A 48815-nucleotide genomic window follows, 5' to 3' on the forward strand; every position below is an offset into this window, starting at 1 on the left:
GCAAGTGCGCCAAGGTCGCCATCACCGCCTGCATGCGCGTCCTCCTCACCCGCCTCAACGCCATGGCCCGTGACCGCACCGAATGGAGAGTGCCCAACCCGGGGTGAAGACAGTTGCTCCTACTGGATCGAGCCGGGCAACAGCGATTGCCAGCCCAGGGCGGCCGGTCGCGCACTGGTGGGAGCGGAGATGCGACCGCCGTGTTCGCTGCCGCCGGCCGTGCCACCGCCGTGGCTGTCGGAGTCGCTGGCGTCCGCATCGTTGGCGTGCCGCGACGAGGGGCAGTCGCGATTGAGCCCGAGCACGTCGCCGCCATTGCTGCTGCCGGTGTCGCGGGAGCTGCTGTCGGCCGTGTTGTGGCTGCCTGCGGTGATGTCGTGGGCATCCATGTCCGTCGCCATGGCGCTGCCCATGCCGGCGAGGCCGATCAGGCAACCGATCATCCAGTGTCTGGCACTCATGGCATGCAACCCCTTGATCCACAAGCGAGGCCTTCGATCGTCGCAGAAACGCCCGGCCGATGCCAGTGCCGCGGCCCGGGCCGTGCCCGATCCGCCGCGCCCGGCTAGAATCCGCCGGATGCCTGCGACCTCCACCCTCTCCTGCCGCCTCGCCACGGTAGCGCCTAGGCGCACCGCCGCCCCGGCAGACTCCCGGGCGGGCTGCTGATGCAGCCGGCCGAATTGCTGGCCGAGCTGGCCACGGGCAACCCGCTTTCCGGTGTCGAACTGGCCGCCCGGACCGGCGTGACCCGCGCCGCCGTATGGAAACAGATCGAGGCGCTGCGCGCGCGCGGCGTGCCGATCCAGGCCGAGGGCACGCGCGGCTACCGGCTGCCGTGGCCGCTGCAGCTGCTGGACGCCGCGCGCATCCGCGCCGCGCTGCCCGCCGCCGTCGCCAGGCGGCTGGGCGCGCTGGAGGTGCACTGGGAGCTGGACTCCACCTCCAGCGAACTGCAGCGCCGCGGCGCCACGGCACCGGATCTCGGCGTGGTGCTGGCCGAGACGCAGAGCGCCGGACGCGGCCGGCGTGGCCGCACCTGGCTGTCGCCACCCGGATTGAATCTCTACCTGTCCTGCCTGAAACGTTTCGACAGCGGCTTCGCGGCGTTGTCGGGGCTGTCGCTGGCGATCGGCGTGGTCGTGCTGCGCACGCTGGAATCACTGGACATCGCCGGCGCGGGCCTGAAATGGCCGAACGACGTGCTGGCCGCCGCGCCCGGGCAGGCGCCCGGCAAGCTGGCCGGCATCCTGGTCGAGCTCAGCGGCGAATACCAGGGCCCGTGCGCCGCGGTGATCGGCATCGGCCTCAACCTGCGGCTCACCGACGCGCTGCGCGCACAGGCCGGCCAGCCCGCCTGCGACCTCGCCACCCTGGCCGGCGGCACGCCGCCGGACCGCAATCGCGTGGCCGCCGCGCTGGTCGCCACGCTGGTCGAGGGCCTGCGCCAGTTCGAGCGCGAGGGCTTCGCCGCCTTCGCCGACGACTATGCCCGCCACGACCTGTTGCGCGGCCAGCCGCTGCGGCTCAGCGGCGCGGGCGGCGAGCGCGACGGCATCGGCGCCGGCGTGGACAGCCGTGGCGCCCTGTTGCTGCGCCTGCCCGACGGCGAACTGCAGCGCATCGACAGCGCCGACGTCACGGTGCGCCGCGCATGAACAGGCTCCTGCTGGATCTGGGCAACACGCGCCTGAAGTGGGCGCTGCACCGCGACGGCGAGGCGCTCGCCGGCGGCGCGGTGGCATGGGACGGGGACGTGGCGGAGACGCTGGCCGCGGCCTGGTCGTCGCTGCCCGCACCCGAAGCCGTGTTCGGCGCCTCGGTCGTCGACGCGACGCGCGAACAGCTCGTCGCCCGAGTCGCCGCCGCGACCTTCATGCGCGAAGTGGCCTGGTTGCGCACGCCCGCCGCGGCCTGCGGCGTGCGCAACGCCTATGCCGAACCGCAACGGCTGGGCGTGGACCGCTTCCTCGCCATGGTCGCCGCCCGCGCCGACGGCCTCGCGCCCTGCGTGCTGGCCGGCGTGGGCACCGCGCTCACGCTGGACGCGCTGGCCGCCGATGGCCGCCATCTCGGCGGCCTGATCGCGCCGGGACCGCGGCTGATGCAGCAGTCCCTGCTGGACGCCACCGCGCGCGTGCGCCCCGCGCGCGCGGGTGTGATCGTGGAGGCGGCGGACAACACCGCCGACGCGGTGGCTTCCGGCTGCTGGCTGGCGGCGGCGGCGCTGATCGAGCGCTTCGCCGCGCGCATGGCGCCCGCGCTGGGCGGCGCGCCCGTGCTGCGCCTGGGCGGCGGCGATGCGGATGCGCTGCTGCCCCTGCTCGCCGTGCCGGCGCAACTCGCGCACGACAGCGTGCTGCACGGACTGGCGGCATGGGCCGCGGCACAATAGATGCGCGCGCGGCCCGACATGCCGTCGGCCGCGGACGTGGATGACGGGGGATCGATGTTTCTGCGATTGCTGTTCGTGCTGCTGGTCATGCTCAACATCGTGGCTGCGGCCTGGCTGCTGCTGGGCCAGCCGTATGCGCATGTGCCCCCGGCCACCGACCCGGGCGTGCCGGAGCTGCACCTGCTTTCCGAGCTGCCCGCGCAGGCGGCCACCACGGCGGCCGCGGGCAGCGTCGCCGCCTCCGCCCCCGTCGCGACGAACGCGAATGCGCCCGACGAGCTTCGCTGCCTCACCCTGGGCCCGTTCGCCACGCCGCACGACCTGCAGCAGGCGCGCGGCGCGCTGGCACCACTGACCCAGCGCATGCGCTCGCGCCAGGAACAGGTCGCCCAGTCGCACAGCTGGTGGGTCTACCTGCCCGCGCCCGGCAGTCGCGCGCAGGCGCTGGCGCTGACCCGCCAGCTCGCCACACACGGCATCAAGGACTACTTCGTGGTCGGCGGCGGCGACCAGCCCAACACGATCTCGCTGGGCCTGTTCAAGGACCAGGACAACGCACGCAAGCGCCGCGCCGACGTGACCGCTGCCGGCTTCCCCGCCCGCATCACCGAACGCACCGAGAGCGTGCCGCAATACTGGCTCGACCTGGTGGCCGACCGCAGCGGCTTCGACTGGCGCAGCCGTATCCGCGCCGACGGCGTGGGCTCGCACAGCACCAGCTGCTTTTGAGGCCGCCCCTGCTAGAATCCCGCCCCACGCCGGCATAGCTCAGTTGGTAGAGCAACTGATTTGTAATCAGTAGGTCGCGGGTTCGATTCCTGCTGCCGGCACCACCCTCCTTCGCCGTACGCCGCGCACCATCCATGCGCGCGGTTCGACCGTTGCGGCCACGTTGCAGCCGACCCGTTACACTTGATGGCTGCAAGTCATCGACGTGGATACGGCAACATGAGCAAGCAGACCATCGCCCTGGTGGGCGTGCCCACCGACATCGGCGCCGGCCATCGCGGCGCCTCGATGGGGCCGGAGGCGCTGCGCGTGGCGCAGATCGCGGAGAAGCTGCGCGCGCGCGGCCTGGACGTGGTCGACCGCGGCAACCTGCACGGCCCGCACAACCCGTGGCTGCCGCCGGTGAACGGCTACCGCCACCTCGCCGAAGTGGTGGCGTGGAACCAGGTGGTGCACGCGGCGATCCACGACGAACTGGCGCATGACCGCCTGCCGGTCATGCTGGGCGGCGACCACTGCCTGGCGATCGGCTCGATCAGCGCGATCGCGCGGCACTGCCGCGAACAGGGCAGGAAGCTGCGCGTGCTGTGGCTGGATGCGCATGCCGACTTCAACACCGCCACGATCACCCCCTCGGGCAACATCCACGGCATGCCGGTGGCCTGCCTGTGCGGCAACGGCCCGGCCGAACTGGTGGGGATCGGCGGCCACGTGCCGGCGACCGCGCCCGGGGTGTTCCGCCAGATCGGCATCCGCTCGGTGGACGAGGGCGAGAAGCAACTGGTGCGCGAGGCGAAGATGGCCGTCCACGACATGCGCAGCATCGACGAAGTGGGCATGCGCCGCACGATGGAGGAAGCGCTGGCCGACATGGATGGCGACACCCATCTGCACGTGAGTTTCGACGTGGACTTCCTCGACCCCGGCATCGCCCCCGGCGTGGGCACCACGGTGCGCGGCGGCCCGAACTACCGCGAGGCGCAGCTGTGCATGGAAATGATCGCCGACTGCGGCAGGTTGCGCTCGCTCGACATCGTGGAACTCAACCCCGCGTTCGACAAGCGCAACCAGACCGCGAAACTGGCGGTGGACCTGGTCGAGTCGCTGTTCGGCAAATCCACCCTGCTGCGCTGAGCGCGGCCCCTGGCGAAATCGAGACATGCAGACCCGAGTCCTCACCGGCATCACCACCACCGGCACCCCGCACCTGGGCAACTACGCGGGCGCGATCCGCCCGGCGATCGCCGCCAGCCGGCGCGGCGACGTCGACGCGTTCTTCTTCCTCGCCGACTACCACGCGCTGATCAAGAGCGACGACGCCGCGCGCATCGAGCGCTCGCGGCTGGAGATCGCGGCGACCTGGCTGGCCGCCGGGCTGGATCCCGCGCGCGTGACCTTCTACCGGCAATCGGACATCCCCGAGATTCCCGAGCTGACCTGGTTCCTCACCTGCGTCACCGCCAAGGGCCTGCTCAACCGCGCGCACGCCTACAAGGCAGCGATGGACAAGAACGTCGAAGCGGGCGAGGACCCGGACGCCGGCGTCACCGCGGGCCTGTACATGTACCCGGTGCTGATGGCCGCCGACATCCTCGCCTTCGACGCGCACAAGGTGCCGGTGGGCCGCGACCAGATCCAGCACCTGGAGATGGCGCGCGACATCGCGCAACGCTTCAACCACCTCCACGGCCGCGACTTCTTCGTGCTGCCCGAGGTGCAGATCGAGGAAGAGGTGGCCACGCTGCCGGGCCTGGACGGCCGCAAGATGTCCAAGAGCTACGACAACACCATCCCGTTGTTCGCCGGCGGCGCGAAGGCGCTGCGCGAGGCGGTCATGCGCATCGTCACCGACTCGCGCGCGCCGGGCGAACCGAAAGACCCGGACAGCTCCGCGCTGTACACGATCTTCCGCGCCTTCGCCGACCCGGCCGAGAGCGCGGCATTCCGCCAGGCGCTGCTCGACGGCATCGGCTGGGGCGAGGCCAAGCAGCGCCTGTTCGAGCGCATCGAGACCGACGTGGCGCCGATGCGCGAGCGCTACGAGGCGCTGATCGCCAAGCCGGACGAGATCGAGGCGATCCTGCGCGATGGCGCGGCCAAGGCGCGCGCCATTGCCACGCCCAAGCTCGCCGCGATCCGCGACGCCATCGGCCTGCGCGCCATGGGCGCCGTACCTGCCGCCAAGTCGGACAGGCCCGCCGCGGCGAAGGCCGGCAAGGCGCCGCGCTTCGCCAGCTTCCGCGACGGCGCCGCCGGCTTCCGCTTCCGCCTGTTCGCCGCCGACGGCGAGGAGCTGCTGCTCTCGATGCCGTTCGCCGACCCCAAGGCGGCCGGCACGCTGCAGCAGCGCATCCGCCAGCTGGGCCATGCCGCCGTGCTGCGCGAAGACGGCGATGCGCTGGTGCTGGAACTGGACGGCGAGGCCGTCGCCCGCACCCCGCAGGCCGGCGACGAGCTGCTCGCGCGCCTGCGCGAAGCGCTGGCACAGCTGGCCGCGCAGGACTGACGAGGCGACCCCGGTGCGCTACCTCGCCCTGCTGCTGCTCGCGCCCTGGCTGCTGATCCTCGGCTGGGCCTACGCGAGCTACCCGAAGTCGCTGCCGCGCACGCCGGCACGACGGCTGTTCGACGCACTGGCGCTGCTGCTGGCGTTCACCGCCGCGGCGTACGCCGGCCTGCTCGGTTTCGACGCGGTGCAGCTGCCCGTGCCCGACGAGGCCGGACGGCGCGCCAGCGGCGCGATCTGGCAGCAGGTGCTGCCCGCGCTCTGCGGCTACGGCGCCTTTGCCGGCGTGCTGGTGCTGGCCTTGCCGCTGCGCGCACGGTTGTGGCGCCGCCGCGGCTGAATCGCCACCGGCGCGGATTCAATCCCAGCGGTTGAGATGCGGGCCGAAGGCCGTGCGCTGCTTGCGCACGATGCAGAAACGCTGCCCGCTGGGCGCCTCCATCACCCACCAGCGCTGGCGCACGAAGGCGATGCGCCGCGCGCCCAACTGTTCCAGCCGCGTCGCCTCGGCTTCGAGGTCGTCGGTCTCGATGTCCAGGTGCACGCGGCTCTCGTGCTCGACCTTCTGCAGCAGGATCAGCGGCTCGTCGTCGGCCGTGCGCAGCTCGGCATAGCGGCCGTCGCCATCCTGGTCGGGCGTGGCGACGGGCTTGCCCAGCGCCGCGCTCCAGAATCTCGCGGCATCGGCCAGGTCGTCGACCCTGCAGTCCAGGACCAGGGCGCACAGGCGACTGTGATGCATGGGGCACCTCGCGGCGGGACGGAGAGACGCCCAGTGTGCGCCGGCGCGCGGGCCGGCGCATCCGTCGTGCCGCGGTCAGCGCGCCAGCGGCGCGATGCGCTGCTCGATCGCGCCGAAGATCGAGGCGCCCGCCTGGTCGGTGATCTCGATGCGCAGCGTGTCGCCGTACTTCAGGAACGGCGTCGCGGGCTTGCCGTCGCGCAGCGTCTCCACCGTGCGCTGCTCGGCGAGGCAGGAGGCGCCCTTGGAGGTGTCCTGGTTCGCGATGGTGCCGGAGCCGACGATGGTGCCGGCGGCGAGCGGGCGCGTCTTCGCCGCGTGCGCCACCAGCTGGGCGAAGCTGAACTGCATGTCCACGCCGCATTCGGCCTCGCCGAACCACGCGCCGTTGAGCCAGGTGCGCATCGGCAGGTGCAGCTTCTCGTCCTGCCAGGCCCCGCCCAGTTCGTCGGGCGTGACCAGCACCGGCGACAGCGCCGAACGCGGCTTGCTCTGCAGGAAGCCGAAGCTCTTGGCCAGCTCGCCCGGGATCAGCCCGCGCAGCGAGACGTCGTTGACCAGGCCGACGAGCTGGATGTGTGCGGCCGCCTCGGCGGGCGTGGCCGCCATCGGCACGTCGTCGGTGACCACGACGACCTCGGCCTCCAGGTCGATGCCGTAGTCCTCGCTGGGCACGACGACCGGATCGCGCGGGCCGAGGAAGCCGGCGCTGGTGGCCTGGTACATCAGCGGGTCGGTGTAGAACGAGGCCGGCACCTCGGCGCCGCGCGCCTTGCGCACGCGCTCCACGTGCGGCAGGTAGGCGCTGCCGTCGACGAACTCGTAGGCGCGCGGCAGGGGCGAAGCCAGCGCCGTCATGTCCAGCGCGAACGCACCGGCGGCGCTGCCCGCGTTCAACTCGTCGGACAGCGCATTGAGGCGCGGCGCCAGGTTCGACCAGTCGTCCAGCGCCGCCTGCAGGGTGGCGGCGATGCCGGCGGCCTTCACCGCGATGCCGAGGTCGCGGCTGACCACGACCAGCGTGCCGTCGCGGCCGCCTTCCTTCAGGGAACCCAGTTTCATGTTTCGCTCCGCGGACCACGCGATGGCGTCGGTCCATTCGTTCTCGGTTGATGGGGTGCCCGGCGCCCAGGAGCCTGTCGGGCTTTGATGCGCCGACCGGCCAATCAAAGTCCGGCAGGCTCCTTGTTGCCGGTGAAATGCTTGCGGATGCCCTGCCAGCACTCGTGGTAGTTGCCCTGCAGGTCCTTCGACTCCAGCGCCTGCCGGGTCGGATGGAGCACGCGGCGCGCCTCGAACATGAAGGCCATGGTGCCGGTGATCACGTCGGGCCAGGACAGGTCGCGCGTCGAGGCCTTCTCGTAGGTCGCCGCGTCCGGGCCGTGGCCGCTCATGCAATTGTGCAGCGAGGCGCCGCCCGGCACGAAGCCTTCCGCCTTGGCGTCGTAGGCGCCGGTGACCAGGCCCATGAACTCGCTGGCGATGTTGCGGTGGAACCACGGCGGGCGGAAGGTGTGCTGCGCCACCAGCCAGCGCGGCGGGAAGATCACGAAATCCATGTTGCTCACGCCCGCCGTGTCGCTGGGCGAGTGCAGCACCAGGAAGATGCTCGGGTCCGGGTGGTCGTAGCTGATCGAGCCGATCGTGTTGAAGCGGCGCAGGTCGTACTTGTACGGCGCGTAGTTGCCGTGCCAGCCGACCACATCCAGCGGCGAGTGGTCGATCTTCGCGCGCCACAGGTGGCCCTGGAACTTGGCCACCAGTTCGAAGTCGCCCTCGACGTCCTCGTACGCCGCCACCGGGGTGAGGAAGTCGCGCGGGTTGGCCAGGCCGTTGCTGCCGATCGGGCCAAGGTCCGGCAGGCGCAGCAGCGCGCCGAAGTTCTCGGCGATGTAGCCGCGCGCGGCATCGTCCAGCAGCTCCACGCGGAAGCGCACGCCGCGCGGGATCACCGCGACCTCCAGCGGCTCCAGCTCGATCACGCCAAGTTCGGTGGCCAGGCGCAGGCGCCCCTGCTGCGGCACGATCAGCAGCTCGCCGTCGGCGTCGTAGAAGTAGCGCCCCTGCATCGAGCGGTTCGCCGCATACACGTGGATGCCGATGCCCGACTGCTCCGCCGCGCCGCCATTGCCGGCCATGGTGACGATGCCGTCGACGAAATCGGTGGGCGCGGCGGGCAGCGGCAGCGGATTCCAGCGCAGCTGGTTGGGGCTGGCCGGCACCTCGTTGAAACGGTTGTGGAAGCGACCGGGCGCCATCACCTCGAACGGCTGGTGCATCGCCGCCGGGCGGATGCGGTACAGCCAGCTGCGCCGGTTGCTGTGGCGCGGCGTGGTGAACGCGGTGCCCGACAGCTGCTCGGCGTACAGGCCGTGCGGCGCCTGCTGCGGCGAGTTCTGCCCTTCCGGCAGCGTGCCGGGGAGGGCCTCGGTGGCGAATTCGTTGGCGAAGCCGGATTGATAGTTGATGCCGACCGACATGAGCATGCCTTCCGCTTTCAAAGCCCCTCTCCCTCCGGGAGAGGGGTTGGGGTGAGGGTTCGGTTTTCCACGGCGCGAAGGATCGCTTCGAGCACCGCATCCATCTGTTGCAGAACTTCGTTGTCCCAGTATCGCAAGACCTTCAATCCGCGGGACTCCAGAAACTTCGTGCGTGCCTGGTCGACGACTTCATCATGTTGCGAGCCGTCCAGTTCCACGACCAGTTTCTTCGCTTCGCAATAGAAATCCACGACGTAGGGCGGAACCGGGTGCTGACGGCGGAATTTCAGGCCGTTCAAGCGGCCGGCACGCAAGTGATACCAGAGCTTATGCTCCGCATCCGTACCCGACTTGCGCAACCCACGCGACTGTTCGCGCGTTCGTGTCGGCAATGGTGGATTGATGTGTTCCGGCATTTCCGAACCTCTCCCCAGTCCCTCCCCCGCAGGGGGAGGGGCTTCAAAACGTCAAAGCACGCCGCGCTTCATCTGGTCGCGCTCGATGCTCTCGAACAGCGCCTGGAAGTTGCCCTCGCCGAAGCCCTCGTTGCCCTTGCGCTGGATGATCTCGAAGAAGATCGGGCCGATGTTGTTCTGGGTGAAGATCTGCAGCAGCAGGCGCTGCTTCGTTTCCTGGTCGGCGTCGATCAGGATCTTGTTCTTCGCCAGGCGCGGCACGTCCTCGCCGTGGTTCGGGATGCGCAGGTCGATCACGTCGAAATAGGTGGCCGGCGTGTCGAGGAATTCCACGCCCTGCGCCCGCATCGCTTCCACCGTGTCGTAGATGTTGTCGGTGAACAGCGCGATGTGCTGGATGCCTTCGCCATGGTATGCGTCGAGGTACTCGTTGATCTGCGACTTCGGATCGCTCGACTCGTTGAGCGGGATGCGCACGATGCCGTCCGGCGCGGTCATCGCCTTCGACACCAGGCCGGTCTTGGCGCCCTTGATGTCGAAGTAGCGGATCTCGCGGAAGTTGAACAGGCGCTCGTAGTAGTCCGACCACTTCTGCATGTTGCCGAAGTAGAGGTTGTGCGTGAGGTGGTCGATGAAGGTGAGGCCGAAACCCTTGGGATGCGGGTCGGCGCCCGGAATCGGCGCGTAGTCGTCGCCGTAGATGCTGCCTGCGTCGCCGTAGCGATCGACCAGGTACAGCGTGCAGTCGCCGATGCCCTTCACCGCCGGCGCGTCGACCGCCCTGGTACGCTCGGCCAGTTCGCTCACCGCCTCGCCGCCGTTGCCGAGCACGGTGGCGCGCACTTCGCCGGCGGGCTTGCGGAAGCGGATGGCGAAGCCGGCGGCGCAGGGTCCGTGCACCTTGGCGAACCCTGCGGCGTAGGAATCCGGATCCTCGTTGACCAGCAGGTTCACGTCGCCCTGGCGGTACACGGTGATCGGACGGTCCTTGTGCCTGAGCACGGCGCTGAAGCCCATGCTCTTGAACAGGGCATGCAGCTCGCCGGCACGGCCGGCCGGGGCGGCGAACTCGACGAACTCGAAGCCGTTGATCCCCATCGGGTTCTCGAAGGTGGTGACCTGCATGCCGGGATTGGGCTGGGCGTTCATGGGATATCTCCGACGGGCTACGATGTGAAAGCTTTTGTGAAAAGTGCAGCCATGGATGGCTGCCCGTGTGATCTTCGCGGTCATGGATGACCGCACGAACCACACCGCAGCCATGGATGGCTGCCCGGGTGACCTTCGCGGTCACGGACGACCGCACTGGCCAGGCACCCATCATGGTTTCATCTGTAACCATTTGCAAGGAACACCGCAGCATGCCCGCTGGACGCCATCCCGATCACGCGCCGCTGGAGCTGGAGCGCTTCGTGCCCTACCAGCTGTCGATCGTGTCGAACACGGTCAGCCAGGCGATCGCCGACGACTACCAGGCGCGCCACGACCTCGGCGTGACCGAGTGGCGGGTGATGGCGGTGCTGGCGCGCTTCGACGGCCTCTCCGCCCGCGAAGTGGCCGAGCGCACCGCGATGGACAAGGTGGCGGTGAGCCGTGCGCTGGCGCGCCTGGTCGCCGCCGGACGCGTGCGCCGCCACACCCACGCCAGCGACAAGCGCCGCTCGGTGCTGGGCCTCACCGCCGCCGGCTGGAAGATCCACGACGAGGTGGCGCCGATGGCGCGGCAGCGGGAGCGGGAGTTGCTGGCGCGGCTGGAACCCGGAGAGCAGGCTTGGCTGCGGCGGATATTGGACAAGCTGATGGGGGAGATCGAGGCGGAGCGCTGAGCCTCACCAACCCAAAGCCTTTGCCTATGTCCCGGACAGGGCTCCTGCCCTGCCGGGACTCGCCTTGATCGGGCGCAGCCCGATCAAGGCTCCGCAGGGTGGGCGCTTGCGCCCGCCCTGCGTCGGGCCATCCATGGCCCGTGGTCGGCTCCGGGTTACTTCACGCCGTGCATGAGCTTGTTCACCAGCGGCGCGATCAGCAGCAGCAGCACGCCCGCCCCCAGCAGCAGCCAGAAGCTGAAGGTGAACCCGCCCAATGCGGCAGCCGCGGTGAGCCCGTGCGCGCCGGTGATGCGGCTGGCGAACAGGCCCGAAAGGTTGCCGCCCACCGCCAGCGACAGGAACCAGCCGCCCATCGCGAAGCCCACCAGCCGCGGCGGCGCCAGCTTGGTCACCATCGACAGGCCGATCGGCGACAGGCACAGCTCGCCCAGCGTCTGCATCACGTAGCAGAGCACCAGCGGCCAGAACGGGATCAGCCCGCTGGCGCCCAGCAGCTTCGACAGCGCATACACCAGCACCAGGAAGCCCAGCGCGTTGAAGACCAGGCCGAAGCCGAACTTGCGCGGGATCGACGGCTCGCGGCGGCACCGATCCAGCCAGCCCCAGACCAGCGCCACCAGCGGCGCGAACACGATGATCGACAGCGGGCTCACCGACTGGAACCAGCCCACCGGGAAGGTCCAGCCGCCGAACATCTTGCGGTCCACCAGGTTCTCGGCAAGGAAATTGAACGTGGTGCCGAGCTGGTAATAGAACATCCAGAACAGCACGTTGAACGCGAAGATGATCAGCATCGCGATCACCCGGTGCGTCTGCACGCGACCGTGCCGCGCCGCCTCCACCAGCAGCATCGCGCCCACCACCACGAACAACAGGCCCAGCACCCACTGCAGGCCGGTGGCGCCGATGCCGGAGAGCAGCCAGTACACCACCGGCACCGCCACGATCACGCCGGCGAACACCCACAGCACGCGCAGCCGGCTTTCCGCGCCGGGCAGCGGCCGGCCCACGCCCTTCAGCTGGCGGCGGCCGAACCAGAACCACAGCAGGCTCAGCAGCATGCCCACGCCGGCGGCGATGAATACCAGCCGGTAGTTCTGCTCAAGCGGCGTGTCGGTGAACTGCGCGGCCATCCAGCCGGTGAGCAGCGGCGCCACCAGCGCGCCCGCGTTGATGCCCATGTAGAACAGGGTGAAGCCGCGGTCGCGGCGCGGATCGTCGCGGCCGTAGAGCTGGCCCACCATCGAGGAGATGTTCGGCTTGAACAGGCCGTCGCCCACGATCACCAGTGCAAGGCCCAGCAGCAGCATCAGGCGCGACGGCACCGCCAGCGCGAACAGCCCCGCCGCCATCACCGCGGCGCCCAGCAGGATGGTGCGCTGGTAGCCGATAAGCTTGTCCGCCACCCAGCCGCCGAAGATGCCGGTGCCGTAGATCAGCGCGGTGTACGAACCGAAGATCGCGCTGGCCCAGGCCTGGCCCGAGCTGTCGCCGTGGTAGAACTGCGCCACGATGTACAACGCCAGCGCCCAGCTCACGCTGTAGAACGCGAAGCGCTCCCAGAACTCGGTCATGAACAGCATCCACAGCGGGCGCGGATGGCCGAACAGCTGCGGATAATCCGGCGCGGCGTCGGTGCCGGCCTCGATGGTCTGGCTCATGAAGTTCCCCAGTAGTCGGTGGCGCGTGAGTGGATGTTATGAAAAGTGCGGCCATGAATGGCCGCCCGTTGGATCCCCGCGATCAGGGATGAGCGCAAAGACAAAATCCTCAAGTGCCCAGCACCGTGCGCACTTCCAGCAGCTCGGGGAAGAAAGTGAGGTCCAGCGCCTTCTTGAGGAAGCCCACGCCGGAGGAACCGCCGGTGCCGCGGCGATGGCCGATGATGCGCTCCACCGCCTTCATGTGGCGGAAGCGCCAGAGCTGGAAGCTCTCCTCGATGTCCACCAGCGTCTCGCACAGGTGGAACTCGGTCCAGTAGCTTTCCGGCGCCTCGTAGATGCCGCGGAACACCGGCAGCAAGCCGTCGTGGCGCTGCCACGGCTGGCTGACGTCGCGCGCCAGGATGTCCTCCGGCACCGCGTGGCCGCGCCGCGCCAGCCAGCGCAGCGCCTCGTCGTACAGGCCGGGCGCATGCAGCGTGTCGCGCAGGCCGGCCTGGACCGCCGGATCGTGCGCGAACACCGCCAGCATCTCGGCGTTCTTGTTGCCGAGCAGGAACTCCACCGTGCGGTACTGCGCCGACTGGAAGCCGGAGGACGGCCCCAGCGCGTCGCGGAAGGCGAGGTATTCGTGCGGCGTCATCGTCTCCAGCACCGCCCACTGCTCGAACAGCTGGCGCTGGATCTGCTTCACCCGCGCCAGCACCTTGAGCGCGGGACCGATGCGCTCGCCGCGCATGAATGCCATCGCCGCGCGCAGCTCGTGGACCAGCAGCTTCAGCCACAGTTCCGCCACATGGTGCTGCACGATGAACAGCATCTCGTCGTGGTACGGCGGGTCGGACACCGGCCGCTGCGCGGACAGCAGGGTGTCCAGATGCAGGTAGCCGGCGTAGGTCATGCGCCCCGAGAGGTCGCGTTCGATGCCCGCCTCGAGCTCGCGCTGGTTGTCCGTCATGATCGATCGCGGCTGCCGAAAGCAGCCATGGTAACCGCTGCGCGCGGCACACCGAAGCCACGGCCGCGGCGCCACTTTTTGCGGGCCCCGTACCCGCCCGCATGCTGCGGCGTGCCTTGCGACGCAACATGCCGGCCTGCTATCTATGTACGGCTTTTCCCGGCCGTTTTGATCGCCACGGCGGTCGTCCGGCAAGGGATCCTCGCGCGTCAGGCCCCACTGGATGGGCCGCCGCCCCCAATCCCCATCCGTCCAAACGGGAGCGAGTCGTGTCCATCGCCGCCAAGTTCGAAATCGAATACCTGCAATACCTCGATGCCGAGGGCAAGCAGGTTCGCAAGGATCTGCCCGCCTTCGCCAAGGATCTCGACCACATGGTCGAGTTGTACAAGCTGATGATGTCCACCCGTGTGTTCGACGCGAAATCGGTGGCGCTGCAGCGTACCGGCAAGCTGGGCACCTACGCCAGTTGCCTCGGCCACGAGGCCGCCCACGTCGGCATCGGCAGCGCGATGAAGCCCGAGGACGTGCTGGCGGTGAGCTACCGCGAATACGGCGCACAGCTCTACCGCGGCGTGCAGCCGCGCGAGGTGTACATGTACTGGGGCGGCGACGAGCGCGGCAACGACTACCAGAACGAACCCGCGCGCCACGACTTCGCCTGGAGCGTGCCGATCGCCACGCAGTGCCTGCACGCCGCGGGCAGCGCGCTGGCGTTCAAGATCCGCGGCGAGAAGCGCGTGGCGGTGTGCACCATCGGCGACGGCGGCTCGTCCAAGGGCGACTTCTACGGCGCCATCAACATCGCCGGCGCGCAGAACCTGCCGCTGGTGGCGGTGATCGTCAACAACCAGTGGGCGATCTCGGTGCCGCGCAAGATCCAGTCCGGCGCGCCCACCCTGGCGCAGAAGGGCATCGCCGCGGGCCTCTACTGCATCCAGGTCGACGGCAACGACATCATCGCCGTGCGCAAGGCGATGGAGGACGCGCTGGAGCGCGCCCGCAACGGCGAGGGCGGCAGCGTGATCGAAGCCGTCACCTACCGCCTCGGCGACCACACCACCGCCGACGACGCGCGCCGCTACCGCGGCGAGCAGGAAGTGAAGGACGCCTGGGCGAAGGAGCCGATGAAGCGCCTGCGCGCCTGGCTGGTGGACAAGGGCGTGTGGGACGACGCCAAGGAAGAGGCCTGGAAGGCCGAGTGCGACGAGTGGATGGACAACGAGGTGAATGCCTACCTCGAGACCAAGACGCAGCCGGTGACGGCGATGTTCGACTACACCTTCGCCGAAATCCCCGCCGATCTCGCCAAGCAGCGCGATCTCGTCCTCTCGTACGAAAACAAGGCGCACTGAGCCATGGCACAGATCACCCTCATCGAAGCCGTCACCCAGGCGCTGGCCTACGAGATGAAGCACGACGACAGCGTCGTGGTGCTGGGCGAGGACGTGGGCGTCAACGGCGGCGTGTTCCGCGCCACCCAGGGCCTGCAGGAAAAGTTCGGCGAGCTGCGCGTGCTGGACACGCCGCTGGACGAGACCACCATCGCCGGCGTCACCGTGGGCCTGGCCGTGCAGGGCATGAAGCCGGTGGCCGAGGCGCAGTTCGAAGGCTTCATCTACCCGATGATGGAGCAGATCGCCTGCCACGCCGCGCGCATGCGCAACCGCACCCGCGGCCGCCTCACCGTGCCGGCCGTGTGGCGTGCGCCGTGGGGCGGCGGCATCCGCGCGCCGGAGCACCACTCCGAGGCGAACGAGCACCTGTTCACCAACATCCCCGGCCTGCGCGTGGTGCTGCCTTCCTCGCCCGCGCGCGCCTACGGCCTGCTGCTGGCGGCGATCCGCGATCCCGATCCGGTGATCTTCCTCGAACCCAAGCGCATCTACCGCCAGTACAAGGAAGAGGTGCCCGACGACGGCGAGGCGCTGCCGCTGGACGTGTGCTTCGTGCTGCGCGACGGCACCGACGTCACCCTGGTGACCTGGGGCGCGCAGGTGAAGGAAACGCTGGAAGCCGCCGACGAACTCGCCAAGCAGGGCATCAGCGCCGAAGTCATCGACGTCGCCACGCTCACCCCGCTGGACTTCGACACCATCGCCGAATCGGTGCAGAAGACCGGCCGCTGCGTGATCGTGCACGAAGCGCCCAAGACCGCGGGCTTCGGCGCCGAGATCGCCGCGCGCGTGGCCGAGGAATGCCTGTACGACCTGCTGGCCCCGGTCGAGCGCGTCACCGGCCCCGACACGCACATCCCGCTGTTCCGCCTGGAGATGAAGTACCTGCCCAGCATGGAGCGCGTGATCGAGGCCGCGCAACGCACGCTGGCTGTGTCGTAATTCCTTCTCCTCTCCGGGGAGAAGGTGCCCCGGAGGGGCGGATGAGGGGACCAGGCCTGCGGCAAAATGCATCGAAGCGGGTTTCGATGGAGTCCAAGGCAAGCCCCGGCCCCTCACCCCAACCCTCTCCCCGCAGGGGAGAGGGAGAAAACCTCAAAACCTTGGAAGCTCACTCATGGCCGACATCAAGACATTCCACCTGCCCGACCTCGGCGAAGGCCTGCCCGACGCCACCATCGTCGAGTGGCACGTCAAGGAAGGCGACTACATCAAGCTCGACGCGCCGCTGTGCTCGATGGAAACCGCCAAGGCGGTGGTCGACGTGCCGTCGCCCTACACCGGCACGGTGAAGAAGCTGCACGGCGCCCCCGGCGACATCATCGAGACCGGCGCCGCGCTGGCCGACTTCGAGCCGGACGCGAACGCCAAGCAGCGCGCCGAGGCCGAATCCACCGGCCACCACCACGGCCCGAAGAAGGCCGAGGCGCCCGCACCTGCTCCCGCGCCGGCCAAGGCCGCCACCGCCGACCGCGAGGACGAAGGCACCGTGGTCGGCGCGATGGTCAGCGGCAACACCGTGCACGTCGAACAGGCCGCCAGCATCGGCGGCGTGAAGGCGGTGCCCGCGGTGCGCGCGCTGGCGAAGAAGCTCAAGGTCGACCTCGCCCGCGTGCGTCCCAGCGGCGCCGACGGCGTGGTCACCATGCAGGACGTGAAGGATGCCGCCGCCAACGGCAGCGCGCCCTTGCTCCCCTTCCCCCCCGGGAGAGGGGCCGGGGGTGAGGGTACGGCCGGAGCGCAGCGCTACGCTTCGCCCGGACCCTCTCCCGACGCTGCGCGCCACCCTCTCCCGGAGGGAGAGGGAAGAACCGCCGTGTCGCTGGCCGGCAAGGCCGTGCGCACCGCGCCGCCGTCGGTGCAGGCCAGCGGCCAGCCCGAGCAGCTCAAGGGCGTGCGCCGCAACATGGCGCGGGTGATGGCCGAAGCCCATGCCAACGTGGTCCCCACCACCCTGGTCGACGATGCCGACCTGCATGCCTGGATCGGCAAGCAGGACATCACCGCGCGCCTGATCCGCTCCATCGTCGCCGCCTGCAAGGCCGTGCCGGCGCTGAATGCCTGGTTCGACGGCAAGAACCTCACCCGCACCCTGCACCCGCACGTGGACATCGGCATCGCCGTGGACACCGAGGATGGCCTGTTCGTGCCGGCGCTGCGCAACGCCGACGTGCTGGACGGCGCCGGCATCCGCGCCGCGATCAAGCGCCTGCGCTCGCAGGTGGAGGACCGCTCGATCCCCGCGTCGGAGCTGAGCGGCTACACCATCAGCCTGTCCAATTTCGGCATGTTCGCCGGCCGCTACGCCACCCCGGTGGTGGTGCCGCCGACCGTCGCCATCGTCGGCGCCGGCAAGCTGTGCCACGACGTGGTGGCGGTGATGGGCGGCATCGAGGTGCATCGCCGCATGCCGATCAGCCTCACCTTCGACCACCGCGCCGCCACCGGCGGCGAGGCCGCGCGCTTCCTCAAGGCGTTGCTGGACGACCTGGCCCTGCCGAACTGAGGCATGTGCCGGATCGCAAACACGGGGCGCCACATGGCGCCCCGTTCGTTTCTGCCGCCCCATCATCCCCGTTCATCCTGCGCGCAGCTGCGAAGCGGCGAAGTCGAAGGACGTCCGCCGGCGGCGCTTCGACTGCGCTTGCCGATGCAAGCTGCGCTCGGTGCGAACGGAGTCCGGAGGCACCCGATAGAATGCCCGCATGATCAACAACGACGTACTGCGCAGCGTGCGCTACATGCTGGACCTGCCCGACGGCAAGCTCGCGTCCATCGCCGCGCTGGCCGGGCTGGAAGTGCCGCAGGCGGACTTCGACGCCTTCCTGCGGAAGGACGACGAGCCCGGCTACCGCGACTGCCCCGACAAGGTGATGGCGCATTTCCTCGACGGCCTGGTGGTGCACCTGCGCGGCCGCGACGAGAGCCGCGCTCCGCTGCCGGTGGCCAAGCGCGTCACCAACAACCTCGTGCTGAAGAAGCTGCGCGTGGCCTTCGAGCTGCGCGACGACGACCTGCACGCCATCCTTGCCGCCGCGGGCTTCCCATTGTCGAAGTCCGAGCTCAGCGCGCTGTTCCGCAAGCCCGAGCACGCCAACTACCGTCCCTGCGGCGACCAGCTGCTGCGCCACTTCCTGCGCGGCCTCACCCAGCGCCTGCGCCATTGAAGGTTGAGGAGTGCGGCCATGGATGGCCGCCCGTTTGATTCTCGCGATCAAGGACGATCGCAAAGACCATGAGGAGTGCGCCCACGGATGGCCGCCCGTTTGACTCTCGCGATCAAGGACGATCGCAAAGACCATGAGGAGTGCGCCCATGGATGGCCGCCCGTTTGATTCTGCAATCACGGACGATTGCAAAAACCGGGACCCAGGCATGCTGTTCGACATCGTGTTCTGCACACTCGGCGCCGCGCTGATCATCGGCGGCCTGGCCGGTGCGATCCTGCCCAGCCTGCCCGGCGTGCCGATGATCTTCGGCGGCATCTGGCTCATCGCCGCGGTGGACGGCTACCGCCACCTGGGTCCGTGGTGGCTGCTGCTGATCGGCGCGCTGGGCGCCGTGGCGGTGATCGTGGACTTCATCGCCGGCACGCTGGGCGCCAGGCGCGTCGGCGCCAGCAGGCGCGCGCTCTGGGGCGCCTCGCTGGGCACCTTCGCCGGCATGTTCTTCGGCATCCCCGGCATCCTGCTCGGCCCGTTCATCGGCGCGCTGCTCGGCGAACTCTCCTCCGGCACCAGCGTGCTGCGCTCCACCCACGTCGGCATCGGCACCTGGATCGGCCTGCTGTGCGGCACCCTGGTGAAGCTGGTGGTCTCGCTGGTGATGGTGGGGCTGTTCGGGGTGGCGATGCTGGTTGGCTAGGGATGTTCTGACCAAATCTACGTAGATTTGATCAGAGCATGCCTAGTGCCCGGTCACCGGGACGAAGCGCAGGTCCTGGTAGTCCCAGCTGAAATCGGCCACCGGCGAGACGGCCTGCATCGTCATCCGCTCGATGCCGCCGTCCGGCTTGAGCGCGAAGGTGACATAGGCATCCTCGACGTCGGGCATCGCCCAGTGCGTGCGGAAGGTGTCGTACTGCACGTGCTCCAGCGTGCCGTGCATGCCGGGCGAGCGGTCGAAGCTGATCTCCAGCGTGCCGCCGCGGCGCTTGTCCTGGCTGATCGTGGCGGTGCCGTACCAGGGATCGCGGTAGACGCCGACGTAGCCGGACAAGGGCAGCGAGGGGCCGCGTTCCGGATGCGTGGCCGCGCCATGCGCGCGTAGCGCGGCGATGGCGCTGGCGTGGATGCCGTCGAACATCTGCTGGTAGCCGGCGATCCAGTCCGGCGAAGGCAGGCCCAGCAGGGTGTCGAGGAGATGTTCGCGCATCGCGAACAGGGCGCCGACGTCCTCGGAGTTGAGCATGATGGCGAAGGCGGCATGCTTTTCCGGAATGATCACCACCGCCGACACGCCGCCCAGCACGCCACCGAGATGGGTGATGATCCTGTGGCCACGGTAGTCCTGCACTTCCAGGCCCAGCGCATAGGCATCGAACTGCGGCTGCGCCAGCGCGACCTCGGGCGGCAGCGGCGTGATCGGGATCAGCGTCTGTGGCGTCCACAGCATCTGCGCCGCCGCGGCGCTGAACAGCCGCTTGCCGTCGTCCAGCCGTCCGCGGTCCAGTTGCAGCCGCAGCCAGCGCCCCATGTCCGCCGCGCTGACCTGCAGCGCGCCGGCCGGCGCGAACACGTCGCCGGTCATCACCGTGGAGAGCACCGCCTGCCTGCCGACGCCGCGCACCGGCGTGGTGTTCCTGGCATGCAGCGCCACCCGGTCGGCGGGATGCGCGTCGATGCTGGTCCGCGTGTCGTGCATCCGCAGCGGGTCGAGGATGTGCTGCTGCACGAAATCCTCCCAGCGCTGGCCGGAGACGGCCTCGACCAGCTGGCCGGCCACGATGTACAGCACGTTGTCGTAGTCGTAGCCGCTGCGGAACGAATGCGCGGGTTTCAGGTAGCGGATGTCGTGCACCAGTTCCGCACGGCTGCGGTCGGTGGTCGGGAACATCATCAGGTCGCCCTCGCCCAGGCCCAGCCCGCTGCGATGCACGAGCAGGTCGGTGACGGTCATCTCGCTCGACGCGTAGGCGTCGTACATGCGGAATCCCGGCAGCCTGTCGACCACGCGGTCGTCCCAGTGCAGCTTGCCCTCGTCGACCAGGATCGCCAGTGCGGCGGCCGTGAAGGCCTTGGTGTTGGAGCCGATCGGGAAGATCGTATGCTCGTCCACCCTGGCGCCGGCACCCAGCTTGCGCACGCCCCAGGCATGCGTGGTGGTCTTGTCGCCATCGACGATCACCACCGCCATGCCCGGGGTATCGAAGGTCCGCATGGCCCGGGCGGCATAGGCATCGAGCGCCTGCGGCGCCGCGGCGAGGACCGGTGTCGCCTGGCACAGGCCCCAGCACGACAGCACGGCCAGCGCGAACAGGACCGCGACCCGCCGGCGGACCGCGGCTACGCGCGCCAGCGCATTCCCGTGGGATCGATCTATCATCAGCACTCCCCTTTTCGATGGGATGGCCCGTTGCCGGCGGGCGCACCGTCGGCATGCGGATGCCGTCAGCCTGCCGGTTTGCCTTTGCGCTCGCGCGGCGTGCCGCCGGCTTTCGTGGCGGTTGCACGCCGACCTTTCGCGGGCACACCCGACGCCCGCTTCTCGACGACCGGCGCCTCGACGTAACCCACCAGTTTCTGCCGCAGCTGGGTGATGTCGCCGATGCGGTCGAACATGTCGCCCTGCTCGCGGGCGACCGCACCGATCAGCAGGCTCAGCAGGCTGGTGGTCGCGGTGAAGTTGTGCCACGGCCGCTCCATCTCGGCCGGCAGCATCAGCACGTGTTCGGTGAGCTGGCGGGCCCAGTAGCACTGGCTGTCGGTGATGATGGCCAGCGGGATGCCGCGTGCCGCGCACTCCTCGGCGAGGATGCGGAAATGCCGCGAGTAGCGCCGGAAGTCGATCAGCAGCACGCAGCTTTTCCCGGTGGAGTCCAGCAACAGGTCGGTATAGGCGCCATCCAGGCCCTCGTCGAACCGCGTGCGCGGCTTGATGCTCTGCATCAGGGTGGCGAAGCCCAGCCCGAGAAAGCGGCCTTGATGGAAACTGGCGACCGAGACGCGGTCGGCGTCCACCAGCAACCTGACCACGGCCTTCCACTCCGCCGTGCTGGCCAGTGCATGCACGGTCGTGATGCCGCGGATCTCCGCCTTCAGGCTTTCCGACATCGTCGCGGGATCGCCCGCCAGGTCGGGGTTCCGGTACAGCTGCAGCCACGGCGCGTCGCCGCGCAGCTCCTCTTTCAATTCATTGAGGCCGGCGTAGCCGAGATTGCGCAGGAACCGCCCCACCGTCATCGCGCTGACGCCCACGCGCTGGCCGAGCGAGGCGGCGGTCTCGAACGGAATGCCGCCGGGGTTCTGCAACAGGTGGGTGGCGATCTTCTGCTCGGACGGGGTGAACGTGTCCCAGCGGCTCTTCAGCTTTTTCTGCAGGTCTTTGATCATCGGCGCACGCTCATCGGGCCGGCACCGCGGTGCCGCCGACTTCTCCCTGTTGTCCCACGCCGCGATGGCGCCGGCCGAGCATATACAAAAGCACGGCGGACACGCCCGAAACCGCGCCGATCAGCACGAAGAACAGGCCGTGCTCCATCCGGCTCCACAGCGTGCCCAGCGCGCCTGCCAGCAGGTTGCCGAAGAAGCCGGCGAAAAACCAGGTGGCGATGCTGGTGGCGCGGAACCCTTCCGGCGCCATGCGTCCGAACAGGGCCAGGCCGACCGGCAGGATGTACAGCTCGCCGATGGTGAACACCACGAACCAGACGAACAGCCACACCCAGCTGGCGCGCGTGCCGTGCGCCTCGCTCCAGGCGGCGACCAGGCCGAGGGCCACGTACGAGGCGCCGACGATCGTCGCGCCGAACGCCATGCGCGCCAGCAGCGGCGTGTCGACGCCACGCCGGGCCAGCCGCGCCCAGCGCGCCACCAGGAACGGCGTGAAGACGAACACCGCCAGCGAGTTGATCGACTGGAACCAGGTCATCGGTATCACCCAACCCGACGCCAGCTGCCGGTCGATGCCGGTATCGGCCCACAGCGCGATGGTGTTGCCGTTCTGCTCGTAGGCACCGCGGAAGATCACCACGATGGCGGCGATGCCGATCAGCAGCGCGAAGCGGTCGCGCGCGGCCCGGTCCAGCGGCGGCCGCGCCGCGCGCGCCGCGGCGCCGCGCGCCGGCTCCGGCGGCAGGTAGCGGCGCCCGGCCAGGTAGATCACCAGCGACAGCAGCATGCCGATGCCGGCCGCGGCAAAGCCCCAGTGCCAGCCGTAGGCCTCGCCCAGCGTGCCGCACACCAGCGGCGACAGGAAACCGCCGAGGTTGATGCCCACGTAGTAGATGTTGTACGCGCTCTTGCTGCGTGCGTCGCCGTCGCGGTACAGCCCTTCGACCTGGCTGGCCAGGCTGGGCAGGAACAGGCCGTTGCCCAGCGCGATCATGCACAGCGCCGGATAGAACAGCGCATCGAACGACATCATGAAGTGGCCGAGCGCCATCGCCGCGCCGCCGATCACCACCGCGCGGTCCTTGCCCAGCCAGCGGTCGGCGAGCATGCCGCCGAACACCGGCGTGAAGTAGACGAAGGCCGCGTACGTGCCGTACACCAGCGACGCGTACTCCTGGCCCATGTCCAGGTGCATGGTCATGTAATAGACCAGGATCGCGCGCATGCCGAAGAAGGAGAACATCTCCCACATTTCGGTCAGGAACAGGATGGTCAGGCCGCGTGGATGGCCGAACCAGCTTTTCCCGATGGACGGGCCTGCCGCGAAGGACGTCACGCGAACGGTACTCCCCGCTGATCGCACACGCGCATCATGCCGAAACCGGCAACGGACTGCCCCAGAGGGCCTCGGGGCACCAGATGGCGCCGTGCTCGTACACCACCGACGGCGAGTAGTCGGCGACCAGGCTGAGCGGGCCGTCGAGGTCCACCACGTCGCACGACTGGCCCACCACGAACGACGGCGCCATCGCCAGCGACGAACCGCCCATGTTGCCGACCATCAGCTCGAAACCCAGCCTGCGCGCCTCGTCGGCAAGGGCCAGCGCCTCGGTGAGTCCGCCGCACTTGTCCAGCTTGATGTTGACGACGTCGACGCGGCCGATCATTTTCGCGAGGTCGCCGCGATCCTGCACGCTCTCGTCCGCGGCGATGCGGATCGGTCGCTCCAGGCCGTCCAGCCACGCCTCGTTGCCCACCGGGAACGGCTGCTCCACCACGTCCACGCGGGCTTGCACCAGCGTGGGCAGCAGCCGCGCGAACGACTCGCGCGTGAAGCCCTGGTTGGCGTCCACCATCAGCCACACGTCGGGACGCGCCTTGCGCACGGCAAGCACGCGCTCGGCGTTGCGCTCATCGTCCGTGAGCTTGAGCTTGATCGCCCTTGCCTGCGTGTAGGCGAGCGCGCCTCTGGCCATCGCGTCCGGCGCACCCGCGCCCAGCGTGTAGGTGGTGAGCAGCGGTTTCGGCGCGGCCTGCCCGGCCAGCTGCCAGACGGGCTTGCCGGCGCGCCTGGCTTCGAGGTCCCACAGCGCGCAGTCCAGCACGTTGCGCGCGCCGCCGGCCGGCAGCAAGTGTTGCAGCGCTTCGCGCGTGATGCCCGCCTCGACCTGGGCGCGCAGCGCTTCCACCTGGGCCAGCATCGCGGACGGCGTGTCCTGGCGGTAATAGACACCCTGGGCCTCGCCGCGGCCGACGTGGCCCTGCGCGTCGGTCAGTTCGACGATCAGCGCGTCGAACGCGGTGAAGGTATAGCCGGTGATGTGGAACGGGGCGTTGATCGCCCAGCTCTTGAGCGTCGCCTGCAGGCGCAGCCGCCCGCCATCATGGGTGTTCATGCTTGCTTCCCTGGATGGAGCGCGCGGCGGCGGTGCGCCGCCGCGCGGATGGAATCAGTAGCGGACGCTGAAGCTGACCATGCCGAATGCGACGATCAGCCACGCCAGGTAGATGGCCGCCAGCGCCAGCAGGGTTTCGCCGGCCAGCACCCAGCGTCCGCGGCGCGGGGCCATCCAGCTGCGCACGGCATGCACCACCACCGCCACGGCGCCGAGCAGGCCCAGCACGCCGAGCACGTACTGCACGTACAGCCACGGCGTCAGCGCGCCGTGCAGCAGGATCTCCTGGTCGGCCGAGGCGGCGACCAGCAGCGCCAGCCAGCCGACGAGATCGACGAACAGCGCCAGCACGCCCAGCCGCGACAGCAGGCGCGAACGACGCTGCGCGGCATCGAGGCCGAGCGGGCGGCGATAGTGGCGGCGCACCAGCCAGCCGCACAGCCAGCTCAGCAGGGTGGCCAGCAGGAACAGCAGCGACAGCGTGCCCCACAGTTCGATGCTGCCGAGCGCGTGCAGCCCCGTCACCGCCTGGAAGATCATGACCGGCGGCAGGGAGTCGGTGGCCCAGTAGCGGATGTCGCCATTCGCGGCCGCGACGAATTCCAGGTGGTAGGGGCCGTCCACCTGCCGGTACTTCAGCGGGCCCACCTCGCGCCAATGCATCGGGGCGCCGGAGGGATGCATGAACGCCGCGGTCAGGATCGTGCCGTCGGGCAGGGCCGACACCTTGGTCTGGGTCAGCGCGTACAGCATGCGCAGGGCGCTGTCGTTGCGGCGGCTGGCCAGGTACCAGCCCGCCACCCGCGCGGCATCGGCCTTGGCGGTGGCCGCGGTGGGCAGCTGCGGCGCCGCGACCGGGAAGTAGCGGTCGAGGAAGGCGTCGAAGATCGCGGCGCGGATCACCTCGGCGCCGCCCTCGTTGCCGGCGCTGTTGAACGACATGAACACGCCGACGTCCGCATCCAGCATCAGGTGCAGGTCGGTGTGGAAGTAGTCCGTGTCGCCGGCGTGGCCGATGATGGTCTGGCCGTTGCGGTTCTCCTGGTAGAAGCCCAGGGCATAGCCGTTCAGTCCCGGCGCGTCGGTGCGCTGCGGGGTATGCATCAAGGCCACCGTGGCCGGCGTCAGGATCTGGTTGCCGTCATAACTGCCGCCCTGCAGCTGGGCGATCATGAAATGGGTCATGTCCAGCGCCGTGGTGCTCATCGCACCGGCCGGCGCCGGGTCGACGATCTCGAAGGGCTGCACCTTGCCGTCGGACGCGGTCTTGTAGCTGGCCGCCATCATCGGCGACATCGCGGCCGGCAGCGGCTGGCGGAACGTGGAGTGCTGCATGTCCAGCGGCTTGAAGATGTGCTGCTCGATGTAGTCGTCGAAGTCCTGCCCGGACACCCGCTGCACGATGTAGCCGGCCAGGCCGCAACCGTAATTGGAGTAGGCCACCAGCTCGCCCGGCGCGTAGATCCGCGCCGGCAGGTGGGTCTTCAGGTAATGCTCGAGGTTGACCGGCTTGCCGTCGGTGGTGATGAGGTCGCGCGCGGTATCTTCGAACCCCGGGGTATGCGTCATCAGGTTGCGCAGCGTGATCGGTTTGCCCTGGAACGGCGGAATCCTGAAGTCCAGGTAATCGTTGATGTCGCGGTCCAGGTCCAGCTTGCCCGCCTGCACCAGCTGCATCACCGCGGTCCAGGCGAACAGCTTGGAGGTGGAGCCGATGCGGAACAGCGTCGTGGCCGGAGACGGCACCGTGCCCTTCTTCAGGTCGTCGTGGCCGTAGCCCCTGGCGAAGATCAGCTTGCCGTCCTTGACCACCGCGACCACGCCGCCGGCCACGTCGCCGCGCTGCAGCGCGAACGGCACCAGGCCGTCGAGGAAGCTCGACAGGTCCTCCGCGGTGAGTGCATGCGCCTGGCCGCCTGCATTCGCGCTTGAACCGGCGACGGTCGTCGCAGGCGCGGGCGCCGATGCGGCCGCTGCCGGATTCGCCGACGGCGGCACCTGCGCCATCGCCAGGCCGGTGGCGCAGGTCGCGATCAATGATGCGAGGAATTTCACGCAGCGATTCATGAAGCGGTTCTCCGGTGGGCCAGCATGCGATGGTCAGAAGTCCAGGCCGATGGTCACGCCCACGGTGCGCGGCGGCACGTAGGACGCGGCGAACGGGCTGCCCTGCGGATCGGTGGTTTCCGACGAGAGCGAGGTGATGCCGCGCGCGTTGGTGAGGTTCTTGACGTAGGCCCTGATCGTCCAGTTGCCGACATAGGTTCCCGCGTGCAGGTCGACGCCGTGGTAGGCGGGCACCGAAATCCGCGGGCCGGGCACGGAGAGGAAATCCGTCATGCGGGCCCCCACGTAGCTGTAGCTGCCGCCGACGAAGCCCGACCAGCCGCCGCCCAGCGGGAAGTCGTAATCCACCCCCACGTTGGCGTTCCATTTCGGCACCCACGGCAGGCGATCACCCTTGTAGCCGTACAAGCCGGGCGGCGTATCCGCCGTCAGTTCCGCGTCGGTCCAGCTGGCGTTGGCCGACAGCACCAGGCCGCGTGCGGGCTCGTACTGCCAGTTGGCCTCCACGCCCTGGCTCCTGGCCTTGCCGCCGTTGCTGAGGAACACGAAATTGTCGGCGGTGGTCGTGAGCTGGATCTGGCTCCAGTCGATGTAGAACACGTCGGCGTCGAAGACCATGCTCCGGTCCAGCAGGGTGGACTTGAAGCCGAGCTCGTAGCTGGTCAGCTTGTCCGGCGCGAAGCTCACCGGGGCACCCAGGCCGGGCGGCACGCCCACGTTGGCGCCGCCGGGACGGAAACCCGAAGCCACGCGCGCATAGGCCATCAGGTTGTCGTTGAACTTGAAGCTGGGATTGAACAGGTAGGTGGTGGGCGTGTCTTTGCTGCGTATCGTGAAATCGCTGTCCCCCGCCAGCAGGCCGCTGCCCACTTGCGTGTACGAGGTGCTGTCGTGGGTGTAGCGGGCTCCGACCAGCACGCTCAGCTGGGAGGTGGCGTGCCAGGTCGCGTCGGCGTAGCCGGCCCATTCCTTGAAGAGGCCGGGACCGATGGACAGGTCGGCCAGGTTGGGCAGGTCGATCGGCGCCCCGGTGGTCGCGTCGAAGACGTTGATGGTCTGGTGATTCGTGGTGTTCTCGCGCGTGTAGAACAGGCCCACGCGCCACTCGATCGCCTGCTTGGCCGACGACTGCAGCCGCAGCTCCTGGGTGAATTTCCCGAGGGAAACCGGCTGGCTGACCGAATACCCGCCATTGTCCAGGCCGAAGACGGGGTTGAGCAGCGGGCCATACGCGGTGGTGACGTCCCCCACCTGGGTGACTTTCTGCGTGCCGTAGCTGCTCGACGACACCAGCGTGGCCCAGCCGAGGTCGGCGTTGACCGAGAGGTCGTAGAGGCGGTAGCGGATCTTGAGCAGGCCGGTGCCCGCCGCGCGACTCTGCTTCTGGTAGCCGTAGATGGGTTCGAGCGTGGCCGGGTCCACTTCCACGCCGGCATTGGCCAGGCCGTCGCTGCCGAGGTTCTGCGCCAGCGCCGACAGGCGCACCGACACCTTGCTGGTGGGCGTCCACAGCAATTGCGCACGTCCGCCGCGGGCCTTGTCCGCGTTGACCTCCGGCTTGCCGGTGGCCACGTTGTCGATGTAACCGGGATCGTCGCGGTCGTAGGCATTGACCCGCAGCGCCAGCTGGTCCTGGACCAGCGGGACATTGAACATGGCGCGTTCGGTGAGGCCGCTGCCGCCGCCGTCCACGCTGGTGTAGCCGACCGAGACGCGACCGTAGGCGTTCGTGGCGTCCGGCGGCGCGGTGACGAATTTCACCAGTCCGCCCAGCGAATTCGAGCCGTAGAGCGTGCCCTGCGGGCCGCGCAGCACCTCGATGCGCTCGATGTCGGACGGATCGATGTCCGGCGTCAGCAGGCTGCCCTCGGCATACACCGTGCTGGAGCCGTAGGGCGCATCGTCGATGTAGGTGCTGACGCTGGAGTTGGACTGGGTGCTTCCCGACGTGATGCCGCGCAATACCAGCTGGGTCTGCCCCACCGAAGTGGAGATCACGTTGAGCCCGGGTATCCGGGTGGCGTAGTCGGCGAAACTGTTGGCGCCCTCGCGCCGCAGGTCGTCGCCGGAAACCGCCGACACCGCCATCGGCACGCTCTGCAGCAGCTCGCTGCGCTTGTTCGCGGTGACCACCACGGTGCCCAGGTCGATCGGCGCCGTGCTGCCGGACGCGCGCCGCCCATCCTGGCCGCGCTTCGTCGCGGCATCCGTCACGGGCGCATTGCTCTGCGCTGATTCGCCTCCCGCGGCGGTACCTGTCGCGGAATCGCCGCTGCCGGAAGCCGATGGCTGCGCCGTTGCACCGAAGGAAGCAAGCAAGGCGATGGCGATGGCCAGGCCGAGGCCATGGCGCCCGCACTGCAGCTGATGAGATTGCATGACGTTCTCCCCCGAGAAACCACATGGACGGCCCACGGCCACGTTGATATATCATTAACATTTACGTGTCAATGATATTTTTATATCAAACTCCGGACGTGGCTGTCCCCCGGCGTCGGCCGCGCCGGCGCCGACTCCCGATGCCTTTCATTGGCGACCGGCGCTACGAAGGGGAAAGGGGGCGCCCCGCGGGCCTGGAACGGGCCGCCGCGGCAAGCACGCAAGCGCTGGATCGGCGGGATCGACGGACATCCGTGGCGCGCGACGTCTGCGGCGCGTCACGCCTCGGGCAACACGTACAGCAGCACCGCGAAGTAATGCAGCACGCTGCCGGCAAGCACGAAGGCGTGCCACAGCGTGTGCTGGTATGGCAGCTTGCGCCACAGGTAGAACGGCACGCCCAGCGTATAGGCCACGCCGCCGCCGATCAGCAGCGCCATGCCGCCCGTCTGCAGGTGCGCGGCGAGCGGCTTGAACGCCAGCATGCCGATCCAGCCCATGCCCACGTACAGCAGCACGGCGAGCCTGCGCCAGCGGCGGAACCAGCCGAACTCCAGCGCGCTGCCTGCCAGCGCCAAGGCCCACACCGTGGCGAACAGGCTCCAGCCCCAGGCGCCCGGCAGCGCAATCAGGGTGAACGGCGTGTAGGTGCCGGCGATCAGCAGGTAGATCGCGATATGGTCCAGCGTGCGCAGCAGCGGCCTGGCCGCAGGCACGTGCACCGCGTGGTACAGCGTGGAAGCGGTGTACAGCAGGACCAGGGTGACGCCGTACACCGCGCTCGCCGTCACCGCGCGCGCATCGCCGCGCCGGGCCGCGAACGCCACCAGGATGGCGAGGCCGCCGATACTCAGCACGATGCCCGCGCCGTGCAGCAGGCTGCTGGCGAATTCGTCGCCGCGGCGGTAGCGCGGGAGGGCAGCAGTGGCGGTGGGCATGGCAACTCCGGCAGGTTGGAAAACGCCCATCCCGCACCATAGCGGGAGCACGTGCGCTTGCCTACCGCGGCATGGATGCGCAGCCGATCACCCCCCGGCCGTGGCGGCGTGAATCCGGCCTTCACCAGGCCTGCACGCCGCCACCATGCCGACGCGACCAAGCTGCGCGGGCGGATGCCTCCCCATCCCCCTGTCATCCGCGTTCCGCCCCGCCTCCCGCGGGGCTTTTTTTGCGACCACCATCCATGGCGGTCGCCCTTCGGGCCATCGCTGACGCGATGTCAAAAATCGCTCCGGGCGATTTTTTGCGACCCAACCCTGGCGGTCGCCCTTCGGGCCATCGCTGACGCGATGTCATGTCGCTACCGGCGATTTCTTGTCTCCACGGCCACGCCCGGATACGCGGCTTGCGGACGTCCAGCCGTCCACTTGCGCGGGCATGGGCGCAGGCATACGCTGCAGCCGCGTCCGCGGCGGTCCCCACTGCATTGCGTGCAGCGTCGCTGGCGCCACAACCCGAAAGAGCCGTCAGGAGGTCGCCCATGTCGTCCGCTAGCCTGGCTGTTGCCGCTCGTCCCCACCCCGATGCCGCGCGCGTCGCCGCGCTCAGTGCGGCCATCGCCCTCAACCTCGCGGCGTTGCTGATCCTCACCCGCCCGCTGGCGCCGCAGGCACTGGCGCTGGTGCACAGGCTGACCACGGTGCCGCAGGTGGTGTTGATCGAACCGCCGCCACCCGTGCCGCAACCACCGCCCATCGAACTGAAGCCGCTGCCGCATCCGCCGCCCATGCCGGTGCGCGTGCAGCCGCATCCCGACGTCACGCCACCGGTGGCGACGCCCAGCACCGAGGGCACGCAACCGATGCCGGTGGTGACGCCACGCAGCGCGACGCCGGGCGACACCGGCACCGCGGCACCGGTCGAGGCCACCCTGGCCTACCGTTCGGCGCCGCTGCAGTTCCCGCTGCAGGCCCTGCGCCAGCACCTGCAGGGCACCGTGCTGCTGCGCGTGCTGGTGGACGAGACCGGCAAGCCGGTGCAGGTGGAGGTCGAGCAAGGCAGCGGCCACCTCCTGCTCGACCGCAGCGCGCGCGAACAGGTGCTGGCGCACTGGCGCTTCCAGCCCGCGATGGTGAATGGCCACGCGGTGCGCGCGTGGGCGCGGGTGCCGGTGAACTTCGTGCTGCGGAACCTGTAGCGGAAGATCCGCGGTGAAGCGGAAGGCCCGGCGACACGGATGTCGACCGGGCCCTTCCACGGCAATCGTGCGCGGCATCGCCGGTACGCACCTTGCACGCATGTTGCGGAAGTCATGCCATGGCCCGCGCGCGAACAGTTCCCGGCACGGGCCACGCGGAGATATTGAACAGGCTCTTACGGCCGTTTAACGACGCGCATGCTCCACTTGGCCGCCGTTCCAGACGCCGAGCTCCGCATGGGCAAGTACGTGCACAGCTTGAACACCTTGCGCGACATCGCGCTCGAATACGGTCGCGTCGAGCACCCCGACCTGGCTTCGATGGCGCGCGAACTCGGCCGCGCGGTGCACCAGGATGCGCCCGCGCTGTCCGCCCGCCTGGCCACGATGCATCGCCGTCGGCGCGACAGCAGCCGCTGGCTGCTGGCCGAGCGCAGGCAGCCGGCGTTGTGCGTGCTGGTGCGTGCGTGGCCACCCGGCCAGCGCATGCCGCTGCTCGACCACGCCGACCGCTGGGGCCTGGAGCTGCCCCTGCACGGCGCACTGGAATGGCAGTCGTACCGGCGCGATCCGCACAACGGCGAACTGAATGCACAGGGGCGCAACTGGCTGGGCCCGGGTGACGCGAACTGGTTCGAGCGCGACGCGGGCCGCGCGCATCGTTGCCGCAACCTGTCGCGGCACGACACCGCGTACACGCTGCACGTCTACGGCGGCGAGCTGCCGGACCAAGGCGTCGGGGAACCATGCGAGGATGTGTCCGCATGGATCGCGCGTGCGCAACGCGGCGCGCTCGCCGGCCAGCTGACACCCTGACCCACCGTTTCGGAGCAACGCATGCATCGACGTGTCGCCATCATCGGCGGCGGCGCCGCGGCCGCCGCGCTGCTCGGCGAGTTGCTGGAACGCCAGCCGCCGCAAGCGCTGCACCTGGACTGGTACACCGGCGGCGGCACGCCGGCGCGCGGCGTGGCCTACGGCACCCGTTCCGATCGCCACCTGCTCAACGTGCGCGCGGCCTCGATGGGCATGTTCGCCGGCAAGCCGCAGGGCTTCCTCGACTTCCTGCAGCGCGAGGATCCCGCCATCGCCGGCACCGACTTCCTGCCGCGCCGGCGCTACGGCGACTACCTCGAGGCCGAGGTGGCACGCGCGCTGGCGCTGGGCAAGGCGCAAGGCCACGACGTGCAGATCGTGCCGTTCGCCGCCGACGCGGTGGTGCCCGAGGTCGACGGCGTCACCGTGTTCCGCAACGAGGAGGGCCGCCGGGTGGATGCCGCGGTGCTGGCGCTCGGCGCCCTGCCGCCGCAACCCCTGGCCGGCGTCAGCGCGGCAGCGCTGGGCAGCGGCCGCTACGTGGTCGATCCCTGGCCGCTGCTGGCCGCGCCGCCCGCCGCGGCGCCCGACCATGTGGCGGTGATCGGCCTGGGCCTCACCGCCGTCGATGTGCTGCTGGAACTGGCCGCGCGCTGGCCCGGCACCCGCTTCACGGCGATCTCGCGCCATGGCCGGCTGCCCGAGCCGCACCTGCGTGCCGCCGCCTTGCCCAGTGGCGACAGCGCGGAACTGATCGAGGCGATGCAGGATGCCCCCGAAGTGCGCCGCTGGCTGCACCTGCTGCGCGAGGCGATCGCGCAGGAAGAGGACTGGCGCAGCGTGATCGACAGCCTGCGCCCGCACACGCCGGCGCTGTGGGCCACACTGTCCATCGAGCAGCGCGCGCGCTTCCAGCGCCATGCACGCTGGGCCTGGGAACGCGCGCGCCACCGCATGCCGCCGCCGGTGCACGAGAGCCTCGCCGCGCTGGAGCGCGCAGGCCGCCTGCATCGCCTGCGCGGCCATCTGCAGGATGCCGATGTCGACGCCGACAGCCTGCGCCTCACGCTGCGCCCGTACGGCGGCGGCACGCCGCAGGTGCTGCAGGCGGGACTGGTGGTGCAGTCGGCCGGCATGGATTTCGACGTGACGCGCACGCCGCATCCGCTGATGCGCCAGCTGGTGGTCAACCGGCACGTGCTGCCCGATCCGCTGGGCCTGGGCTGCCAGGCCACGCCGCAGGGACGGCTGCTGCACGAGGGCGGCACCTGGCCGCGGCTGTTCGCCATCGGCAGCCTGTTGCGCGGTACGCTGTGGGAGTCCACCGCGATGCCGGAAATCCGCCAGCAGGCGCGCGCCGTGGCCGACCAGTTGCTGGCGGGATAGAGTCGCGCGTCCAGTCCACATGAGCCTCAGCCTGATCGGCGCCGTCGTACTGCTGCTGCACGTGCTCGGCGTCCTCGCCGCCGCACACGCGCTGATGCACACGCGCACGCCGCAGGGCACGATCGGCTGGGTGCTTGGCCTGCTGCTGCTGCCGGAACTCACCCTGGTGCCCTACCTGTTCCTGGGCGCCAGCCGCTTCCGCGGCTACCTCAACATCCATCGCCGCGCCGCGCCGCACGGACGGCCCCTCCCCGCGGCGGACGACGGCGAAGGACGCTACGCGGCGCTGGTGGCGATGCAGGGCCGGCCATTCCGCACCGGCCACCGGCTGCGCCTGCTGATCGACGGCGATGCCACCTTCGCGGCGATCTTCGCCGCGATCGCCGAGGCGCGGCACACCCTGCTGGTGCAGTTCTTCATCTTCCACGACGACGGCCTGGGCCGGCGCATGCAGCAGGCGCTGCTGGAACGCGCGGCGGCCGGCGTGCGCGTGTGCGTGCTGTATGACGGCGTGGGCAGCCACGACCTGCCGCGCCACTACGTGGAGACGCTGCGCGCGGGCGGCGTGGCGATCCACCCCTTCGCCACCCACCGCTGGCGCAACCGCTTCCAGCTCAACTTCCGCAACCACCGCAAGATCGTGGTGGTGGACGGCGCACGCGCCTTCATCGGCGGCCTCAACGTGGGCGACGAATACCTGGGCCTGAAACCGCCGCTGGCGCCGTGGCGTGACACCCACCTGGAAATCCGCGGCCCCGCGGTGGCCGACCTGCAGCAGCTGTTCGCCGACGACTGGCAATGGATCACCGGCGCGCCGCCGCCGCTGCACCCGGCGCCCGCCGCCGACGGTGACGCCCGCGTGCTGGCCATCGCCAGCAGCCCGGCCGACGCGCAGGAAACCGGCTCGCTGTTCTTCGTGGCCGCGATCAACGCGGCGCACCGGCGCATCTGGCTCACCACGCCCTATTTCGTGCCCGACAGCGCGGTACGCGCCGCGCTGCGCCTCGCCGTGCTGCGCGGCGTCGACGTGCGCGTGCTGATCCCCGCGCGGCCGGACCATCGCACCGTGTTCCTCGCCTCCACCCTGCACGCCCACCACGCGCTGCGCGCCGGCGTGCGCCTGTTCCGCTACCAGCCCGGCTTCGTGCACCAGAAGGTGCTGCTGGTCGACGATGACTGCGCCGCCGTGGGCAGCATCAACCTCGACAGCCGTTCGTTCCGGCTCAACTTCGAGGCCAGCGCGCTGGTGCTGGACCGCGGTTTCGCCGCCGAGGTGGAAGCGATGCTGCACGCCGACTTCGACCGCGCCCGCGAAGTGGACGAGCACGAATACCTCGATGCGCCCTACCTGCGCCGGGTGGCGATGCACGTGGCGCGGTTGTTCGATCCGCTGCTGTAGGAGCGGCTTCAGCCGCGACCGTTCAAGGAATCGCGGCTGAAGCCGCTCCTACGGCCGGTCCTATGGCCGCTCCGACGGCCGGTCCGGCGGTTGCCGGCGCCAATGCCTGCCGCACAACACCCAGGCCACGAACACGCCGAGCGCGGCGCCGAGCAGCTCGCACAGCACGCGTGTACCGATGCCGTCGGGGTCGTGCACTTCGGCCAGCTTGGCCCGCAGCAGCTGCAGCGACTGCAGCCGCGCATAGTTGAAATAGAACAGGTTCCACGCGTCGACGCGCGCGGTGAGCACCAGCGCGAGGAGATACGCCCAGCCGATCTGCCGCGCATCGCTCCAACCGTTGCGGCGCCCCAGCCCATGGAACAGCAGGTACAGCACGAAGCCGACCGCGAGGCTGATCGCGCCGGCCTCCACGCCGCCGATCCAGCCATAGCCCATCCACGCTTGGTCGTAGTTCATCGCATCCTGTTCCCGCCTGCCTCTGCCTGCATTATGCCTGCGCGCTAGACTCCTGCCTTCCCATTGCATGCAGGCGCGCCATGTCTTCCATCGTCAGTGAACGCACGGCCCTGATCGTGGTCGACATGCAGCCGGATTTCATGCCCGGCGGCGCGCTGGCCTGCCACGAGGGCGAGGCGATCGTGCCCGGCATCGACCGCCTGTTGCGCGCGCGCCGCTTCCGCCACGTGGTGGCCACCCAGGACTGGCATCCGGCGGGCCACGTTTCCTTCGCCAGCACGCATCCCGGCACGCAGCCGTTCCAGCAGATCGCGCTGCACGGCCAGCCGCAGACGCTGTGGCCGGACCACTGCGTGCAGGGCACGCCGGGCGCGGCGCTGCATGCCGGCATCGACTGGTCGGCGGCCGACCTGGTGCTGCGCAAGGGCAGCGACCCGCAGGTGGATTCCTACAGCGCCTTCCGCGAGAACCATGGCCCGCACGGCACGCGCCCCGCCACCGGCCTCGCCGGCTGGCTGCGCGAGCGCGGCGTGGAGGAAGTGCTGGTATGCGGCCTGGCGCGCGACGTCTGCGTGCTGTGGACCGCGCAGGATGCCGTGGCCGCGGGCTTCCGGGCCGGACTGCTGTGGGAGCTGAGCCGCCCGGTGACGCCCGCCGGCGACGAGCCCACCCGCGCCGCGCTGGCGGCGCAGGGCATCGCGCTGGTCGATCTCGGCGACTGAGTTTCGTCAGGTGTCGTCCTCGCGCGCCGCCTGCACCCGCGGCACGCCGTCCGCATCGAACGCCACCGCCAGCGCGATGGGCCGGCAGCACACGACGCAGTCCTCGATGTAGCACTGGTCCGCCACCGAATCGTCCAGCAGCAACTCGATGATCTCGCCGCAGTACGGACAATCGATGCGATACGGCACGGGCATGGCACCCTCCGGCAACCGCGATGCACCGAACCTGGCACAACCGGTGTGGACGCAACGCGTACACTGTCCGTCCCGCTCCCCCGCCACTGCCCGGACCACGACGATGGCCGAACGCGAATTTCAGGATTACACCGTGCGCTCCGGCGCCAGCCTCGAGGGCTCGCGCTACGCCGCGTGGCTGGCCGTGGTGCCGCACGGCCACGGCTTCCCGGTGTACTACGCGATCTGCGAGAACCGCAGCTTCCGCCAGCAGGACGTGGCCGAACGCGCGGCCGACGACGCGCTGGCCGCGGTGCTGGCGCTGGAGGAGGACGGCACGCCGGTGTTTCCCGACAACTACACCGGCTTCGCCGACGCGGCGCCGGCCGATCCGGCCTGAGCCTGCGCCCACGCCTGCGGCGTGACGATGTCGAAGCCGTGCTCGCGTCGCGTGCGCCGTGCGAGCCTGAGCAGCTCGCGGTCGCGGCTGAGCAGCCACTGCGCGCCGCAGGCGCGGGCCAGTTCGAGGAACTTCTGGTCGTCAGGATCGCGGCAGCGCGGCAGGCGCGGCGCACTCGCCGTGCCTGCTTCTTCGTCGCTGCTGCGCAGGGAGGAGCCCGGCGACTCATGCATCGACGCATCGAAGTCACTGGACCCCGGCTTGCGCTGGGGTGACGGGAGCGGCCCATGCCGGTCGACGGGCGGCAGATGCAGCAGCGCATCATAGGTGGCCGCAGCCTCCGCTTGCCGTGCCGCATCCAGCGCCAGTTGCGGATAATCCAGCACCGCCAGCCATTCGGCACGACAGGCTTCGTCGGTCACCGCCTGCACCGCGCCCGTGCGCAAGGCCTCGCGCAGGGCCGCGCACTGCGCGTCGCCGAACACGAACAGGTCGAGGCAGACGTTGGTGTCCAGCACCAGGCGTAGTGGTGTCGCCATCAGGCCGCCGCCAGTGCGTCCAGCTGCGCCAGCGCGGCGGGGATCTCCGCCGCGTCCGCCACCGTGCACATGCGCGGTGCGTCGCTGGCGCCCAGGCCGTTCTCCAGCTCGTGCGCCCAGGTCACGTGGTAAGGCATGTGCACGCCCCAGCCGCCGAGGCGCAACACCGGCTCGATGTCCGAGCGCAGCGAGTTGCCCACCATCGCGAACTCGTGCGCCGCGATGCCGAACTCGTCGAGCAGGCGGCGATAGGTGGCGCCGTCCTTCTCCGAGACGATCTCGATGCGGCGGAACAGCGCGGCCAGTCCCGATTCGGCCACCTTCTTCTCCTGGTGGAACAGGTCGCCCTTGGTGATCAGCACCACGGCATGCCGCTCGGCCACCGCCGCCACCGCCTCGCGGATGCCGGGCAGCAATTCCACCGGATGCTGCAGCACGCGCTTGCCGATCGCCACCAGGCGATGGATGTCCTGCGCGCTGATGCGCCTCCCGCTGAGCGCGATCGCGGTCTCCACCATCGACAGCGTCATGCCCTTGGCGCCGTAGCCGAACAGCGCGAGGTTGCTGCGTTCGGTGGCGAGCATGCGCTCGTGCACCGCGCTGTCGGCGAGGTCGGCGTAGGCACCCACGATGGCGGCGAACCCGGCGCTGGCCTCGCGGTAATAGTCCTCGCTGCGCCACAACGTGTCGTCGCCGTCGAAACCGACCATCTTCAGCATGGACACCTCGCAAGCTTCGCATCGCGGACAGGGGCGGCATTGTCCGCCAACGGGCGCATGGCCGCGACATCGCCGTAACGCAGCGCATGGCATATGCTCGTGATGCCGCACCCCTCATGGAGAACACGCCATGCGCGTCCACCTGTTGCTGCTGCCGCTGGCCCTCGCCGCCTGCGCCACCCTGGCGACCGCCAACGGCGCCCCGGCGACGCCTCCGCGCAGCGCGGGATCGAAGGCCACCACGCCGGACGCCGCCCTGCTCGGCGGCTACCACTGGCAGCTGGCGAAGGCCACCAATCGCTACGGCCAGCGCATAGCCGCGATGTTCGTCCGCTCGGAAAAGCCGCTGCAGCTGGACTTCGACCATGGCCGCGTCAGCGTGCGCAACAGCTGCAACGGCATGGGCGGCAACTACCGCATCGTGAACGGGCAGCTCGTGGTCGGCCCGATGATGCACACCATGATGGCCTGCGCCAATTTCATGCTGAACCGGCTGGACAGCCTGATCAGCGTACGCCTGGGCATCCGGCCCACGATCACCGTCACGCGCAGCGGCGGCACCCTGCTGCTGCAATTGCACACCAAGGCCGGCGATACCCTGGTCTTCACCGGCATACCCACGCCCGAGACCCGCTACGGCGGCCCCGGCGTCACCGAGTTCCTGGAAGTGTCGCCGCAGACCGTGCCGTGCAACCATCCGCTGATGCCGAGCTCGCAGTGCCTCGACGTGCGCGAGGTCCATTTCGACGCGAACGGCCTCAAGACCGGCACGCCCGGCGACTGGCACGTGCTGGCGCAGGGGATCGAGGATTACACGCACCAGCCCGGCGTGCGCAACGTGCTGCGGGTGAAACGCTACACGGTGAAGAACCCGCCGGCCGATGCGCCGGCGGTCGCCTACGTGCTGGACATGGTGGTCGAGTCGGCCACCGCCGGGCACTGAGAGCCTGTTCCATATCTCCGCGTGGCCCGCGTTGCCTTGCCGTGACCGTCAGGTGGGAGTGCGTGGCGCCGGCCTGGCTGGCTGTCAGGCCAAGCCGCGCGCTGCCGCATGGCGGCCACGGCAAGGCAACCCGGCCACGGCGATCAGGCGCCCACGCGCCGGCGCACCGCGTCGAAGTCGCGCAGCGGCCGCACCTCGATGCATCCGGTCTGCGCCCACGGCAGCTCGGCGGCCATGCGCACGGCCTCTTCCATGCTGTCCGCCTCGACCAGGTTGAAGCCGGCGAGGTACTCCTTGGTTTCCGCGAACGGGCCGTCCAGCACCACGGTCTTGCCCAGCCGGGTGCGCACCGACTTCGCGGTGGCCGGCGCCTCCAGCTGCTGGGCGTCGAGCAGCCGTCCTTCGGCGCGCAGCTCGTCCGCGTGCGTGATGCAGGCATGCATGCGCGTGTCGAATTCACCCGGCGGCAGGGCGTCCAGCAAGGCGTCGTCGCTGTAGACCATCAGCAGGAATTTCATGGCGGGCTCGCGTCGCTGTGGCGGGGAAGCGTGATGCTCGCACAGATCCCGCGCCGGTGGCTGAGGGCGCTGCGTCAGGGATGCGCCAGCGCGTAGTCGATCGCGGCGCACACCGCCGCCGCCTGTGCGTCGTTGCATTGCGCGGGCGTGGCGCGCGGGCTGTCGGGATAGACCTCGGTGGTGGTGCGGTAGTGCGCGTCGGTGATGCCGGCGCACAGGCCGAGCCTGCGGCAGTCGTATTCGATCACACCATGCGCCACCACCGGCGAGCCGATGATGGTGCCGTCGGGATCGGCCGGCGCGATGTGGGTGACCCTGGCCACGGCCGCGATCACCGCCTGCTGGAAGTCAGGCTCCGGCCGCGCGCTGTCCGCGCACAGGTAGAAGCCGTCCGGGATGGTGCCCGGCTCGAACGGCTTGCCGTCGCGCGCCGCCAGCGCGGGGCGGAACTCGCTCTCGTCGCTGTCGGTGGTCTCGTGCAGGTCGATGTGCATGCGCACCTGCCCGCGCAGCGGCGCCAGCAGGCCCCACAGCGCCGCCGATTCCTGCGCCGGGCTGTGTTCGCGGAAGTTGCGGTTGGGATCGAGCGCGTCCGGATTCCAGCGATGGATGCGCTCGTAGCCCCACGGACTCACGCAGGGCACGCAGAGCAGGTTGATGCGGCCGGCGTAGCGCGACGCGTCGCGTTCGAGGAACTGCAGCGCGCCGTGCACGCCACTGGTCTCGTAGCCGTGCACGCCGCCGGTCACCAGCATGGTGGGCAGCGTATCGTTCCAGTCGCGGCTGCGCACCGCGTAGAGCGGGTAGCTCTCCGGCGCATAGTCCAGCCGGCCGTACTCGGCGATGTCGAAATGCGCGCGCAATGCGTCGACGCGGCCCAGCACCTCGTCCGCGTAGCTGCGCTTGCGGCTCTGCCGTGCGCGCCATGCGACCACCTCGACCGGGCCCCAGGGCGTGCCGGGAGTGCCGATGGGGTAGAAGCTGCTGCTGGTCATGAGCGGAGACTCCACGGGGGACGGCCCGTCACTCTAGCACTGCCCCCTCGCCCATTCCGCGCGGGCCGGCCCGTCGTTGCGTCGAACGCCGCCCGGCTGCTCTCACGCCGGGCAGGCGGCGCGAGCATGGCGAGGAAGGGACGCAGCGGGGAGCAGCCACACTCCCCGTTGCGGGCAGGCCGGCAATCAGTGGTCGAAGCCGTAGTCGTTGCGCACGACCGCGATGCCATTGGTGGCGGCGTTGTTCAAGGTGATGCTGCTCTTCAGCTTGAAGTCGCCGTCGCCATCCACGCCGAAAATGGACACGTGCGACACCGGGCCGTTGGCATCGACCACCGCCGCGAGGCCGTCGCCATAAGCGATATCCGTCGGGGCACCGTCGAGGCTCGCCACGACGGCCGCGTCCTGGATGATCTTCTGGCCGTAGACCGCATAGCGGGAGACGGAATGGCTGGGCGAATTGGCCGTGAACAGGAACGGCCCGTCGAGGGCGGCCCAGCACGGCGCCATCTGCGTGCCGGAAGCCGTGACCGTCAGCACGGCATGGTTGCGCACCAGGCTGATCTCGTTGGCGTGCGCGATGGTCACGTAGGCATCGTCGCCGCGGGTGGCCAGGCCAAACGGCGCGTTGACGTTGGCCGGGATGTTCGCCACCACGCGGGGCGAACCCGAAATGGCGCCCCGGTAATCCAGGTCGACCGTCTCGATCGCATTGCTTTTTTCGGAGATGACCAGCTGTCCGTCCAGCACGCCCACCTGGGCCGCGGAGCCGTCGGCCACGGCGAGCCTGGCCTTGCCATCGGGGATGGCGCCTATGCCGTAGGGGCCGATCGGATGCGACTCGATGTAGGTCGTGGTCAGGATGTAGAGATGATGCCGGCCGAAGGCGACGCTCACCGGATTGTTCAGGGCGGGAACGATCTTCTCCAGCTGCAGCGGAACGCGGCCGCCGCCCTTCCTGAAGACCGAAACGTTGCCGGATCCGAAATTGACGACGGCCAGAAGGCCGCGGTCCTGGGCGATGCCGCCCGCATTGCCCGTCACGCCGCCGGAGCCGCCGGTGCGGGACTGCTCGACCAGGGCGCCCTGCGTGTTGTAGACGAGCAGCTCATTGTCGAACGTGTTCGTAGAGGTGACGATGAAGTCTCCATCGTTCCAGTGGAAGCCGGCCTGTGCATGGGCGGCGGCGGTTGCCAGCAGCGCGAGCAGCGCCGCTCCGTAGACTGTCTTTTTCATGGTTCTTCCTCGGATGAGCATGGATGAAGGCGGCGACAGGGGTTGCCGCGACAGGTGCTGCCAGCGGCCGTGCGCATCGGCCTGTGCTTACTTCGAGGAAAGGGCCCTTCGGGTTACGTCGGCCGCAGCCATGACGAGGCGGCCGGGTTCGATCCACCGGCGCCACGCGCAAGCCATGCCGGGGTTTCCGGAACGGCGCCCGCCCGTATGGCGCGCGATACGGCCGCCCGCGCCGTATCTGGCGACCGGGCCAGGCGAGCTGCCGCGTGCCGCAGCGGCACGCCGTCACGCCGCGGCGATCAAGCCTTGCAGCAGGGCCAGGCCCTGCGGCCACTCGCCCAGTCCGCTGGCGGCGTTGACGTGGCCGGCGTCGCCGATGTCGACCCGTTCGCTGCCCCAGGCGGCGGGCGCAGGCCTGCGACCAGGCGATCCCGGCATAGGGGTCGTTGCGGCTCGTCACCACGATGCTGCGGAACGGCAACGGCTGTCGCGTGACGGCGAAGCCCTCGGCTTCCGCGGGGAAGGCCGGCCCCGCAGGATCCGGCACGGCCACCAGCAAGGCGGCCTTGATGCGCAGCTTCGTGCCGGTCGCCCAGTGCGCTGCCAGCAGGCTGCCCAGGCTGTGCGCCACCAGCACGGTGTCGGTACCGGACGCGGCCACGGCCCGTTCGAGCGTGCCCGCCCATTCGGCGCACACCGGGCGCTCCCAATCGCGCTGGATCACCCTGCGGAAGGCGGGGTTTCGCGCTTCCCACAGGGTTTGCCAATGCTGCGGTCCGGAGCCGCCGATGCCGGGCAGCACGAGCACGGACGTGCCCGCCGGGGTCGCGCTGCCCGCCAGCGTCGGCGTGCTTACTTGCCGGTGTTCGCCGGCAGCGGTTCCAGGGTGAAGCTGAGGCTGGTGATCTTGCCGTCCAGGCCGCGCACCACGTCGCCGGTGAGGTCGTTGGCGGTGTTGCCGCCGAGCACCGCATCGCGGTTCAGCAGCAGGCCACAGTGGTGGCTGTTGTAGGAACTGTTGACGATGGGCTGGGCCTGTTCGCCGATCTGCTGCATGACCTTGCCGCGCGTCAGCTGGATGCGCTGGTCGAGCTGGTTCACCTGCTCCTGGAACCCCTGCATGCGCTGTTGCAGGGCCTTGCCCTGCTGCTGGCGCTGGGCCTCGGTGAGCGATGCCTCCTTCTGCTGGAAGGCCTGGACCTCGGCATCCAGCGGCTTGCGCTGGCTCTCCAGCTGCAACTGCTGCTGCTGCGCCAGCTGCTTCAGGCGATCGCTCGCCGACTGCCCCACCTTCGACTGCGCGAACACCGCCTCGCGCGAGAGCATGCACACGCCTGGCACCGGGTTGCCGCCCAGCGTGCTGGCGGCAGGCGCGGTGGCGGCATGCGCCGGCGCCACGGGGGCGATGGAAAGGCCGGCAGCGGCGGACAAGGCAGCGACAAGCAGGGGACGATGGATGTTCATGTGAAGTTATCCGGTGGCTGGGCTGGGAGGTTCCGCGAGCCACGGCGGCCCACGGCGGAACGCCAGCATACCCGCAGCCAGCTGTCTGCTGGATGGCTGTCGGGGTGGAGGGGTCTGCCCCGGGCGGCACGAGGCCCGCTTCGTCGCCCGCTCCAGCGCGCCCGCCCCGCTTCCGGGGATGGCGGTGCCTCCTGATGCCTTCCGCCCGTGGCTCCGCCCCCGGGTTCCTATCGCCGCCCCGGTATGCCTTAATCCCCTTCCTTCCCTGTCGACGAGCGGAGCGGACCATGGCCCTGCGCTGGATCGCCTGCCTGTTGCTGCTGCTGAGCGCCGATGCCTGGGCCGGCGGCCCCGTCGCCACCGTGCGCGTCGCCTTCGACCGCCACGGCATCACCGCCGTCCGCGTGCACGGCTATGCCGACCTGGCCACCGGCCGCAAGGTCACCGCGGACGACCCGGTGCGCATCGCCTCGATCTCCAAGCTGGTCACCACGCTGGGCGCGATGCGGCTGGTCGAGGCGGGCAAGCTCGACCTGGACGCCGACGCGTCCACCCTGCTCGGCTGGCGCCTGCGCAACCCGGCCTTCCCGCAGGTGCCGATCACCCTGCGCATGCTGCTGTCGCACCGCTCCAGCCTCACCGATGCCGCCGGCTACTGGCAGACGCCACTGGGCGGCGCGCTGCGCGACATCGTGGCGGACCCGCGCGCCTGGGACGCGAAGCACGCACCGGGCAGCTACTTCCACTACACCAACCTCAACTTCCCGCTGGTGGCGCAGATCATGGAGCGCGCCACCGGCGAACGCTTCGACAAGCTGATGGCACGGCTGGTGCTGCGCCCGCTGGGCATAGCCGCCTGCTTCAACTGGGCGCTGTGCAGCGACGCCACCGCCGCCCGCGCGGTGGTGCTGTACGACGCCGACGGCAAGCCGGTGAAGGACGACAACCACGGCCGCAAGCCTGCCTGCCCGGTGACGCCGGCCAGCGATGGCAGCTGCGACCTGTCGCGCTGGCGCCCCGGCGAAAACGGCGCGCTGTTCTCGCCGCAGGGCGGCCTGCGCATCTCCGCCAAGGACCTGGCGCGCATCGGCGAGCTGCTGCTCGGCAACGGCAGCATCGACGGCAAACGCCTGCTCAAGCCCAGCTCCATCCAGGCGATGATCACCCCCGAGTGGCAATACCGCCCCGGCAACGGCCTGACCTGGGAGCAAGACACTGGCGACGCCGATGCCGGTTTCTTCTGCCGCTACGGTCTCGCCGTGCAGACATTGGCCACGCCGGTACAAGGCTGCCGCGACGACCCGTTCGGCGACGGCGTGGCGCGCGTGGGCCATTCCGGTTCCGCCTACGGGCTGCAGGCGGGGTTGTGGGTGGACCGCAAGCGCGGCACGGGCGTGGTGTGGTTCGCCACCGGGATGCCGGACCAGCGGCTGGGCGGGAAGTCGGCGTTCAGCGCGGTGGAGGAAGCGCTGGCGCACTAGGCACTAGGGAGAGTCAGGTGCGGGTGCCTGGCAAGCGAGCCCGACCGGTTCTTGCACAGTCGAGCTCACAGCGGCGGAAAGTGCATTCCCCCCCTGATTTCCGGGCAAGTGCCATTCTGACCTGCCCTGTTTCCGCTACCTGCAGCGCTGCAGCTGCGCACCGTACTCGCGGGCGAGATGGTCGACGCCATCGGCGGTCTGCAACAGGTGGCGGTCGTGCCGCCACTGACCGCTGCGGTAGCCGCCGATGCCTTCGTGGTAGGCCAGGTACAGGTGCTTCGGATCCCACTTGGAGATGCCCAGCTCGCGATGGATGCGGTCGGTGTACCAGCCCAGGAAATCGAGCGAGTCGTCCATGCTCTTGCGGCTCTTGAACCAGTGGCCGTTCTCCTTCAGGTACTCCCGCCACACCGGGTCCTGCGCCTGCGCGTAGCCATAGGCGCTGGACCGGCGCGGCAGCGGGATGAACAGGAACCGCGGCCGATCCGGACGAACCTTCTCGCGGAAGCCGGATTCCCGCCGCACGAACGCCATCAGCACATTGGCCGGGGTACCCCAGCGCTTCTGCGCCGCACGGGCATCGCGGTACCAGCCCGGGTACTGCTCGAAGACCTGGCAGATGTTCTGGCTGTTGCGCGGCGGCGCGGTGGCGCAGCCGCCCAGGGCCAGCAGGCCTGCCACAAGAAAAGCCAGGCCGAGATGTCGTACTGTCCGGTGGACCAGAATTGCCCCTGACATCCTTTATCTTCCGAGAGGATCAAGCCATGCGTATCGCCAGCATAGGGCATGCCGTGTTTGCGGCGACCCTGGTCGCCCTCGGCATCCTGGGCCTGATCGAGGGCGGATTCACCGTGATATGGCAGCCGGTGTTCGATCACGTGCCGGCCGCAAGGCCCCTGGCCTGTCTCTGCGCCGTGGTTTCGCTGGCGTGCGGCCTCGGCCTGTTCTGGCCGCGCTCGACTCCGCTGGCCGCACGCGTGCTGTTTTTCTACGCGCTGCTGTGGCTGCTGGTGTTCAAGCTGCCGCTGATCGCGCAGGCGCCTCTCACGGAGGGCTCGTACCAGTATTGCGGCGAGATGGCGGTGATCGTGGCGGGCGCATGGGTACTGCATGCATGGTTCGCCACCGACGCAGACCGGCGCCGGCTCGGTTTCGCCGTCGGCGACCGGGGCCTGCGCATGGCACGCGTGCTCTACGGCCTGGCGTTGATCGCCTTCGGCTTCTCGCACTACTTCTATCTCAACCTCACCGCCCCGCTGATTCCCCATTGGCTGCACGCACCGGTGTTCTGGGCTTACTTCACCGGCGCCGCCTACCTTGCCGCCGGCGTGGCGATCCTCTCCAACGTGCTCGCCCGGCTGGCCACCGCCCTCTCGGCCCTGATGATGGGCCTGTTCCTGCTGCTGATCTGGCTGCCCATGGTCGCCGCCGGCCATATCAGCGCCTTCAACTGGGGCGAGACGTATGCGACCTGGGTGCTGACGGCGGCGGCCTGGGTAGTGGCGGACTCGTATCGCGGGATGCGCTGGCGCGGACTGGACAAGTGAACCTGCCACCGTTGCGCAAGACATCCGGATCGACACCTCCGGCCATGCAGCCGATCGACTCGACACAACGCAAGCTGTTCATCGGCATCTTCGCGGCGACGCTGCTGGCCCTGGCCGTCGTGATCGCCGACCTGGCGAGCGGCGGCCGTCCCGATCCGCAGCCGCTGCGCGCCGCCGCCACCCTGCTCGATGGCACCTGGCGATTCCACGTCGGCGACGATCCGCGCTGGGCGAACGCCGATGCGGACGACAGCGGCTGGGAGACTGTCAGCATGACCGCCCCGCCGGGCAGCCACGACGGCGACGTGGGCCTGCCCGACTACGTGGGCGGCTGGATGGCGCACGGCCATCCCGGCTACCACGGCTACGCCTGGTACCGGCGCGCGGTGACGGTGCCGGGCGGGCACGCGTCCTGGGACATCCTGGGGCCCACCCTTGTCGAGGACGGCTACGAGCTGTACTGGAATGGGCGCTTGCTGGGCGGCTCCGGCCGGCTCGGCACTCACCCGCGCCTCGTCGGCACGCGTCCGCTGCAGTTCGCCCTTCCCGCCGATGCGGCGGGTACCCGCGGCATGCTCGCCGTGCGCACCTACATGGATCCAGGTTCGGCGGGCAGCGCCGACGGCGGCGGCATGCACGCCGTGCCCATCCTGGCGCCGCGGCCGACCAGCGACGCGCTGCACCGCGTGCAATGGCAGCGCACCATCGCCGGCTACATCGTCGAGGTGGTCGAGCCGCTCGCCATGCTGGCGCTCGTCGGCCTGGCGCTGGTGTGCCGGTCGCGCAGCGGCCGCAAGGGCTTCCTGGCCTTCGCCAGCGTCGGGCTCGCGCTCATGGCCGCCCGGCGCCTCAACAACGCCATCACCGCATGGACCGACCTGCAAAGCCTGGCCACCTATACGTGGCTGGCGTCGGTGATGTGGGTACCGACGGTAGCCGCCTGGACAATGGCATGGAACCGCTGGTGTCCGCGCCCGTGGCGAAGCATCGATGTGGCGGCACTGGCGCTGGCGATCGCCGCGTCTGTCGGCGCCACGATCCATTCGGCGGCCTGGACCGGCGCCAGCCGGATGGGATCGATCGCGCTGTTCGTGGTGATCGGTGTGCGCATGCTGCGCGGCGGCCCATTACGGACGTTGGCGCTGGTCACGCTGGCCGCGGTCGTGGCCGCCCTGTTCGGCGGCGAGCTGCTCGATCCGATCGGCGTGCCGGGCATCTGGTTTCCGTTCGGCATCGGCGTATCGCGGACGCAGTACGTTTACGCGGTCGCCATTCCGCTGCTGGGGCTTCTGATCGTGCGGACCTTGCTTCCGCAGCGAGCGTGGCGATGGGAGTGAAATTCTCCCTAGCGTTTTTTTCTTTGGGCGAACTTTACCCGGCCTTGCGTGAGGCGGCACTACGGGAGCGGGTCATCAACGCACCGGCACCTTGTGGGAAGGCCGATACAAGGCATGCCTGGTCGATCGCGACAGCTATCTTCTGCATTGCTACCGCTGCATCGAAATCAACCTCGTGCGGACCCGCATGACGGTGGCGCCGGAAAACTACCGATGGTAGAGCTACGCGGCCAATACCCATGGCAACCCTGATCCGCTGGTTCATCCGCATCCGAACTACATCGCGCTAGGAGTCACCGATGTGGCACGACAAGAAAACTATCGGGTACGGGTCAGCCGGGCTCTTTCCGATGACGATCTGCAGGCCATTCGACTCCATTTGCAACGCCAGCATGCCTCGGGCTCGAACCACTTCAGGGTAGCCATCGAAGCTCAGCTGGGGCGCCGTGCCGGTCCAGGCGTTATCGGGCGCCCACGCAAAACACGAAACCTTCAAGAAAGTGCACTCTGAAAACTCATGTCGCCGCCTCCCGCGCGTGGCGGTACGTTCGAGACCACCACAGTTTCGGACATCGCCCAGCGACAGGAGGCAGCCATGTCACTTTACGCAGCTATCGATTTGCATTCCAGCAACAGCGTGTTGGCGGTCATGGATGGCGACGGCAAGCCGGTGCTGCGGTGTCGACGGCCCAACGACTTGCCGCGCCTGCTCAGTGATCTGGCGCCGTACCGGGACGAGCTGGTCGGCGTGGCGGTGGAGTCGACCTACAACTGGTACTGGTTGGTCGATGGTCTGATGGATCATGGCTAGGCCGTGCATCTGGTCAACACCACGGCGATCCCGCAGTACGACGGGCTCAAGCACGGCGATGACGACAGCGATGCGCTACACCTGGCCCAGCTGATGCGACTGGGCCTGTTGCCGGAGGGCTACATCTATCCCCGCGAACAACGTGCCACGCGCGACCTGCTGCGCCGTCGCTTCAGCCTGGTGCGGCAGGCGGTTCGGTTGATGTTGTCGATCCAGTCCAGCTTCAGTCGCAGCACCGGGAAACAGCTCTCGGCCAACCAGCTGCGGCAGTTGGCGCCGTCGCAGCTCGTCGACCTGTTTCCCGGGCTTTCCACCCGCTACGGCGTATTGATCCAGTTCAAGCTGTGGCTGACGTTGCAGGAGCAGATCACTGCGTTGGAGCGCTGGATCGGCAAGGATCTGGCACGGCCGGATCTGCTGGTGCGCCTGCAGAGCGTGCCCGGCATTGGTCCGATCCTGGGCATGACGATCCTGCTGGAGAGCGGTGCGATCGAACGCTTTGCCTCGGTCGGCGATTACGCCTCGTACTGCCGCATGGTCGAGAGCGTGCGGCTGTCCAACGGCAAGCGGAAGGGTCACGGCAATCGCAAGTGCGGCAACCGCTACCTGTGCTGGGCGTTCATGGAAGCGGCCAACTATGCCGTGCGCTATGACCCACTGATCCGACGCTGGTACGAGCGCAAACGCGCACGCAAGCATCGCGTGGTGGCGATCAAGGCCGTTGCGCATAAGCTGGCACGGGCCTGCTACCACATGCTGCACGAAGGCACGACGTTCGATCTCACACGCGCCTTCGGCTGATCACGCTGACGGTCGCAGGCCGGAACCTGGGGTTGGACACGAGCCAGCACTCTGAAAGGTCGCGACCGTCGGCACCCGTGTTGTACGCAAGACCGCACGCGGACCGAGCCATCAAGGGGTGGACCTTGAGCCCGAGACTCTGTGCGACGCACGACGCGCACCTGGACGACATCCGCGATGACCGATGAGTGTTTGGCAAGCAATAAGGGCTGCGAAGGCAGCCCTAACCAGAACGGTGACTGGCGCGATCTTGGCGCCGCAAGAAACACAGCGGCGGGTGGTCAGCGGCAAGACGGGCACTTAGGATGCTCTGATCTATTCCCCGACTGAGGCATCATAGCGATGAGCCCCCGGAAGCACATCCTCGATGAAGCAGCGTTCGTTCGCCTCGTTAAGTTTTGACGCCAAGAAGAAGCCCACCCGCC

At 69.3% G+C, this 48815-nt stretch carries 49 protein-coding genes, 1 tRNA gene and 1 pseudogene; 25 read left to right on the top strand and 26 right to left on the bottom strand.

Features of this window, described 5'->3' with window-relative positions:
- Positions 1-119: 119 nt before the first annotated feature.
- Positions 120-461, bottom strand: coding sequence for a hypothetical protein (locus ABQJ56_RS16030; RefSeq protein WP_367846026.1), 342 nt, complete (start codon positions 459-461; stop codon positions 120-122).
- Between the two features lie 207 nt (positions 462-668).
- On the opposite strand from ABQJ56_RS16030, the gene ABQJ56_RS16035 reads away from it, so the two are divergent.
- From ABQJ56_RS16035 to ABQJ56_RS16065, 7 genes are all read left to right on the top strand, one after another.
- On the top strand, positions 669-1658 hold the full coding sequence (locus ABQJ56_RS16035; RefSeq protein ID WP_367846027.1) for a biotin--[acetyl-CoA-carboxylase] ligase: 990 nt from the start codon (positions 669-671) through the stop codon (positions 1656-1658).
- Positions 1655-2395 carry a type III pantothenate kinase gene (locus tag ABQJ56_RS16040; RefSeq protein ID WP_367846028.1) on the top strand — a complete coding sequence of 247 codons (741 nt, stop codon included), beginning with the start codon at positions 1655-1657 and terminating at the stop codon, positions 2393-2395. The genes ABQJ56_RS16035 and ABQJ56_RS16040 overlap by 4 nt, the downstream gene beginning before the upstream one ends.
- 54 nt (positions 2396-2449) lie before the next feature.
- On the top strand, positions 2450-3124 hold the full coding sequence (locus tag ABQJ56_RS16045; RefSeq protein WP_367846029.1) for an SPOR domain-containing protein: 675 nt from the start codon (positions 2450-2452) through the stop codon (positions 3122-3124).
- Between the two features lie 28 nt (positions 3125-3152).
- Positions 3153-3228 (top strand) — tRNA-Thr (locus tag ABQJ56_RS16050).
- 115 nt (positions 3229-3343) lie between these two features.
- The gene (gene rocF / locus ABQJ56_RS16055) at positions 3344-4258 is read left to right on the top strand and encodes an arginase (RefSeq protein WP_367846030.1); all 915 of its coding nucleotides are present in this window, start codon (positions 3344-3346) and stop codon (positions 4256-4258) included.
- A gap of 25 nt (positions 4259-4283) precedes the next feature.
- Complete coding sequence (locus tag ABQJ56_RS16060; RefSeq protein ID WP_367846031.1) at positions 4284-5630, top strand: tryptophan--tRNA ligase; 1347 nt, start codon at positions 4284-4286, stop codon at positions 5628-5630.
- 13 nt (positions 5631-5643) lie between these two features.
- Positions 5644-5970, top strand: a complete 327-nt coding sequence (locus tag ABQJ56_RS16065) for a hypothetical protein (RefSeq protein WP_367846032.1) — start codon at positions 5644-5646, stop codon at positions 5968-5970.
- An 18-nt stretch (positions 5971-5988) separates the two neighbouring features.
- Here ABQJ56_RS16065 and ABQJ56_RS16070 read toward each other — a convergent pair whose 3' ends face one another.
- From ABQJ56_RS16070 to hppD, 5 genes are all read right to left on the bottom strand, one after another.
- Positions 5989-6372 carry a VOC family protein gene (locus tag ABQJ56_RS16070; protein ID WP_367846033.1) on the bottom strand — a complete coding sequence of 128 codons (384 nt, stop codon included), beginning with the start codon at positions 6370-6372 and terminating at the stop codon, positions 5989-5991.
- A 75-nt stretch (positions 6373-6447) separates the two neighbouring features.
- Positions 6448-7434: a fumarylacetoacetate hydrolase family protein gene (locus ABQJ56_RS16075; protein WP_367846034.1), complete on the bottom strand. Its 987-nt coding sequence runs from the start codon at positions 7432-7434 to the stop codon at positions 6448-6450.
- A gap of 104 nt (positions 7435-7538) precedes the next feature.
- A complete protein-coding gene (gene hmgA, locus ABQJ56_RS16080) occupies positions 7539-8852 on the bottom strand; it encodes a homogentisate 1,2-dioxygenase (protein ID WP_437343447.1) in 1314 nt (437 codons plus the stop codon).
- Between the two features lie 17 nt (positions 8853-8869).
- Positions 8870-9268: an endonuclease domain-containing protein gene (locus ABQJ56_RS16085; RefSeq protein WP_367846036.1), complete on the bottom strand. Its 399-nt coding sequence runs from the start codon at positions 9266-9268 to the stop codon at positions 8870-8872.
- A 51-nt stretch (positions 9269-9319) separates the two neighbouring features.
- Positions 9320-10417 carry a 4-hydroxyphenylpyruvate dioxygenase gene (hppD, locus tag ABQJ56_RS16090; RefSeq protein ID WP_367846037.1) on the bottom strand — a complete coding sequence of 366 codons (1098 nt, stop codon included), beginning with the start codon at positions 10415-10417 and terminating at the stop codon, positions 9320-9322.
- A 212-nt stretch (positions 10418-10629) separates the two neighbouring features.
- Here hppD and ABQJ56_RS16095 point away from each other — a divergent pair, with 212 nt between their 5' ends.
- The gene (locus ABQJ56_RS16095) at positions 10630-11094 is read left to right on the top strand and encodes a MarR family winged helix-turn-helix transcriptional regulator (RefSeq protein WP_367846038.1); all 465 of its coding nucleotides are present in this window, start codon (positions 10630-10632) and stop codon (positions 11092-11094) included.
- 155 nt (positions 11095-11249) lie between these two features.
- Here the strand turns inward: ABQJ56_RS16095 and ABQJ56_RS16100 are convergent, their stop codons facing one another.
- The gene (locus ABQJ56_RS16100) at positions 11250-12758 is read right to left on the bottom strand and encodes a peptide MFS transporter (protein WP_367846039.1); all 1509 of its coding nucleotides are present in this window, start codon (positions 12756-12758) and stop codon (positions 11250-11252) included.
- A 109-nt stretch (positions 12759-12867) separates the two neighbouring features.
- On the bottom strand, positions 12868-13716 hold the full coding sequence (locus ABQJ56_RS16105) for a tryptophan 2,3-dioxygenase (RefSeq protein ID WP_367846040.1): 849 nt from the start codon (positions 13714-13716) through the stop codon (positions 12868-12870).
- A gap of 269 nt (positions 13717-13985) precedes the next feature.
- Between ABQJ56_RS16105 and pdhA the strand changes: the two genes are divergently transcribed.
- The 5 genes from pdhA to ABQJ56_RS16130 all read left to right on the top strand — a co-directional run bounded on the left by pdhA (position 13986) and on the right by ABQJ56_RS16130 (position 18977).
- Positions 13986-15071: a pyruvate dehydrogenase (acetyl-transferring) E1 component subunit alpha gene (pdhA, locus tag ABQJ56_RS16110; RefSeq protein ID WP_367846041.1), complete on the top strand. Its 1086-nt coding sequence runs from the start codon at positions 13986-13988 to the stop codon at positions 15069-15071.
- A 3-nt stretch (positions 15072-15074) separates the two neighbouring features.
- Entirely contained in the window at positions 15075-16055 is a 981-nt protein-coding gene (locus ABQJ56_RS16115; RefSeq protein ID WP_367846042.1) for an alpha-ketoacid dehydrogenase subunit beta, read from the top strand.
- Between the two features lie 175 nt (positions 16056-16230).
- Positions 16231-17619, top strand: a complete 1389-nt coding sequence (locus ABQJ56_RS16120) for a dihydrolipoamide acetyltransferase family protein (RefSeq protein WP_367846043.1) — start codon at positions 16231-16233, stop codon at positions 17617-17619.
- Between the two features lie 199 nt (positions 17620-17818).
- A complete protein-coding gene (locus ABQJ56_RS16125) occupies positions 17819-18280 on the top strand; it encodes a YehS family protein (RefSeq protein ID WP_367846044.1) in 462 nt (153 codons plus the stop codon).
- Between the two features lie 208 nt (positions 18281-18488).
- Entirely contained in the window at positions 18489-18977 is a 489-nt protein-coding gene (locus ABQJ56_RS16130; protein WP_367846045.1) for a DUF456 domain-containing protein, read from the top strand.
- Between the two features lie 42 nt (positions 18978-19019).
- Here the strand turns inward: ABQJ56_RS16130 and ABQJ56_RS16135 are convergent, their stop codons facing one another.
- The 7 genes from ABQJ56_RS16135 to trhA form a co-directional block, all read right to left on the bottom strand.
- On the bottom strand, positions 19020-20657 hold the full coding sequence (locus ABQJ56_RS16135; RefSeq protein ID WP_367846046.1) for a serine hydrolase: 1638 nt from the start codon (positions 20655-20657) through the stop codon (positions 19020-19022).
- A gap of 65 nt (positions 20658-20722) precedes the next feature.
- Positions 20723-21664 carry a MurR/RpiR family transcriptional regulator gene (locus ABQJ56_RS16140; protein WP_367846047.1) on the bottom strand — a complete coding sequence of 314 codons (942 nt, stop codon included), beginning with the start codon at positions 21662-21664 and terminating at the stop codon, positions 20723-20725.
- Between the two features lie 10 nt (positions 21665-21674).
- Positions 21675-23000, bottom strand: coding sequence for a peptide MFS transporter (locus ABQJ56_RS16145; protein ID WP_367846048.1), 1326 nt, complete (start codon positions 22998-23000; stop codon positions 21675-21677).
- 34 nt (positions 23001-23034) lie between these two features.
- On the bottom strand, positions 23035-24060 hold the full coding sequence (locus ABQJ56_RS16150) for a dipeptide epimerase (RefSeq protein WP_367846049.1): 1026 nt from the start codon (positions 24058-24060) through the stop codon (positions 23035-23037).
- 54 nt (positions 24061-24114) lie between these two features.
- Entirely contained in the window at positions 24115-26115 is a 2001-nt protein-coding gene (locus tag ABQJ56_RS16155; RefSeq protein WP_367846050.1) for a serine hydrolase domain-containing protein, read from the bottom strand.
- A 45-nt stretch (positions 26116-26160) separates the two neighbouring features.
- Positions 26161-28506: a TonB-dependent receptor gene (locus ABQJ56_RS16160; protein ID WP_367846051.1), complete on the bottom strand. Its 2346-nt coding sequence runs from the start codon at positions 28504-28506 to the stop codon at positions 26161-26163.
- Between the two features lie 278 nt (positions 28507-28784).
- Positions 28785-29444, bottom strand: a complete 660-nt coding sequence (trhA, locus tag ABQJ56_RS16165) for a PAQR family membrane homeostasis protein TrhA (RefSeq protein WP_367846052.1) — start codon at positions 29442-29444, stop codon at positions 28785-28787.
- A gap of 542 nt (positions 29445-29986) precedes the next feature.
- Here trhA and ABQJ56_RS16170 point away from each other — a divergent pair.
- The 4 genes from ABQJ56_RS16170 (at position 29987) to cls (ending at position 34244) form a co-directional block, all read left to right on the top strand.
- Positions 29987-30643 (top strand): energy transducer TonB, encoded by a 657-nt coding sequence (locus ABQJ56_RS16170; protein ID WP_367846053.1) that lies wholly within the window; start codon positions 29987-29989, stop codon positions 30641-30643.
- Positions 30644-30880: 237 nt separating this feature from the next.
- A complete protein-coding gene (locus ABQJ56_RS16175) occupies positions 30881-31459 on the top strand; it encodes a cupin domain-containing protein (protein WP_367846054.1) in 579 nt (192 codons plus the stop codon).
- A gap of 21 nt (positions 31460-31480) precedes the next feature.
- Positions 31481-32845, top strand: coding sequence for an FAD/NAD(P)-binding protein (locus ABQJ56_RS16180; protein ID WP_367846055.1), 1365 nt, complete (start codon positions 31481-31483; stop codon positions 32843-32845).
- 19 nt (positions 32846-32864) lie between these two features.
- Positions 32865-34244 (top strand): cardiolipin synthase, encoded by a 1380-nt coding sequence (gene cls / locus ABQJ56_RS16185; RefSeq protein ID WP_367846056.1) that lies wholly within the window; start codon positions 32865-32867, stop codon positions 34242-34244.
- Positions 34245-34304: 60 nt separating this feature from the next.
- Here the strand turns inward: cls and ABQJ56_RS16190 are convergent, their stop codons facing one another.
- Complete coding sequence (locus ABQJ56_RS16190) at positions 34305-34703, bottom strand: hypothetical protein (protein ID WP_367846057.1); 399 nt, start codon at positions 34701-34703, stop codon at positions 34305-34307.
- Positions 34704-34783: 80 nt separating this feature from the next.
- Here ABQJ56_RS16190 and pncA point away from each other — a divergent pair, with 80 nt between their 5' ends.
- Positions 34784-35425 carry a bifunctional nicotinamidase/pyrazinamidase gene (pncA, locus tag ABQJ56_RS16195; protein ID WP_367846058.1) on the top strand — a complete coding sequence of 214 codons (642 nt, stop codon included), beginning with the start codon at positions 34784-34786 and terminating at the stop codon, positions 35423-35425.
- A gap of 6 nt (positions 35426-35431) precedes the next feature.
- Here pncA and ABQJ56_RS16200 read toward each other — a convergent pair whose 3' ends face one another.
- Positions 35432-35620, bottom strand: a complete 189-nt coding sequence (locus tag ABQJ56_RS16200; protein ID WP_367846059.1) for a CPXCG motif-containing cysteine-rich protein — start codon at positions 35618-35620, stop codon at positions 35432-35434.
- Positions 35621-35723: 103 nt separating this feature from the next.
- Between ABQJ56_RS16200 and ABQJ56_RS16205 the strand changes: the two genes are divergently transcribed.
- A complete protein-coding gene (locus tag ABQJ56_RS16205; protein ID WP_367846060.1) occupies positions 35724-35999 on the top strand; it encodes a hypothetical protein in 276 nt (91 codons plus the stop codon).
- Here ABQJ56_RS16205 and ABQJ56_RS16210 read toward each other — a convergent pair.
- A complete protein-coding gene (locus ABQJ56_RS16210; RefSeq protein WP_367846061.1) occupies positions 35957-36538 on the bottom strand; it encodes a PIN domain-containing protein in 582 nt (193 codons plus the stop codon). The two genes, ABQJ56_RS16205 and ABQJ56_RS16210, sit on opposite strands and share 43 nt — an antisense overlap.
- Complete coding sequence (locus tag ABQJ56_RS16215) at positions 36538-37257, bottom strand: HAD family hydrolase (RefSeq protein ID WP_367846062.1); 720 nt, start codon at positions 37255-37257, stop codon at positions 36538-36540. The genes ABQJ56_RS16210 and ABQJ56_RS16215 overlap by 1 nt, the downstream gene beginning before the upstream one ends.
- Before the next feature lie 130 nt (positions 37258-37387).
- Here ABQJ56_RS16215 and ABQJ56_RS16220 point away from each other — a divergent pair, with 130 nt between their 5' ends.
- Positions 37388-38200 (top strand): DUF4377 domain-containing protein, encoded by an 813-nt coding sequence (locus tag ABQJ56_RS16220; RefSeq protein ID WP_367846063.1) that lies wholly within the window; start codon positions 37388-37390, stop codon positions 38198-38200.
- A gap of 143 nt (positions 38201-38343) precedes the next feature.
- Here the strand turns inward: ABQJ56_RS16220 and ABQJ56_RS16225 are convergent, their stop codons facing one another.
- The 6 genes and pseudogenes from ABQJ56_RS16225 to ABQJ56_RS16250 all read right to left on the bottom strand — a co-directional run bounded on the left by ABQJ56_RS16225 (position 38344) and on the right by ABQJ56_RS16250 (position 42413).
- Entirely contained in the window at positions 38344-38718 is a 375-nt protein-coding gene (locus tag ABQJ56_RS16225; protein WP_367846064.1) for a YciI family protein, read from the bottom strand.
- A 74-nt stretch (positions 38719-38792) separates the two neighbouring features.
- Positions 38793-39713 (bottom strand): M14 family metallopeptidase, encoded by a 921-nt coding sequence (locus ABQJ56_RS16230; protein ID WP_367846065.1) that lies wholly within the window; start codon positions 39711-39713, stop codon positions 38793-38795.
- Positions 39714-39899: 186 nt separating this feature from the next.
- On the bottom strand, positions 39900-40949 hold the full coding sequence (locus tag ABQJ56_RS16235; RefSeq protein WP_367846066.1) for a hypothetical protein: 1050 nt from the start codon (positions 40947-40949) through the stop codon (positions 39900-39902).
- 285 nt (positions 40950-41234) lie between these two features.
- A complete protein-coding gene (locus ABQJ56_RS16240) occupies positions 41235-41387 on the bottom strand; it encodes an alpha/beta hydrolase (RefSeq protein WP_367846067.1) in 153 nt (50 codons plus the stop codon).
- A 7-nt stretch (positions 41388-41394) separates the two neighbouring features.
- Positions 41395-41757 (bottom strand): annotated as a pseudogene (locus ABQJ56_RS16245) (RBBP9/YdeN family alpha/beta hydrolase); the annotation flags it as partial.
- Positions 41758-41801: 44 nt separating this feature from the next.
- On the bottom strand, positions 41802-42413 hold the full coding sequence (locus tag ABQJ56_RS16250) for an OmpH/Skp family outer membrane protein (protein ID WP_367846068.1): 612 nt from the start codon (positions 42411-42413) through the stop codon (positions 41802-41804).
- A 287-nt stretch (positions 42414-42700) separates the two neighbouring features.
- Between ABQJ56_RS16250 and ABQJ56_RS16255 the strand changes: the two genes are divergently transcribed.
- Positions 42701-43894, top strand: a complete 1194-nt coding sequence (locus ABQJ56_RS16255) for a serine hydrolase domain-containing protein (protein ID WP_367846069.1) — start codon at positions 42701-42703, stop codon at positions 43892-43894.
- Between the two features lie 135 nt (positions 43895-44029).
- Here the strand turns inward: ABQJ56_RS16255 and ABQJ56_RS16260 are convergent, their stop codons facing one another.
- Entirely contained in the window at positions 44030-44575 is a 546-nt protein-coding gene (locus ABQJ56_RS16260) for a transglycosylase SLT domain-containing protein (RefSeq protein WP_367846070.1), read from the bottom strand.
- Positions 44576-44658: 83 nt separating this feature from the next.
- Here ABQJ56_RS16260 and ABQJ56_RS16265 point away from each other — a divergent pair, with 83 nt between their 5' ends.
- The 4 genes from ABQJ56_RS16265 to ABQJ56_RS16280 all read left to right on the top strand — a co-directional run bounded on the left by ABQJ56_RS16265 (position 44659) and on the right by ABQJ56_RS16280 (position 48390).
- Positions 44659-45441, top strand: coding sequence for a hypothetical protein (locus tag ABQJ56_RS16265; RefSeq protein ID WP_367846071.1), 783 nt, complete (start codon positions 44659-44661; stop codon positions 45439-45441).
- 44 nt (positions 45442-45485) lie between these two features.
- A complete protein-coding gene (locus ABQJ56_RS16270; RefSeq protein WP_367846072.1) occupies positions 45486-46778 on the top strand; it encodes a glycoside hydrolase family 2 in 1293 nt (430 codons plus the stop codon).
- A gap of 595 nt (positions 46779-47373) precedes the next feature.
- A complete protein-coding gene (locus tag ABQJ56_RS16275) occupies positions 47374-47589 on the top strand; it encodes a hypothetical protein (protein WP_367846073.1) in 216 nt (71 codons plus the stop codon).
- Between the two features lie 3 nt (positions 47590-47592).
- Positions 47593-48390 carry an IS110 family RNA-guided transposase gene (locus ABQJ56_RS16280; RefSeq protein ID WP_367846074.1) on the top strand — a complete coding sequence of 266 codons (798 nt, stop codon included), beginning with the start codon at positions 47593-47595 and terminating at the stop codon, positions 48388-48390.
- Positions 48391-48815: the final 425 nt, after the last annotated feature.

Source organism: Rhodanobacter geophilus, assembly GCF_040812275.1.
GTDB lineage: Bacteria > Pseudomonadota > Gammaproteobacteria > Xanthomonadales > Rhodanobacteraceae > Rhodanobacter_A > Rhodanobacter_A geophilus.

What these genes read in the sequence shown, in the direction of transcription:
- ABQJ56_RS16130 (WP_367846045.1), top strand. Translation starts at nt 18,489, where the DNA reads ATGCTGTTCGACATCGTGTTCTGCACACTCGGCGCCGCGCTGATCATC.
- ABQJ56_RS16170 (WP_367846053.1), top strand. Translation starts at nt 29,987, where the DNA reads ATGTCGTCCGCTAGCCTGGCTGTTGCCGCTCGTCCCCACCCCGATGCC.
- ABQJ56_RS16175 (WP_367846054.1), top strand. Translation starts at nt 30,881, where the DNA reads ATGGGCAAGTACGTGCACAGCTTGAACACCTTGCGCGACATCGCGCTC.
- ABQJ56_RS16275 (WP_367846073.1), top strand. Translation starts at nt 47,374, where the DNA reads ATGTCACTTTACGCAGCTATCGATTTGCATTCCAGCAACAGCGTGTTG.
- ABQJ56_RS16135 (WP_367846046.1), bottom strand. Translation starts at nt 20,657, where the DNA reads ATGATAGATCGATCCCACGGGAATGCGCTGGCGCGCGTAGCCGCGGTC.
- ABQJ56_RS16060 (WP_367846031.1), top strand. Translation starts at nt 4,284, where the DNA reads ATGCAGACCCGAGTCCTCACCGGCATCACCACCACCGGCACCCCGCAC.
- ABQJ56_RS16150 (WP_367846049.1), bottom strand. Translation starts at nt 24,060, where the DNA reads ATGAACACCCATGATGGCGGGCGGCTGCGCCTGCAGGCGACGCTCAAG.
- ABQJ56_RS16100 (WP_367846039.1), bottom strand. Translation starts at nt 12,758, where the DNA reads ATGAGCCAGACCATCGAGGCCGGCACCGACGCCGCGCCGGATTATCCG.
- ABQJ56_RS16180 (WP_367846055.1), top strand. Translation starts at nt 31,481, where the DNA reads ATGCATCGACGTGTCGCCATCATCGGCGGCGGCGCCGCGGCCGCCGCG.
- ABQJ56_RS16225 (WP_367846064.1), bottom strand. Translation starts at nt 38,718, where the DNA reads ATGAAATTCCTGCTGATGGTCTACAGCGACGACGCCTTGCTGGACGCC.
- ABQJ56_RS16235 (WP_367846066.1), bottom strand. Translation starts at nt 40,949, where the DNA reads ATGAAAAAGACAGTCTACGGAGCGGCGCTGCTCGCGCTGCTGGCAACC.
- pncA (WP_367846058.1), top strand. Translation starts at nt 34,784, where the DNA reads ATGTCTTCCATCGTCAGTGAACGCACGGCCCTGATCGTGGTCGACATG.
- ABQJ56_RS16210 (WP_367846061.1), bottom strand. Translation starts at nt 36,538, where the DNA reads ATGGCGACACCACTACGCCTGGTGCTGGACACCAACGTCTGCCTCGAC.
- ABQJ56_RS16030 (WP_367846026.1), bottom strand. Translation starts at nt 461, where the DNA reads ATGAGTGCCAGACACTGGATGATCGGTTGCCTGATCGGCCTCGCCGGC.
- ABQJ56_RS16115 (WP_367846042.1), top strand. Translation starts at nt 15,075, where the DNA reads ATGGCACAGATCACCCTCATCGAAGCCGTCACCCAGGCGCTGGCCTAC.
- ABQJ56_RS16125 (WP_367846044.1), top strand. Translation starts at nt 17,819, where the DNA reads ATGATCAACAACGACGTACTGCGCAGCGTGCGCTACATGCTGGACCTG.
- ABQJ56_RS16095 (WP_367846038.1), top strand. Translation starts at nt 10,630, where the DNA reads ATGCCCGCTGGACGCCATCCCGATCACGCGCCGCTGGAGCTGGAGCGC.
- ABQJ56_RS16215 (WP_367846062.1), bottom strand. Translation starts at nt 37,257, where the DNA reads ATGCTGAAGATGGTCGGTTTCGACGGCGACGACACGTTGTGGCGCAGC.
- ABQJ56_RS16250 (WP_367846068.1), bottom strand. Translation starts at nt 42,413, where the DNA reads ATGAACATCCATCGTCCCCTGCTTGTCGCTGCCTTGTCCGCCGCTGCC.
- ABQJ56_RS16200 (WP_367846059.1), bottom strand. Translation starts at nt 35,620, where the DNA reads ATGCCCGTGCCGTATCGCATCGATTGTCCGTACTGCGGCGAGATCATC.
- ABQJ56_RS16035 (WP_367846027.1), top strand. Translation starts at nt 669, where the DNA reads ATGCAGCCGGCCGAATTGCTGGCCGAGCTGGCCACGGGCAACCCGCTT.
- rocF (WP_367846030.1), top strand. Translation starts at nt 3,344, where the DNA reads ATGAGCAAGCAGACCATCGCCCTGGTGGGCGTGCCCACCGACATCGGC.
- ABQJ56_RS16240 (WP_367846067.1), bottom strand. Translation starts at nt 41,387, where the DNA reads ATGCCGGGATCGCCTGGTCGCAGGCCTGCGCCCGCCGCCTGGGGCAGC.
- ABQJ56_RS16105 (WP_367846040.1), bottom strand. Translation starts at nt 13,716, where the DNA reads ATGACGGACAACCAGCGCGAGCTCGAGGCGGGCATCGAACGCGACCTC.
- hppD (WP_367846037.1), bottom strand. Translation starts at nt 10,417, where the DNA reads ATGAACGCCCAGCCCAATCCCGGCATGCAGGTCACCACCTTCGAGAAC.
- trhA (WP_367846052.1), bottom strand. Translation starts at nt 29,444, where the DNA reads ATGCCCACCGCCACTGCTGCCCTCCCGCGCTACCGCCGCGGCGACGAA.
- ABQJ56_RS16265 (WP_367846071.1), top strand. Translation starts at nt 44,659, where the DNA reads ATGCGTATCGCCAGCATAGGGCATGCCGTGTTTGCGGCGACCCTGGTC.
- ABQJ56_RS16120 (WP_367846043.1), top strand. Translation starts at nt 16,231, where the DNA reads ATGGCCGACATCAAGACATTCCACCTGCCCGACCTCGGCGAAGGCCTG.
- cls (WP_367846056.1), top strand. Translation starts at nt 32,865, where the DNA reads ATGAGCCTCAGCCTGATCGGCGCCGTCGTACTGCTGCTGCACGTGCTC.
- ABQJ56_RS16045 (WP_367846029.1), top strand. Translation starts at nt 2,450, where the DNA reads ATGTTTCTGCGATTGCTGTTCGTGCTGCTGGTCATGCTCAACATCGTG.
- hmgA (WP_437343447.1), bottom strand. Translation starts at nt 8,852, where the DNA reads ATGTCGGTCGGCATCAACTATCAATCCGGCTTCGCCAACGAATTCGCC.
- ABQJ56_RS16230 (WP_367846065.1), bottom strand. Translation starts at nt 39,713, where the DNA reads ATGACCAGCAGCAGCTTCTACCCCATCGGCACTCCCGGCACGCCCTGG.
- ABQJ56_RS16075 (WP_367846034.1), bottom strand. Translation starts at nt 7,434, where the DNA reads ATGAAACTGGGTTCCCTGAAGGAAGGCGGCCGCGACGGCACGCTGGTC.
- ABQJ56_RS16070 (WP_367846033.1), bottom strand. Translation starts at nt 6,372, where the DNA reads ATGCATCACAGTCGCCTGTGCGCCCTGGTCCTGGACTGCAGGGTCGAC.
- ABQJ56_RS16270 (WP_367846072.1), top strand. Translation starts at nt 45,486, where the DNA reads ATGCAGCCGATCGACTCGACACAACGCAAGCTGTTCATCGGCATCTTC.
- ABQJ56_RS16085 (WP_367846036.1), bottom strand. Translation starts at nt 9,268, where the DNA reads ATGCCGGAACACATCAATCCACCATTGCCGACACGAACGCGCGAACAG.
- ABQJ56_RS16255 (WP_367846069.1), top strand. Translation starts at nt 42,701, where the DNA reads ATGGCCCTGCGCTGGATCGCCTGCCTGTTGCTGCTGCTGAGCGCCGAT.
- ABQJ56_RS16220 (WP_367846063.1), top strand. Translation starts at nt 37,388, where the DNA reads ATGCGCGTCCACCTGTTGCTGCTGCCGCTGGCCCTCGCCGCCTGCGCC.
- ABQJ56_RS16205 (WP_367846060.1), top strand. Translation starts at nt 35,724, where the DNA reads ATGGCCGAACGCGAATTTCAGGATTACACCGTGCGCTCCGGCGCCAGC.
- ABQJ56_RS16160 (WP_367846051.1), bottom strand. Translation starts at nt 28,506, where the DNA reads ATGCAATCTCATCAGCTGCAGTGCGGGCGCCATGGCCTCGGCCTGGCC.
- ABQJ56_RS16140 (WP_367846047.1), bottom strand. Translation starts at nt 21,664, where the DNA reads ATGATCAAAGACCTGCAGAAAAAGCTGAAGAGCCGCTGGGACACGTTC.
- ABQJ56_RS16190 (WP_367846057.1), bottom strand. Translation starts at nt 34,703, where the DNA reads ATGAACTACGACCAAGCGTGGATGGGCTATGGCTGGATCGGCGGCGTG.
- ABQJ56_RS16040 (WP_367846028.1), top strand. Translation starts at nt 1,655, where the DNA reads ATGAACAGGCTCCTGCTGGATCTGGGCAACACGCGCCTGAAGTGGGCG.